Genomic DNA, 56,214 nt, shown 5'->3' with positions numbered 1-56,214 from the left:
GGGCGATGGCCGGCGGCAGCACGAAGCGCGCCTGCGTATGCGTGGTGACCAGCACCAGCTGGCCCTGGCTCTCGCGGCGCTGGTTGGCGGCGTAGGTGCGGATGTTGTTGGCTTCGGCCAGCACCAGGCGCGAACGCTCGATCACTTCCTGGCCGGCCGGCGTGACGCTCTCCAGGCTGCGGCCCTTGCGGACGAACAGCAGGAAGCCGAGTTCGTCCTCCAATTGCTTGAGCTGCTTGGACAGGCCGGGCTGGGTGGCATGCACGCGCGCCGCTGCCAGCGTGATGTTCAGGTCGGCATCGGCGATCGCCACCAGGTAGCGGAGTTGGGTCAGCGTCATCGGCGTGGGGCGCGGATCGGCCCACCAGAGGGGGCCTTGGACTGTAGAGGATTTCCCCGGACCGTAGCCGGTGGCGCTTATAACCGCAAGGCATATGGTTTTGGTGGGATGTCATTTCCGGCGGCTATGACCCGGCAGTAGGGTCAACAACCCATCCCTGCCCGCCATGCCCGTGAGCGCTCCGCTGTTTCCCCTGTTCGCCGACCTGCAAGGCCGCCAGGTACTGGTCGTGGGCGGCGGCGGCGTCGCGGAACGCAAGACCGACGCGTTGCTCCGCACCGGGGCCCGGGTGCGGGTGGTCGCGCCGACGCTGACGGCCGCGTTGGCCGGCTGGCACGCGGCAGGTCGGATCGAGTGGCAGGAGACGGTGTTCGAACCCGCGCAGTTGGACGATGCCTGGCTGGTGGTCGCCGCCACCGGCGACCGGGGCATCAACCGCGCCGTCGCCGCGGCCGCGGAAGCACGACGGCTGCTGGCCAACGTGGTCGACGACGCGTCGCTGTCCAGCTTCCAGGTGCCCGCCATCGTGGAGCGCGGCCCCTTGCAGGTCGCCATCTCCAGCGGCGGCGGCGCGCCGATGCTGGCCCGCCACCTGCGTCGCCAACTGGAAACCCTGCTGGACGATTCGTGGGCCTCGCTCGCCGAGCTGTTCACGCGCCAGCGCCACCGCATCCGCCAGCGCTTCCCGCGTACGGCCGACCGGCGGCGGTTCTTCGAGAAAGTGCTGGCAGGCCCGTTGCCGCGCCTGTTCCGCCAACAGCTGCACACGCAGGCGGAACAGCACTTCCTCGCCACGCTCGACGAAACCGCAGCGCTGACGCGCAGCGGTACCGTCGTGGTGGTGGGTGCGGGCCCCGGCGATGCCGGCCTGCTCACCCTCAACGCACTGCGCGCGATGAACGAGGCCGACGTGATCCTGCACGACCGCCTCGTCAGCGAAGACGTGCTGCGCCTCGGCCGCCGCGACGCGACCTACATCGAAGTCGGCAAGTCGGCGAACGGCCACAGCACGCGCCAGGACGACATCCATGCGCTGATGCTGGACCACGCACGCGCCGGCAAGCGCGTGGTGCGCTTGAAGGGCGGCGATCCGTTCGTGTTCGGGCGCGGCGGCGAAGAGCTGGAGTTCCTGCGCGCGCACGGCATTCCCTACGAGGTCGTGCCCGGCATCACCGCCGCCATCGCGTGCGCGGCGTACGCGGGCATCCCGCTCACCCATCGCGACCATGCCCAGGCCGTGCGATTGGTCACCGCCCACTGCAAGGATTCGCTGGACACGCTCGACTGGGCCGCGCTGGCGCAGGAGCGACAGACGCTGGCCGTGTACATGGGCGTGGCCGGGCTGGAAGGCCTGCGCGACCGCCTGCTGGCGCACGGGCGCGCGCCCTCCACGCCGTTCGCCATCGTGGAGAACGGTTCCCGCCGCGAGCAACGCGTGCTGAATGGCACCCTGGCCGATCTGCCGGAAACCGCGCGTTCTCATCAGGTGCGCTCGCCCGCCCTGCTGATCCTGGGCGAAGTGGCCGCGTTGGCTGGCACGCTGCACTGGTTCGGGCAGCCGCCGATCGTCACGGCCCATCCCACACATTCCCGCAACCTTCCGGCGCCCACACTGCAGGCCGCCTGACCGTTCCCACCTGGAGATTCCATGGCCCTCTACGACAGCATCCTGGACACCGTCGGTCGCACCCCGGTCGTCAAACTGCACCGCATCGCGCCGGAGCACGTGACCCTCTACGCGAAGGTGGAGTCGTTCAATCCCGGCGGCTCGGTGAAGGACCGCCTGGCGCTGGCGATCGTCCTCGACGCCGAAGCCAAGGGCCTGCTGAAGCCCGGCGACACCATCATCGAAGCGACCTCCGGCAACACCGGCGTGGCGCTGGCGATGGTGGCCGCCGCGCGCGGCTACAAGTTCGTCGCCACGATGGTGGAGACCTTCTCGATCGAACGCCGCAAGCTGATGCGCGCCTACGGCGCCAAGGTCATCCTGACACCGGCCGCCGAGCGCGGCAGCGGCATGGTGCGGCGCGCCGAGGAACTGGCGAAGAAGCACGGCTGGTTCCTCGCCCGCCAGTTCGCCAATCCCGCCAATCCCGCCTATCACCGCCAGACCACGGCGGCGGAAATCCTGCGCGATTTCGCCGGCCGTCGACTGGACCACTTCGTCACCGGCTGGGGCACCGGCGGCACGCTGACCGGCGTGGGCGAAGTGCTCAAGATCGCGCGTCCTGAAGTGCGCATCACCGCCTCCGAACCGGCCGGCGCTTCGCTGCTGCTGGGCAAGGAATGGCAACCGCACAAGATCCAGGGCTGGACGCCGGACTTCGTGCCGGACGTGCTCAACCGCGACGTCGCCGATGAGATCCTGCCGGTCACCGACATCGAGGCGATCGCGACCTCGCGCCGCCTCGCCGCCGAGGAAGGCATCTTCGTCGGCATCTCCGCCGGCGCCACCGTCGCGGCTGCGCTGCAGGTCGCGCAGAAAGCCAAGCCCGGCGACGTGCTGCTGGCGGTGCTGCCGGATACCGGCGAGCGCTACTTCTCCACGCCGCTGTTCGAAGGCGTCAACGAAGGCTCCGACGACGAATGGCTGGCATCGCTGGGCGACGCGGCGTTGCCCTGAGTTCCACGCGGGGCGCAGTGCGCGCCGTCTTGTGGGAGCGACGTCAGTCGCGACGGGACGCCTTCGGTTGTAAAGATTGTTGATCGGCCCTTGATGGCCGGCGACTTCATGGAATCCCTGCAATGCAGGGACACTGTCGCGACTGACGTCGCTCCCACAGCAGCAGGGGCGCGTCAGCCCTCGTAGAGCTCCAGCGGCAGATCGTCCGGGTCGGCGAAGAAGGTGAAGCGCCGGCCGGTGTATTCGTCCACGCGCACCGGTTCGGTCGCCACACCGTGCGCCTGCAGGTGGGTGATGGCGGCGTCGATGTCGGTCACGCGCAACGCCAGGTGGCGCAGGCCGCAGGCTTCCGGTCGCGAGACGCGCGGCGGTGGCGACGGGAACGAGAACAGCTCGACCTGCGTGCCGTCGGGCAGCGCCAGGTCGAGCTTCCAGGAATCGCGCTCCGCCCGGTAGTGCTCGGCGACGACGCGCAGGCCGAGCACCTCGGCATAGAAACGCTTCGAGCGTGCGTAATCGGACGCGATGATCGCGACGTGGTGCAGGCCCTGCAGGTCCATGTCAGTGCGCCGCGGCGGCATCGGCGCCACCGCCGCCGCCGGAGGGCGCCTTGCCGCCACGCATCAACAGCACCAGCGGCATCGACACCAGCGTCAGCAGCATCATCAGCTTGAAGTCGTTGAGATAGCCGATGGCCGCGGCCTGCCGGTTGACCTCGGCATTGAGCAGGGCCAGGCCGGTCGCCGTGGACGGATCCATCGCCGCGGGCAGCAGCGTGGTCTCCGCACCGAACGCCGGGATGCGCGCACCGATCTCCGCATGGTTCACCTGCAGCGCGCGCGACAGCATCGTCATCACCACCGAGATGCCCACCGAGGAACCGATGTTGCGCACCAGGCTGAAAAGGCCGGCGGCTTCGGTGCGCTGGTGCGGCTCCAGCGTGGCGTAGGCGACCGTCGAGATCGGCACGAACACCAGACCCAGACCCATGCCCTGGACGACGCCGAGCCAGACGATGGAGTGCATGGAGGCGTTCGGCCCGAACTGGGTCATGCCGTGCAGCGAGGCCACCATCAGGCCCATGCCGACCAGGATCGGCCAGCGCGCGTCGATGCGGCCCAGCAGGCGGCCGACGATCATCATGCTGAACATCGTGCCCACGCCACGCGGCGCCAGTACCAGGCCGATGGTCAGGACCGGGTAGTTCATCAGCGTGCTGAGGTACGGCGGCAGCAGCGCCAGCGTCGCGAACAGCACGATGCCGACGACGAAGATCAGCGCGCAGCCGACGGCGAAGTTGGCGTTCTTCAGCAGGCCCAGGTCGAGCAGCGCATGATCGCGCTTGCGCCACCACCACAGGCCGTAGGTATAGAGCGCGAGGAAGGCGATCGCGGCTTCGATCTGGATCTCGACGCTGCCGAACCAGTCCTCGCTCTGCCCGCGGTCGAGGAACAGCTGCAGCGCGCCGATGCCCAGCGCCAGCAGCGCGAGCCCGATGCCGTCCAGCGGCCGCTCGTGCGGCACGTCCTTCTTGACGCTGGCCATGATGCCGACCAATGCCAGGATGCCGATCGGCAGGTTGATCAGGAACACCCAGTGCCAGCTGTAGTTCTGGGTCAGGAAGCCACCGAGGGGCGGGCCGAGGATCGGGCCGACCATGATGCCCATGCCCCACATCGCCATCGCCGCGCCGTGCTTCTCCTTGGGGAAAGCATCGAGCAGCAGCGACTGCGAGATCGGCACGAGCGAGGCACCGAACACGCCCTGCAACACGCGGAACAGCACCATCTCGCCGATGCCGCTGGCGATGCCGCACAGCAGCGAGGCGACGGTGAAACCGCTGACGGCGATGATCAGCAGGCGACGGCGACCCAAGCGACCGGCAAGCCAGCCGGTGACCGGCGTCAGGATCGCCGCGGCGACGATGTAGCTGGTCAGCACCCACGACACCTGGTCCTGGGTGGCCGACAGCGAGCCCTGCATGTCCGGCAGCGCGACGTTGGCGATGGTGGTGTCCAGCGCCTGCATCAGCGTGGCCAGCATCACCGAGCCAACCAGCAGCGTGCGCTTGCCGGTATCGTCCTGCGCGGGTGCAGCGGGAACGGCGGTTGTGCTCATGGGGAATTCCGTAAGCGATCGCCATGCGGAGCGCACGACGATCCAGAGGTCACCCGGGGCGCGGCGTCAGCGGGGCCGGGCCCCACCACAGTGCCCTCGCCCGCATCCGCGCACGCCCGGGATGACATGGAAACAGGGACTCAGCGCGCGGCGGTGGCGCGGCTGGACGCGGTGCCGCCGTCGCGCAGGTCGACATGCACGTCGGCGCTCATGCCGGCACGCAGTTGCGGCGCATCGGCAGCCATGCCGTCGATCTCCAGGCGCACCGGGATGCGCTGCACGATCTTCACCCAGTTGCCGGTGGCGTTTTGCGGCGGCAGCACGCTGAATTCGGCACCCGAGGCCGGTGCAATGGACGCGACGTGCGCCTTCCACTTCACGCCCGGATAGCTGTCCACTTCGATCGTCGCGGACTGGCCCACCTTCATTTTTTCCAGCTCGGTTTCCTTGAAGTTGGCTTCCACCCAGATCGGCGAGGTCGCCACCAGCGGCATCGCCGTCTGGCCGACGTTGATGTATTCGCCCACCTGCAGGTCGTGCAGGCCGACGATGCCATCGACGGGCGCGCGTACTTCCGCGTGGTCCAGGTCGAGGCGGGCCTTCGCCAGCATCGCCATCGCGGCGCGGTACTCGGGCAGGTCCTGCGTCGGCGTGCCCGGGCTGCCGCTCAGCGAGGCGGTGGCTTCGGACTGGCTGGCGATGGCATCGGCCAGGTCGGTGCGCGCTTCGGCGACGGCGTGGCGCGCGTCGTCCAGCATCTTGCGCGAGACCAGCTGCTGGCTGGCGAGCTGCTGCATGCGCAGCAGGTCGCGCTGCGCCCAGGTCAGCGTTTCGCGCGCGGCCTGGATCGAGGTGCCCGTGCCGACCACCTTGGCGCGGCTCGCGCTGGCGGAGTTCGCCATGCGCGCGACCAGCGCTTCGTTCTGGGTGACGGCGATCGTCAGCGGATCGGCATCGATGCGGAACAACAGGTCGCCCTTCTTCACCGGCTGGTTCTGCTGCACGGCGACTTCGACCACACGCCCGCCGACCTGCGGCGCGATCAGGATGCGCTCGGCCTTGATGTAGGCGTTGTCGGTGCTGATTTCGCGGCCCGAAGCGACGTACTCCCAACCGAAGAAGCCCGCGACGGCCAGCGGCCCGGCGATCCACAGCCACACGGGCACGCGGCGGCGCTTCGGCGCGGAAGGTTGTGCGGCGTTCTCGCCGGCTTCGTTGATCTTGCTGGTCATGGTGGGATTCAACTCTTGCGGAGGGAGGACTCGCCGCGGCTGGCGCGGTCGAGCTGGGAGAGGTTTTCGCGGATCTGGCCCAGCACCTTGAGGGCCGTGGCGAGTTCATCGGCATCGATGCCGGCCAGGCAATCCTCGCGGACCGATACGGCCACCGCTTCGATGTCGTGCATCACCGCATCCGACGGCGGCAGCAGGTGCAGGCGCCATACGCGGCGGTCGTCCGGATCGCTGCGGCGTTCCACGAAGCCTGCCTTCTGCAGGCGATCGATGACGCGCCCGACGGCGATCGGCTCCATGTCGAGCAGGTCGGCCAGTTCCGACTGGGTGATGCCCTCGCTCTGGTGGATGCGCTTGAGCGCGCGCCACTGCACGCGGGTCAGGCCCAGGTGGGAGGCACGCCGGTCGAACACCCGGCCGAACAGCCGACTCAGGTCCGCGATCAGGTAACCGATGGTGCTGTTGCCGGAGGGGGTCTTCATGGCTGCCTATGATATAGCTGCTTAGGCAATAATATTTCAGGCAGGGGAATTCTGTTCAGCCTGGCGACGGCCAAACCCCCGTCCTGCAAGGCCGGGCCCTGCCGTATCCTGAACGGATGCGCCCTTCCGCCCTCGCCCTGCTCGCCGCCAATGCCCTGACCCTGGCGCTGGCCCTGGTCTTCGACTGGGAGACCGGCTGGCTGGTCTGGCCCTACTGGATCCAGAGCGTCGTGATCGGCTGGTACGCCCGCAAGCGGATGCTGGCCCTGCGCGACTTCACCACCGAAGGCTTCACCTCCGGCGGCAAGCGCGTCAGCGAGGACGAGGCCGGCAAGCGCTCGACGGCCAGCTTCTTCTCGCTCCACTACGGCTTCTTCCACGCGATCTACTTCGTCTTCCTGTGCGTGCACCACACCGTGGCGAACCCGCGCGACATCGCCTTGCTGGCGCTCTGCGGGCTGTCGTTCGTCTATTCGCAGCGGCAGACCTACGCCGTGCAGCACGCCGCCGACGTGGACGGCAAACCCAGCCTGGGCGCGCTGATGTTCCTGCCCTACCTGCGCGTGATCCCGATGCACCTGATCATCCTGGCCAGCGCCGCGCTCGGCAGCGGCCTGCTGATGACGCTGTGCTTCACCGTGCTGAAGACGGCATCGGACCTGACCATGGACTACGCCGACCGGCGGATGGCAGAACGCGCGGCGGAACGGGTGCGCGCGGGCTGAAACGAGAAACGCCGGCCTTCGCCAGCGTTCTTTCCCCATGCCATCCATGGCGCAGCATCACGTGCTAGCGGAAGGACCTGCCCGCACATCCATGTGCGGGCGTTCGCGGCTGCGACTGTTGCCGATAGGGCAACAGTCAGGCGCAGCCGCTCACCCTTCCCACTTGCCCAGCGCGGCCAGGCCGTTTTCCTTGGCGCGCTCGTACACCACGGCCTGCGCCTTGGCGAAGTTGCCCTTCAGGTCCTGCGACCACAGCTTCAGCGCGGCCTGCTGCATGGCGCGGCCGTACGAGAAGCTGAGCGGCCACGGCAGGCTGCCGAGCTGGTTCATCGCATTGAGGTGGGCGGTGGACTGCTCGTCGGTCTGGCCGCCGGACAGGAACACGATGCCCGGCAGGATCGCCGGCACGGTGCTCTTCAGGCACATCACGGTGGATTCGGCCACTTCGTCGACGTCGGCCTGCTCGTCGCTGTCCTTGCCGGCGATGACCATCGAGGCCTTCAGGATGGTGCCTTCCAGCAGCACGTTCTGCTCGTACAGCGCGCCGAACAGCGAACGCAGCACGGCTTCGGTCACTTCGTAGCAGACTTCGATGTTGTGGTCGCCGTCCATCAGCACTTCCGGCTCCACCATCGGGACCAGGCCGCATTCCTGGCACAGCGCGGCATAACGGGCCAGCGCGTGGGCGTTGGCTTCGATGCAGGTGCCGGACGGGATGTCCTCGCCGATGGTGATCACCGCGCGCCATTTGGCGAAGCGGGCGCCCAGCTTGTAGTACTCCTTCAGGCGGTCGCGCAGGCCGTCGAGGCCTTCGGTGACCACTTCGCCGGGGCAGCCGGCCAGGGCATGCGTGCCCTTGTCCACCTTGATGCCCGGGATGATGCCGTGCTCGCTCATGTACTTGGCGAACGGCACGCCGTCCTTGGTGGACTGGCGGATGGTTTCGTCGTACAGGATGGCGCCCGAGATGTAGTCGGACAGCTTCGGCGTGGTGAGCAGCAGCTCGCGGTAGGCGCGACGGTTCTCTTCCGTGTTCTCGATGCCCACGCCCTGGAACCGCTTGGCGATGGTGGTGGTGGACTCGTCGATCGCGATGATGCCCTTGCCCGCGGCCACCATGGCCTGGGCGGTTTCGGCAAGCTGTTCGATGCTCATGGGGTTCCTGGAGAAGCGGCGGGAAAGATACCAATTGTAGCCCGCTTGGCGGTGCCCGCGGGTGACGAAGCACGGGGCGCGCCACCGCGCGCCCGCATCCGGACGCTGCAGGACCTCGCCACGTCCGGGGAAACCGGTTACAGCTCGCCCAGGCCTTCGGCCTTGCCGCGCTCGCCCATCTGCAGCAGGCGCAGCGTGTTGGTGGCGCCGTGCTGCTCCATGTGGTCGCCGCTGGTGAAGATCACGCGGTCGCCCTCGGCGAGCAGCGTGCGGTCGTGCAGCACGCGCATGGCGTCGCGCGCGGCCTCGCGCGGCGCCAGGCCGCGGCTGTCGAACGCGATCGGGAACACATCGCGGATCATCGCCATCTTGCGGCGGGCGCCGTCATGGCGCGAGAACGCGTAGATCGGCGCGTTCGAGCGGAAGCGCGACAGGAAACGCGCCGTGCCGCCGGATTCGGTCATCGCGACGATCGCGCGCACGCCGATGTGCTCGGACAGGAACATCGTCGCCATCGCGATCGCCTGGTCGGCGCGCTCCAGGTTGCGCGGCGCCTTCTCGAAATCGGTGTCCATCTCGAACTGCTTTTCGGCACCCAGGCAGATGCGCGCCATCGCTTCCACCGCGCGCACCGGATAGCTGCCCGCCGCGGTTTCGGCGGAGAGCATCACCGCGTCGGTGCCGTCGATCACGGCGTTCGCCACGTCGAGCACTTCGGCGCGCGTGGGAATCGGGCTGTCCACCATCGACTGCAGCATCTGCGTGGCGGTGATCACCACTTTGTTGCGCGCAAGCGACTCGCGGATGATCTTCTTCTGAAGGCCCGGCAGCTCGGCGTCGCCGATCTCCACGCCCAGGTCGCCGCGGGCGACCATCACCACGTCGCTGGCATCGACGATCTCGGCGAGGTTCTCGATGGCTTCGGTGCGTTCGATCTTCGACACCAGCGCGGCATCGCAGCCATGCTGGCGTGCGATACGGCGCGCTTCATTCATGTCCTCGGCGTTGCGGCAGAACGACACGGCGATGAAGTCCACGCCGATGTTCTCGGCGACATAGGCGATCAGCTCGCGGTCGCGCTCGGTCAGCGCGCCCAGCGACAGGCCACCGCCCTGCTTGTTGAGGCCCTTGCGGTCGGACAGCACGCCGTCGTTCAACACCGTGCAGACGATGCGTTCGCCATCGACCTGCACGACCTGCAACTGCATCAGGCCGTCGTCGAGCAGCAACACGTCATCGGCCGCCACGTCGCCGGGCAGGCCCAGGTAGCTCACGCCGACCTGATGGATGTCGCCCGGAGGCGCGTCCGCGCTGGCGACCAGGTCGAAGCGGTCGCCCTTCTTCAGCACGATCTTGCCTTCGGCGAAACGCTCGATGCGGATCTTCGGCCCCGGCAGGTCGGCGAGGATGCCGACTTCGGCGCCCACGCGCTGCGCGGCGAGGCGCACGGCGGCCGCGCGCTTGGCCTGGCCGGAGGGGTCGCCATGCGAGAAGTTCAGGCGCACCACGTTGACGCCGGCGCGGAACAATTCCTCGAGCACGCCGGGCGGGTCCGTCGCCGGTCCGAGGGTGGCGAGGATCTTGGTACGGCGCTGGCGTTCGGTCATGGTGCGGATTCCCTGAAATCGCGCAAACGCTACCACAGCGATTGAACACCGCAACGGCCGGCGATCATCATGCCTGCATGCTGTCCCGGGACAGCATGCGTGGCGTTGCCGTGGGATGACCGATACCGCTGTTTTCAAGCACTTTCACGCGATCCCGCCGCGTCGCGCTACTGGTATTTTTTTGGTCTGAGCAGCATGGCAGGATGCTGCGCGCGCACACCCGACTGCGCAAACGAAACGGATGAAACGCGTGTTTGATCGCGGCGAGTCAGCCGAACAGCGGTGCCAGCTGCGCGGGGACCTTCGCCAGGTGATCGGCGCCTGCATCGCGCAGTTCCTGTTCGCCACCGAAGCCCCACAGCACGCCCACGTTGCGCATATCGTGGTGGCGCGCGCCTTCGATATCCATCCTGCGGTCGCCGATCATCCAGCAAGCCTCTGGCGTCAGCGCCAGCCGGCGAAGGGCTTCGCCGATCAGGTCCGCCTTGTGGCTCAGGCGACCGTCGGCGGTGGCGCCGATGATCTCCTCGAAGCGGTGGCCGAACGGCAGGTGCGCGAGGATCTTGCGCGCATGCGGTTCGTTCTTCGCGGTGACGACGGCCAGCCGGTGGCCGTCCGCGTGCAAGGCTTCGATCGCTTCGCCGATGCCGGCGTAGACCTGGTGCTCGAGCCAGCCATGCGATTCGAAGCGCTCGAGGTAATGCTCCACCGCGGCCTCCACCTTGGCCGGATCGCCCAGCAGCGGCATGAAGCTGGTGCGCAGCGACGGGCCGATCCAGCCGCGCAGCTCGGCGTCGGTGGGCACCGGATGCTCGAGCTGCGACAGCGCATGCGCGATGCAGCGGGTGATGCCGACGGCCGAGTCGATCAGCGTGCCGTCGAGATCGAAGAACAGCGTGGGACGGCTCACGCGCCGCGCGCCTCCAGGGCGGCGACGGCGGGTAGCGTCTTGCCTTCCAGGAACTCCAGGAACGCGCCGCCACCGGTGGAGATGTAGCTGACGTCATCGGCGATGCCGTACTTGTCCACGGCCGCCAACGTATCGCCGCCACCGGCGATGGAGAACGCTGCGGACTGCGCGATCGCGCGCGCCAGCGTTTCCGTGCCCTTGCCGAAGGCATCGAACTCGAACACGCCGACGGGGCCGTTCCAGACCACCGTGCCGGCGGACTTGATGAGCTCGGCGTAGCGCTGCGCGGTCTCGGGGCCGATATCGAGGATCAGGTCGTCCGCCGCGACGGCATCGACGGCCTTGACCGTCGCCGGCGCATCGGCCGAGAAGGCGGTCGCGACCACCACGTCGGCGGGCAACGGGATGTCCGCGCCACGCGCCTTCGCATCGGCATCGATCTTCTTCGCGGTATCGACCAGGTCCGCTTCATACAGCGACTTGCCCACCGCATACCCTTCGGCCGCGATGAAGGTGTTGGCGATGCCACCGCCCACGATCAGCTGGTCGACCTTGCCGACCAGGCTGGTCAACAGTTCCAGCTTGGTGGAGACCTTGCTGCCGGCCACGATGGCGAGCAGCGGGCGCGCCGGATTGGCCAGCGCCTTGTCGAGCGCATCCAGTTCGGCCATCAGCAGCGGACCACCCGCGGCGACGGCGGCGAAGCGGATCACACCGTGCGTGGAGGCCTGCGCGCGGTGCGCGGTGCCGAACGCATCCATCACGAACACGTCGCACAGCGCGGCGTACTTCTTCGAGAGTGCCTCGTCATCCTTGCCCTCGCCGACGTTCATGCGGCAGTTCTCGAGCAGGACGACCTGGCCCGGCTGCACGTCGACGCCGTCCACCCAGTCCTTCACCAGCGGTACGTCCACGCCGAGCAGTTCGGACAGGCGCGCGGCGACCGGCGCCAGCGAGTCGGCCTCGCTCCACACGCCTTCCTTCGGGCGCCCCAGGTGCGAGGTGACCATCACGGCCGCGCCCTTCTGCAACGCCAGCTTCAGCGTGGGCAGCGACGCCGTGATGCGCTGCTCGGAGGTGATGCGGCCTGCGTCGATCGGCACGTTCAGATCCTGGCGGATCAGCACGCGCTTGCCGGTCAGGTCGAGGTCGGTCATGCGGACGATGGGCATCGGGGGGTCCTGGGCAGCCGGAAAGACGCCTATTGTCCCGGCTGCACGCGGGCACCGCAAACCGCGGACGACGTCAGGCGGCGGGCCGACTGCGCAGCAGGCTGAAGGCGAACGCCGCGACCAGCACCGCACCCAGCAGCAGCAACCCCCACAACAACCAGGCCTTCCAGTCGCGCGGCGTGGGCGGCGGCACGAGGGCCGCATCGCCGGCCAGCGCCGCGGCCGGCGACAGATAGGCGGGTGCAGGCTGCCAGTCCTCGCCACGATCGCGCCGGAGCGCATCCACCAGTTCCGGCATCGGCACGGATGCCCGGCGTGCGGCCGCACTGCCGGCCACCAGCGCGTACGGCGGCGTGCCCTGGGCCAGGAACACCATCACCTCGGGCCGGTAGCCCAGGCGCAGGGTCGGTGCCTGATCCGGCAGCGGCCCGCGACTGCGCAGCCGCCACTCGCGGTCGCGCACGGCGCCGCTGGACAGCGGCTGGTCCGGCGATGCGCTCGGGCTGTCGCCGTCGACGCGATAGGCCACCCATGGACCTGCCCGCAGGCGCCACGGCGTGTCGTCCGCATCGCGGCTTTCCAATGTCCACTCGCCGACCGCGAAATCGTCCATCGCCAGGTCGACCAGGGCGATCGGATAACGCCCATCGCTGCGGTAGACGAAGCCATCAATGCCCTGTTCGCTCACGCGCCGACCCTGCAGCTCTGACCACGCCACCGTCTGCTGCAGGTGCACCGCATCGAGTCGCACGCGGATCTCGCGGATCGGCAGCGCTGCCGCCGCATCCAATGGCACGAAGCGCACATAGCGGAAGCCGGCGCGGATCGGCGCTTCGTCGTGCAGCAGCCGCTGCGTGCCCCGCTGCAGTTCCATCAGCGTCACGCGCGATTCCATCACGTCCCATGTCTGGAGGTCGTGGCTGCCTTCCACCCTGAAACGCGCTTCACGCGGCTCGCCCGGGTCCCACGTGATCTCCAGCGCTTCGGGATTGTCGCGGATGCCGCTGAGGTCCACGAGGAAGGCACGCCCGGTGTCGGCCGCGGGCGCACCGCCGCTGGCTTCGATGCGGACGATGCGTCCGTGCTCACCGAACTGTGCGGAAACGCTCGAGGGCTCCCCCGCGCCTGGTGCAGGCGTGGGCAGCGGGAACCACGGCACCACGATCCGCCGCGCCGGCAGGGCCGTGGGCTGCTCGGGCCCGAACAACGCCGCGGCCACGGGCTTGCCCTGCGCGTCGAGCACGTTGACGTCGCGCAGGTCCGGCCATGCCGTGGTGGCGTACACGCTGCGATCGAGCTCTACGCGGTAAGCCCCCGCGCGCTCGGCGGACAACGCCAACGGCCAGCGCTTGGCGTAGGCGCCTTCCGGTTTCGGCTGTGCGGATGCGGTGGGCGAGGTCGCCAGCAGGACCAGCGCAGTCAGCAGGAACATCCTCATGCGGTCGCCTCCTCCGAATCGGCGCGACGCGGCGGCGCCGGCGCCAGGTAACCCACCACCGTGCACAGCAGGCCGTAGGCGATGAACGAACCGATGCCCAGCAGGTTGCCCAGGTGCTGGCGGTCCACGGTCAGCAACTTCAGCAGCACTACGCCCATCAGCAACGCGCCGGCCAGCCACAGCATGCGCTGTCCGCGACGCGAACCGATCACCCAGCTCAACACGCCGAGCACGCTCCACACGATCGTCAGGCTGGTCTGCGCGAGGCTGCTCGACAGCAGTCCGTCGCTCCACGGTACGCCACCCCAATGATGGACGGCGTGCAGCACGACGGAGGTGATCCACACGAAGGCGGCCGTCGAGAGCAGCACGATCTGGATGGGCGCGATGCTCCGGTCCTCGGGCATCCACCAGCGCAACCACAGCACGAGTACGGCGAGCTGCGCGAGTTCCATCGGATTCACCACGGGAATCCAGGGCAGCGGCGTCGCGTTGCCGGCGACGAACAGCGAACCCAACCACCACAGGCCAAGCGCCGCGAACAACACGCCCAGCAAGGGCGTGCGCCAGCCATCGAAGCGTTCGCCGAGCGGTGCCGACAGCCAGCCCCAACGGAACAGCGCCAGCGCGACCACGACCAGCCACGGCAGCGCGATCAGTCCGGCCGTCCAGCCCTGGCCCATGCCTTCCAGCCAATCGGGCAGCCAGGCCATCAACAGGCTGGCGACCATCGGCCACACCAGCCACCAGACGAACTGCGCCGCACCCGCGAGACGATGCTCGCTGTCGCGCAGGCACAGCAGGCTGCGAATGCCCAGCACCGCATAGGCCAGCCATGCCCATGCGCCGTTGCCCGCAAAGGGCTGCTGGTGCGCGTCCGCCTGCCACAGCGCCAGCGGCACTGCGGAGGCCAGGGCCACCAGCGTTGTCCATGCCAGCCCACCCGAAGGACGACGACGATGCGCCTCGGCCGCCAACCAGCCCGTCAATGCCGCGAACGCGAGCATCGCATCCGGCTCGTCCCGGTGGCCCAGGTAGCGGTCGATCTCGATCACACCGTTGCCCAGCCACCACGCCAGGCCCCACAGGTAGTACAGACCCGCGACGGCGCCCCATCGTCCGCGATAACTCCACGCGCTGGCCAAGCCGGCCAGCGCGATCAGCAGCGCGCTCATGAAGGGCGCATTGGCGAACATCGGGCTGCCCGCGGCTTCGAGCCCGCCACTCGGCGTCCAGGCATCCGCACGCGCAACGAAGAACGCGAATGCCGCCGCCATCTGCAAGCCCGCGCCCGTCAACTGCGGCAACAGGCGCGACTGCCGCAGGCCCAGCCAGACCAGCGCCGCGCCTTCCAGGGCGAACACGCACGCCGTGGCCTGCGCCGACAGCGCCAGCGGTACCGCCAGCGTGGCGAAGCCGACCGCCAGCAGCGCGTACGACTGCGCGAGGACGTCATAGTTTTCGCGACGGCGCAACAGCCACGCCAACCCGGCGTACAGCACGCCGAGGCCCAGCGCGCAGAACGCCAACGGCAGGCGGCTGTCTTCGAACGCGCCCCCCTGCATCAACCCGGCCTGCAGCGAGAACGCGACCAGCGGCATGCCGAACACCAGGCAGCCGTCGATGAAGTCGCGCCGACTCGCCGGCTGGCGGCGTGCGAACAGCAGCGGGATCAACAGGTAGAACACGAAGAACAACGCCAGGAACGGCTGCGTGGTGCCGTACTTCTCCGGCGCGTAATCGAACAGGCCCCACGCGGTACCGATGCCGAAGGTGAAGGCGAACCCGAGCAGGTTGAGCAGGCGCCAGGACTTGTACCAGGCGATGCCGACGATGGCGGCGTTGAGCACCGCGTAGTACGAGAACAGCGCGACATGGTTGCCGCTGCCCGTCGAGAGCCAGATCGGCGCCAGGAAGCCCGCCAGCAACGCGAAGACGGCGAGCGCCTTCGCATCCTGCAATACGGCGAGCATGCCGGCACCGGCGACGAGCGCGATGCTCAGCGCGAAGGCGGCGCCGACCGGGATCAGGCCGAAGTTCTTGAACGCACCGAACACCACCAGCAGCAGCACACCGATCGCGCCACCCTGCAGGCTCAGTGCGAACACGCGGTTGCTCTCGCGCTTGCGCCACGCGAACACCAGCGCACCCAGCGCAGCGGCCGCAACGCCGGCCAGGCGCAGCTCCGGCGGCAGCGTGAACCAGCCCTGGTCCGCGCCGTACTTGAGCAGCGCGGCGACACCGGCGAACAACACCAGCATGCCGATCTTCACCGGCACGTTGCCGACGGTGAACCAGCGCTGCACCGCGCGGGCAGCGACAGTGAAGACATCGGGCGTGGCCGGACGCGGGGGCGCGGCCGGGCGTGGCGGACGCGGCGGCATCTGCGGCGTTGCAGGTGCCGGCCTGGGTGCGGCCGGGGCGGGCGGGACTGGTGGGATCGGCGGCGGCCCGGCTGTCTGGCTCGGTGCCGTGGGCGCAGCGGCAGGTGTTGGGCGCGGCGGCGGCGCAGGCGCGGCGTCGCGCATCAGGTCCGCCAGCGTGGGCCCTTCGTCCTCGGCGGGTGCCGCAGGCGCGACCACCGTGCCGGCAGGGGTAGGCGCAGGCTCGGCGACACGTGCGGCGCGCAGCTGCGCGACCTGTGCTTCGAGCGTCGTGACGCGTCGCTTCAGGCCGCTGACCGACACCAGCGCGACGATGAGCAGGACGGGCATGGCCAACACGGCCAGCCCCACCAGGACCAACAACCCGACCACGTCATCCATTCCCCGACCTCGCCTGTGCGTGTTTCCGGTGCAAGGACGTGGAATGCCGCGTCCTCCGGCCGTCCGTGCAGCCGCGTCCGCAGCCTCGGGCATGGCCCGGGGATTTGCAAGATTCCGATCCGCGGGTGGCCGCGGACGGCGCGCCCGGTATCGCCTCGCGATACCCGGAAACGACACGGGCGCCCTGAGGCGCCCGTGTCGGGAGGCGGGACGGCCTGTCCGGCCGCCACGCTGGCTTACTTGCCGGCGACCACGCGGACCATTTCCAGGCACTTGTTGGAGTAGCCCCACTCGTTGTCGTACCAGCTGACGATCTTGACGAAGGTCGGGTCCAGGGCGATGCCGGCTTCGGCGTCGAAGATCGAGGTGCGGGTGTCGCCGCGGAAATCGGTGGCGACCACCTTGTCCTCGGTGTAGCCCAGGATGCCCTTCAGCGCGCCCTGGCTCTGCGCCTTCATCTCGGCCTTGATCTCTTCGTACGTGGCCGGGTTCTCGAGTTCGGCGGTCAGGTCGACCACCGACACGTCGCTGGTCGGCACGCGGAACGACATGCCCGTGAGCTTCTTGTTGAGCGACGGGATCACCACGCCGACGGCCTTCGCCGCGCCCGTGCTGGACGGAATGATGTTCTCGAGGATGCCGCGACCGCCGCGCCAGTCCTTGTTGCTCGGGCCATCGACCGTCTTCTGCGTCGCGGTCGCCGCGTGCACGGTGGTCATCAGGCCGCGCTTGATGCCCCACTTGTCGTGCAGCACCTTGGCGATCGGCGCCAGGCAGTTGGTCGTGCACGACGCGTTGGAAATGATCGCCTCGCCGTTGTAGGTCTTGTCGTTGACGCCGTAGACGAACATCGGCGTGTCGTCCTTCGACGGGGCCGACAGGATGACTTTCTTCGCGCCGGCATCGAGGTGCTTCTGCGCGGTGGCCTTGTCGAGGAACAGGCCCGTGGATTCGATGACGACGTCGGCGCCGACTTCGTCCCACTTCAGGTTGGCCGGGTCGCGCTCCTGGGTCAGGCGGATCTTCTTGCCGTTGACGAACAGCGCGCCGGCCTCGACCTTCACGTCGCCGTCGAAGCGGCCGTGCACGGAGTCGTACTGCAGCATGTACGCCAGGTAGTCCGGTTCCAGCAGATCGTTGATGGCGACGATCTCGATGTCGTTGCCGAAATTCTGCACGGCGGAACGCAGCACGTTGCGTCCGATGCGGCCGAAGCCGTTGATACCCACCTTGATCGACATTGCTCAGGACTCCTGCGGCCGCGCCTGGCGCGGCGGGGTTGACGGGGGCCGACATTCTAACAGGCCGCCCCGCCGGCTCGTCCCCACGGGCATTGATCAGGATCAAGGCGTCATGGGAAAGGCGGGCAGAGACTGGCACCACATTCCAACGAGCGTCACCACCATGAAGAAGACCCTGATCCCGATTGCCATCGCCCTCGCCTTCGGCGCCGCCGCTCCCGCCTTCGCCCAGTCCAAGGGCGACTGGACCCTGGGCCTCGGCGTGCACCAGGTAAACCCGAAGTCCGACAACGGCACGCTGGCCGGCGGCACCCTGCCGCTGGAGATCGACAGCGACGTCAAGCCGACCGTCACCTTCGAATACTTCCTGCGCGACAACCTGGGCCTGGAAGTGCTCGCCGCGCTGCCGTTCCAGCACGACATCGCCGTCAAGGGCGTCGGCACGGTGGGCAGCACCAAGCACCTGCCGCCGACCGTTTCGCTGCAGTACCACTTCAACAGCAAGGGCAAGGTGTCGCCGTTCCTCGGTGCCGGCCTGAACTACACCACGTTCTTCAGCGAAGACACCAAGGGCGCGCTGGAAGGCACCAAGCTGAAGCTGGAAGATTCGTGGGGCCTGGCCGCGCACGCAGGCATCGACATCAAGGTCAGCGAACGCGGCGCCGTGCGCGTGGATGCGCGCTGGATCGACATCGACACCGAGGTCAAGGTGGACGGCGCCAAGCTGGGTACCGCGAACATCGACCCGCTCGTGTACGGCGTGGCTTATGTCGTGAAGTTCTGAGCAAGCGATACGCACGCAACGCGTAATGGGGACGGCCCGTGTCGGTTACAGTACCGGCATGGTCCGTCCCCTTCTTCTTGCCGCCACCCTCGTCGTTTTCCTCGCGGGGGCCTTGTTGTCCGCGCCCGCGCTGGCGTGGGGGCCGATGGGCCACCGCCTGGTGGCGCAACTGGCGTGGGACGACCTGACGCCGGCGGCGCGCCGCCAGGCCGACGCGCTGCTGAAAGGCGAACCGGACGCCACGCTGGCCGGCATCGCGAGCTGGGCGGACGACCTGCGCGACAGCGATCCCGTGCTTGGCAAGCAGACATCGCGCTGGCACTTCGTCAACATCGGCGAACACGACTGCGCCTACGAACAGATCCGCGACTGCCCTGGCGGCAACTGCGTGGTGGAAGCGATCAGGGCGCAGGCCGCGATCCTGGCCGATCCGGCACGCACGAAGGCCGAGCGGCTGCAGGCGCTGAAATTCGTCGTGCACTTCGTCGGCGACGTGCACCAACCGCTGCATGCCGGTTACGGCCGCGACAAGGGCGGCAACGACGTGCAGATCAACTTCAACGACCGCGGCACCAACCTGCATACGCTGTGGGACAGCCGCATGTTGCTCTCCACGGGCCGAAGCGAAGCCGAGTACCTGCGCCGCCTGCGCGCATTGCCACGCCCGGCCCTGGGCACCATCGCGCTGCCGCCCCCGTCCGCCGACTGGGCCGAGCAATCGTGCCGCGTGGTAACGCAGCCCGGCTTCTACCCGCGCCGCGCCAAGCTGGAACAAAGCTACGTGGACCAGCACCTGCCCATCGTCGAGCGACAGCTGCGCGCCGGCGGCGCGGCCCTGGCCTCCGTGTTGAACCAGGCACTCGATACCCACTGATCCACGCACGGGAGCATCGCATGAGGCATCGGTTCCGCAGATCCACCCTGATCCTGTGCTGCCTGGGAATGCCGGTCGCGACGACCTTCGCGCAGTCGCATGCCGCGCATGCGCCCGCCTCGCCGGTCCCGACCCGCATGGAACTGGCCTGGGACCCCGCCCTGGTCGCGGGCCTGCCGCGCCACGACGTCACCCTCGACGTGCACGGCACACCGTTGCGCTGCGAGGGCGTCGCCCTCGTGGACCTGCTGCGGCGCGCCGGTGCGATGCCGGCGGAGCCGTTGCGCGGCGCGCACCTCGTGCGCCGCGTGGAGGTGATGGCGAGCGATGGCTATCGTGTGGTGTTCTCGCTGGGCGAACTGGACCCCACGCTCGGCAAGCAGGCGGTCTACGTCGCGGACCGCTGCAACGGCAAGCCGCTGGACACGCGCGAAGGTCCCGCACGACTGCTCGTTCCCGGCGACAGCCGGCCGGCGCGCAGTGCACGGCAGATCAAGACGTTCATCATCGAATAGCATCCCGTCCCCCCAGGAGTGTCTGCATGAACCTGTCTCCGCTCCGTTCGCCGCTCGTCGTCCTCGCGCTGGTCGCCTCGCTGCTGGTGCCCGGCATCGCACGCGCGCAGGACGACACCGGCCTCACCGTCTTCGCCGCCGCCAGCCTGAAGGAATCGCTGGACGAGGCCGCCGCCACCTACCAGAAGCAGACCGGCGTATCCGTGCGCGTGTCGTATGCCGCGAGTTCGGCGCTGGCGCGCCAGATCGAACAGGGCGCGCCCGCCGACGCCTTCTTCTCCGCCGACCTGGAGTGGATGGACTACCTACAACAGCGCGACAAGCTGGAACCGGCCACGCGACGCAACCTGCTGGGCAACCAGTTGGTGCTGGTCGCACCGAAAGCGAGCAAGGCGCGCGTCGACCTGAAGCGCCCCGCGACCTTCCTCGCCGCGCTCGGCGACGGTCGCCTGGCGGTAGGCCAGACGCAGACCGTGCCGGCGGGCAAGTACGCCAAGGCCTCGCTGGAATCGCTGTCGCTGTGGAACGGCGTCAAGGCGCGGCTTGCGGAATCCGAGAGCGTGCGCGCGGCGCTGATGCTGGTGGCGCGCGGCGAAACCCCGCTGGGCATCGTGTACGCGTCCGATGCGAAGGCGGAGCCCGCGGTGCGGGTGGTGGCGACGTTCCCCGAAGACAGCCATCCGCCGATCATCTATCCCGTCGCCGCCCTGCGTGGCCCGCGATCGGCGCAGGCGACGCAGTTCGTGCAATGGCTCGCCTCACCTGCGGCCGATGCGATCTTCACGCGTCGTGGATTCGCGGTGAAGGACTGACCTCTTGGTGTTCGATGCGTTCACCGCGGAAGAACTCACCGCGATCCGGCTCAGCCTGAAGGTGGCGCTGGTGGCGGCGTTGGCCAGCCTGCCGTTCGGCGTACTGGTGGGCTGGGTGCTGGCGCGCACACGCTTCCCGGGCAAGGCGTTGCTGGATGCGGTGGTCCACCTGCCGCTGGTGTTGCCGCCGGTGGTGATGGGTTACGCCCTGCTGGTGACGCTGGGTACGCAGGGCACGGTGGGCGCCTTCCTGAAGGAACACCTTGGCCTCGTGTTCGCGTTCCGCTGGACCGGCGCGGCACTGGCCTGCGCGGTGATGGGCTTCCCGCTGATGGTGCGCGCGATCCGTCTGTCGCTCGAAGCCACCGACCGCCGCCTGGAACAAGCCGCCGCCACGCTGGGCGCTGGCCCCTGGCGCGTCTTCTTCACGGTCACCTTGCCGCTGGCCTGGCCCGGACTGGTCGCCGGCAGCGTGCTGGCCTTCGCGAAGGCGCTGGGCGAGTTCGGCGCCACCATCACCTTCGTCTCCAACATCCCCGGTGAAACGCAGACGCTGTCCTCCGCCATCTACGGCCTGATGCAGGTGCCCGGCGGCGAAGCCGGCATCTGGCGCCTCGCCGCGGTCGCCGTGGCGATCTCGCTGGCCGCGCTGCTGTTTTCCGAGTGGCTGGTACGGCGCCATTACACGCGCCAGGGCGAGGACAGCTGATGCTGCACCTGGACATCGAACTGCGGCGCGGACACTTCCATCGCCATGTGCGCATCGAGGACGACGCACGCGTGATCGCGCTGGTCGGACCGTCCGGCGCAGGCAAGACGTCCGTGCTCAATGCGATCGCCGGCCTGGTGACGCCGGTCGCCGGGCGCATCGACGTGGACGGCCATTGCCTGTTCGACAGCGCGCAGCGCATCGACGTGCCGGTGCACCAGCGCCGCATCGGCTACGTCTTCCAGGATGCGAGGCTGTTCCCGCACCTGGACGTGCGCCGCAACCTGCTCTACGGGCGCCACGGCGGGCGGGGAACCCCCCGGTTCGGATTCGATGCCGTCGTGGACCTGCTCGGCATCGCACCGCTGCTCGGCCGACGCACACGCAACCTCTCCGGCGGCGAAGCGCAGCGCGTCGCCATCGGTCGCGCGCTGCTGGCGCAGCCGTCGTTGCTGCTGTTCGACGAACCGCTGTCGTCGCTGGACCAGGCGCGCCGCGAAGAGCTGATCCCCTACCTGCAGCGCGTGCGCGACGAGATCCGCCTGCCCATCGTCTACGTCAGCCACCACCCGGACGAAGTGCGGCGCGTGGCCGATTCCACCCACGTCCTCGACTGACCCCGCCGTATCCCGCGGCGACGCCCCGGAGCGCCTCGCATGACGCAACCCAAGCGCTGGACGTCCCTGCCCGTGGACCAGACCCGTCGCTACCTGGAGCCCGGGCCGGTCGTGCTGTTGAGTACCGCGCACCGCGGCGAGCGCGCGATCATGACGCTGGGCTGGCACATGATGCTCGGCTACGACCTGGTGGGCACGTATATCTGGGACGCCAATCGCAGCCATGCGCTGGCGCGCGCCAGCCGCGCATGCGTCATCAACCTGCCGACCGGGGACCTACTGGATACCGTGGTGCGCATCGGCAACTGCAGCAGCACCGAACAGGACAAGTTCGAGCGCTTCGGCCTCACCGCCCTGCCCTCGCGCGAAGTGCATGCGCCGCGGATCGCCGAATGCCACGCGCAGTTCGAGTGCCGTCTGCACGAAACCCGGATCACCGCCGACTACCCGCTGTTCGTGTGGCGCGTGGTCGCCGCGCATGTCGCGCCCTCGCCCCGCATCCCCCGCACGGTGCATTACCGCGGCGACGGCCGCTTCATGGTCGCCGGCCGCGAAGTCTCGCGCCGCCGACTGTTCCGGCCGGACATGCTGGAGCAGTGAGCGTCAGCGCTTGCGCGCCGCCACACGCTGGCGGCCTTCGCGGATCTCGAAGGTGAAGGCATAGGCCAGGGACACGGGCACGATACGCGCCTGCACGTGCTCGCCGGCGCAGCCATGCCCGTTCCAGTCGCGATCCCGGCTGACGGCATCCGGGTAATCGCAGAACATCGCGGGCTCGAACGTCCATCCTGTCACCACCCTGACGGCCGCATCACGCAACAGGGGCTGCGCCGCACCGTCGTCGCAGCCCGCCTGTCGCAAGGGCGCGACCTGCGTCGCCTTGCCCGCGCCATCCACGACGAAGGCGACGCACAGGGTGAGCGGCGGCAGTTCGCGGGGCATGCCCGCGGAAGGAAACACCGGGCCGGCCGTGTCGATCGGCACCGGATAGACGAAGGCCTGGTGCGCCGCCATCTCGTAGCGACCAGCCGCTTCGGGCAGCAACAAGCGCTGATCGATGCTGTCGACGCGGTGCGCGCACCCACTGGCCAGGCACGCCGCGATGAAGCAGGCGCCGCCCAGCGACAGCGCGCGGCGGTCGCACGGACCTGCTTGAACGTGGCTCATGCGGCAGGTTGGCCGACGCCCGTTTTCCCGGCGTCTTCCCCATCGTCGCCGTTGATGTCGTACCTGATCGGCACGCGCACCCAGCCTTCGCCGCGCGCGCCATTCTCCGTCGGCGGCTCGAAGGTCCATTGCCGGGCGGCGGCGAGCGAGGCTTCATCGAACAGGCCGGCCGGCTCCGACGATTCCACGACCGCCTCGCGCACGCGACCATCAGGACCCACCCGCAACTTCAGCACCACGAGGCCGCTCTGGCCACGCGCCTTCGCCTCGGCCGGGTACGCCGGCGCGGGCTGCTTCGGTACGCTGGCGGCGTCCGGCCCCGGCGCCCCAGCATGCCGGCTGACGACCATCGACAGCGCGAACGTCGAACTGCCATCCGGTGGCGTCACCTCGATGGCGACGTTCTGGTCGAGCGCACCGATCAGCACCGGCGACGACACAGGTTTGCCGTCCACGCTGATATCGCCGGCGATCCTCACCTGGCCCGCTTGGGCAGGATCGACGACCAGTTCGATGCGCCACGCGCGACCGGCTTTCGTGGTCGATGCGAAGCCCACCTTGCGGCCGGGCCAGTCACGCAAGGCGAATGTCCGGCGTTCGCCGTCGACGTCGAGCGTGGCGCCGATGCGGTAGTGGAAATCCTGCGTCGCGGCTGCGGGCGCGGCGGGCTGGGCGGCCCAGGCGGCGATGCCGCACGCGGTGGCCGTCAGCGCGACCAGCGTCGCAGCGATGATCCTGCGCGTACGTCCACGTACCGGATTCTTCAGCATGGCGATCCTCTCCTTGAGCGGGTGGTGGTGTGACCAGTGGCAGCCCACGGGCAATGGCGTCCCCGCCAGATGGGCTTTCAGCATCGCTTCGCCATAGGTGCGGCGCTCGCCGGGATGGCGCGCGACCACGGCGGCGTCGCAGGCGAACTCCTGGTCCAGGCGATGCAGGCGCGCGGCCACGTGCATCAGCGGGTTGAACCAGAACAGGCAACGCAGCAACGACGCGACGAGGTTGCCGACCAGATCGCCCCGCCGGATGTGCAGGCGCTCGTGGTACAGCACCAGGGCGCGCTCTTCGTCGGTGTAGCGCATGTGGAAGTCCGCCGGCACCACGACTTTCGGCCGCAGTACGCCGTAAGCCGCGGGCAGCCCCGCGCAGGTGGTCGCGCGGAACACGCCCGGTGCGGCGTTTGCCAGGCGACCCAGTCCGCGGATGAAGCCGCGCTGCTGCACGGCGAGCCGGACCATCATCGCCATGAGGCCCACGGCCCACAGGGCGAGCAGCCAGAGCGATATTGAGGGCATCGGCAATGCCGTGCCGATGGACGCGACGGGTACCGGCTGCAGCACGGTGGCGAGCGGCATCGCCCACTGCGTCTCGCCCTGCCGCGCCGGCAGCAGGACCGCCAGGCAGGCGAGCGGCACGCAGATCCACAGCGCGTGCGCGGCGGCGGCACCGAGATGTCGGCGCAGCGGAACGCGAAGGGCCAACACCAGCAGGGTGGCCAGCGTGCTGGCGATGGTCGCTTCGAGCAGGGCCGTCATCACGTCATTCGCCATCGTCGAGCTCCGCGATCAAGCGCTTCAGTTCGGCGATGTCGGCGGGCGAGAGTTTGCGCTGCTCGCTGAAGTGCGCCACCAGCGGCGCCACGCGCCCGCCGAACAACCGGTCCACCAGCCCCGCACTCTGCTCCGCCAGCCAGGCATCGCGGCTGAGCACGGGCGAATAGAGATAGCGCCTGCCCTCTTTTTCCGCCTGGATCGCGCCCTTGTTGAGCAGGCGGTTGAGCAGGGTCTTCACGGTCGGCTCCGCCCACTCGGCCCGGCCGGACAGGGCCGCAACCACCTCTTCCGCACTGGCGGGGTGGCGCCCCCACAACACGTCCATCACCACGGCTTCCGCATCGCTGATCGACATACGTTTACGCCTGTAATTTTTACTGATTACGCCCGTAAACGAACCCTGTGTCAAGCCCTCCCGGCTATCCATTCGTCGGCGGATCACCTGGCTTCGCCTAAGCTGCGCACATGACCCCACGCCACCTGACCGATCTCGACGAAGCCGTCGACCTGATCCTCGCCCACACCTACGGGCCGCTGCGCATGGGCGCGCCGCTCGGCATCGGCAAACCGCACCGCCTGCTCAATACGCTGTACCGGCGCGGTGTCGCGGACCCGTCGCGCCCGTGGTCGCTCTACACCGCCCTCTCGCTCGACCCGCCTGCGGGGGGCAAAGGGTTGGAGGGGCGATTCGTGAAGCCGTTCGCCACGCGGCATTTCGGCGACGACTTCCCGCGGCTGGATTACGTGCAGGCGATGAAGCGCGACGCGCTGCCCGCGCACATGGAGGTGGAGGAGTTTTACATGCAGGGCGGCGCGCTGCTCCGCTCCACCACCGCGCAACGTTTGTACGCCAGCCTCAACTACACGCACGTCGCCCGGGCGCTGGCGGACCGCGCACTCAACGTGATCGTGCAGAAAGTCGCGCGGGAACCCGGTGGCACGCGGCTCTCGTTCTCATGCAACAACGACCTGACCCAGGATGCCGTCGATGCCATCGTGGCGCGTGGCCTGCCGCGTCCGTTGCTGGTGGCGGAAGTCGATCCGCAGTTGCCGTGGATCGGCGGCACCGCGGCGGTGGACGAAGCCTACTTCGATATCGTCATCACCCCGCCTGACCCCTACCCTCAACTCTTCGGTCTGCCACGTCAGCCGGTCTCCGATGCCGAGTACGCGATCGGCCTGTATGCCAGCGCACTGGTGCGCGATGGCGGCACGCTGCAGATCGGCATCGGCGCGCTCGCCGATGCGTTGTGCCATGCGCTGGTGCTGCGCCACACCGACAACGCCACCTACCGGCGCATCCTGGCGGCCCTCGATCCATCGCTGGAACAGCATCCTGCGGTGCTCGCCAGCGGCGGCCTCGACCCGTTCGCCATCGGCCTGTACGGCTGCAGCGAGATGATCAACGAGGGCTTCAAGCGGCTGGTCGAAACCGGCGTGATCCGGCGCAAGGTGGTAGACGACGAAGCGCTGATGCGCCGCATCGCCGACGGCACCGCCAACCTCGGCGACCAGGCGCGGCTGGAGCGCGACGGCGAATACCTGCATGGCGCGTTCTACCTGGGATCGCCGGCGTTCTACCAATGGCTGCGCGAGCTGCCGGACGACCAGCGTCGTGCGATCGGCATGCGCCGGATCAGCCTGATCAACGAACTGCAGCGCGACCACGAACCGCTCGCCCGCCTTCAGCGCCACGAGGCTCGCTTCTTCAACTCCTGCATGATGGCCACCGCGCTCGGCGCCGCCGTTTCGGATGGACTGGAGGACGGTCGCGTGGTGTCCGGCGTTGGCGGCCAGTACAACTTCGTCGACATGTCCAACACCCTGGATAACGCACGCAGCGCGCTGATGTTCCGCGCCGTGCGCGACGATGCCGGCGCGCCCGCGTCCAACGTCCGCTGGAACTACGGCCACACCACCATTCCCCGCCACCTGCGCGACCTGTACGTCAACGAGTACGGCATCGCCGACCTGCGCGGGAAGAACGACGAAGACTGCGTGATCGCGATGGGCGGCATCACCGATGCGCGCTTCCAGCCCGCGCTGGTGGAGCGCGCCAAGCGCGAAGGCAAGCTGCGCAGCGGCTTCCATGCGCCGGGCCACTGGATCGACAACACGCCCGTGCACCTGTCCGCACGCCTGCGTACCTTCCGTCACGACGGCACGCTGCCGGACTATCCGCTGGGCAGCGACTTCACCGAGGTGGAACAACGCATCGTCAAGGCGCTGGGCTGGCTGAAGGCCAACACCGCCACGTCGTGGAAGAAGATCGCAACGGTGGCGAAGGCACTGGTGGCGCGGCCGGACGACGAAGCCGCGATGGCGCGCATGGGGCTCGAAGCGCCGGCCAACGTGGGTGAGCGGATCGAAGCGAGGCTCCTTGCGCTGGGCTTGCGCGAAACCCGCTGATAGCTGACGGCGTCGGGGCGGAAGCCCCTCCTGCAAGAGCCCCTTTCTGTAGGAGGGGCTTCAGCCCCGACCGCCGTCCCATCACGCCAACCACTCCGCATCCCAGTAAGGATAGTCGCCGACGCGTGCAACCAATCCGGCTCTCATTGGGTTGGCCACGATGTAGCGGGCGGCCGCCAGCGTGGTGTCGTCCCTCCGCAGCGCACGGTCATGGAATCCATCCGCCCAGACTCGTTTTCCCGCCATGACATCACGGATGGCGTGCGCTGACCGTCCCTTTGCCATCCCCACGACGCGCGCGATGCTCGTTGTACCGGTCAACCGCACCAAACCGTGCCAATGGTCCGGCATCAAGACCCAGCAAAGAAGTTCAGCATGTGGCGACCACAGGCTGCCATGAGCGATGGCGGCTGACATCCTGCTTGCGACTTCCCATCGGCTGAAAAGAGGATCGCGCCGGTAGGTCGTGGTGGTGACCAAGTAGATGCGTCCAGACTCGGACCAGCGACCTCGTCGCAATGCTCCGTGACCCGAGGCCGGATATGAAAAAGCCATGGCGCACTTTCATGCGCCATGGCTTGAATCGCTATCGGTGAATTCCTTTCGACGTGCGAAGAGAAATCCGAAGCGATCGGGGCTGAAGCCCCTCCTACAGGAAAACGGTCAGTCTCAGAGCGACGTCGCGGCCTCGACCACGGCCTCGGCGGTGATGCCGAAGTGCTTGTACAGCGCATCGGCCGGCGCGGAGGCGCCGAACGTCATCATGCCGATCACCGCGCCATCCAGGCCGACGTACTTGCCCCAGAAATCGGCGATGGCCGCTTCCACCGCCACGCGCTTGCGCACGGCCTTGGGCAGCACGGCTTCACGGTAGGCCGCATCCTGGCGATCGAACACGTCGGTCGACGGCATCGACACCACGCGCGTCTTCAGGCCCTGCGCATCCAGCGTCGCCTTCGCCTGCGTGGCCAGGCCGACTTCCGAGCCGGTGGCGATCAGGATGACGTCCGGCGTGCCATCGGCATCGGCCAGTACGTAGCCGCCGCGTGCGATATCGCCCACCTGCGCGTCGGTGCGCGGCTGGTGCGGCAGGTTCTGGCGCGAGAACACCAGGCAGCTCGGGCCGTCCTGGCGGACGATGGCCTGCTTCCACGCCACCGCCGACTCCACCGCGTCGCACGGGCGCCACACATCGTTGTTCGGGATGTAGCGCAGCGATGCCAGGTGCTCGACCGGCTGATGGGTGGGACCGTCTTCGCCCAGGCCGATGGAGTCGTGCGTGTACACGTGGATCGCATGCGCCGGGATCAGCGCGCTCATGCGCACGCCGTTGCGCGCGTAGTCGCTGAACACCAGGAAGGTCGCGTCGAACGGCACGAAGCCGCCGTGCAGCGCCAGGCCGTTCGCGATGGCGGTCATGCCGAACTCGCGCACGCCGTAGTACACGTAGTTGGCGTTCGGGTCGGTGGTGGACACCGACTTGCTGGCCTTCCACAGCGTCAGGTTGGAGTGCGCCAGGTCGGCCGAACCGCCGACCAGTTCCGGCAGCAGCGGTGCGAAGGCTTCGATGGCGTTCTGCGAGGCCTTGCGCGAGGCGATGGTCGGGCCTTCGGCTTGCACCTTGGCGATGTAGGCGTCGGCCTGCGCGACGAAGTCGGCGGGCAGCTCGCCCGATGCGCGGCGCTTCAGTTCGGCGGCCTGCTCGGGGTACTGCGCGGTGTAGGTATCGAGCAACACGTTCCAGTCGGCTTCCAGCGCCTTGCCGGCCTCGACCTTGTTCCAGCCGGCGTAGATGTCGGCCGGCACTTCGAACGGACCGTACGGCCATTCCAGCGCGGCGCGCGTGGCCTCCAGTTCTTCCTTGCCCAGCGGTGCGCCGTGGCTGGATTCCTTGCCGGCCTTGTTCGGCGAACCGAAACCGATCGTGGTGCGGCAGCAGATCAGGGTGGGCTTGTCGGTGGCCTTCAGCGCGGTATCGATGGCGGTCTTGATCTCGACCGGGTCATGGCCGTTGACGTTGCGCACGACCTGCCAGCCGTAGGCTTCGAAGCGCGCCGGCGTGTCGTCGGTGAACCAGCCGTCGGTGTTGCCGTCGATGGAAATCTTGTTGTCGTCCCAGAAGCAGACCAGCTTGCCCAGGCCCCAGGTGCCGGCGAGCGAAGCGGCCTCGTGCGAGACGCCTTCCATCAGGCAGCCGTCGCCCATGAACACGAAGGTGCGGTGGTCGATCAGGTCGTGGCCTTCGCGGTTGAAGCGCTGCGCCAGCAGCTTCTCGGCCAGCGCGAAGCCGACCGCATTGGCGAAGCCCTGGCCGAGCGGGCCGGTGGTGGTTTCCACGCCCGGGGTCTCGTGGCGTTCCGGATGGCCGGCGGTCTTGCTGTGCAGCTGGCGGAAGTTCTTCAGCTCCTGCAGCGGCAGGTCGTAGCCGGCCAGGTGCAGCAGCGCGTACTGCAGCATCGAACCGTGGCCGTTCGACAGGATGAAGCGGTCGCGGTTGAACCAGTGCGGGTTCGACGGGCTGTGGCGGTAGTAGTCGTTCCACAGCACTTCGGCGATGTCGGCCATGCCCATGGGCATGCCGGGATGGCCGGAGTTGGCGGCCTGCACCGCGTCGGCGGCGAGGAAACGGATGGCGTTGGCGAGCTGGCGGCGGGTGGGCGTCGTCATGGGGAGTCGGAACAGGGGGCGGCGCCCGGCGGGCTGCGGGCCGCCCATTGTCCCACCCCCTGCCCGCCCTGTCGCGGTTGCAGCGTGCTTTCCGCGGTGTTACCCCGGCTGACCGGGCAGCGTCACGTCGCCCCGTTCGCCCTTGGCCACCAGCGAGGCCAGGGTCAGGTCGCCGGTGACGTTCAGGGTGGTCCGGCACATGTCCAGGAAGTGGTTCACGCCCAGGATCAGGCCGATGCCGATGGGGTTCACGCCGACCATGGCGCAGATCAGCGCCACCACCGGCAGCGAACCGGACGGCACGCCGGCCGTGCCGATGCCGCCCAGGATGCACACCAGCATCACCATGAATTGCTGGCCCAGCGACAGGTCCACGCCGAAGAACTGCGCCAGGAAGATCACCGTCACACCCTCGAACAGCGCGGTGCCGTTCTGGTTGGCGGTGGCGCCCACGGTCAGCACGAAGCGCGACACCGTGCGCGGCAGGCCGAGCTTCTCGTCGGCCACGCGCAGCGCGGTGGGCAGGGTCGCGTTGCTGGAGGCGGTGGAGAACGCCATCACCATCGCTTCCTGCGCACCGCGGAAGAACGTCAGCGGCGAATAGCCGGCCAGCTTCAACGCCACCGAATAACTGACGAACTGGTGCAGCGCCAGGGCCAGCACCACCACGCCAACGTAGGCACCCAGCCGCACCAGCAGGTCGAAGCCGAAGATGGCGGCGAGGTTGAACATGAAGCAGGCCACCGCGTACGGCGCCAGGCGGATGACCAGGCCGATCAGCGTCATCGAGATCTCGAACACGCCCTCGATGCCGCGCTTGAGGATGCCGGTGTTCTCCGACGGGGTCAGCACCAGGCCGACACCGAACATCACCGCGAAGAACATCAGCGACAGGATGGCGGCATTGCTGGACGCAGCGCCGATCACGTTGTCCGGCACGATCGACAGCAGCATGTTCATGCCGGTCGGCTGGCTGCCCACGCTGGCGACGATTTCCTTGGTGCGCTCCGCGTTCTCCGCGATCAGCTGTTGCGCCATCGCGGGATCGACGCCCACGCCGGGCTTCAGCACATTCACCAGCACCAGCCCCAGCAGCACCGCCACCGCCGACAGCACGATGGTGTAGGCCAGCGTCTTCCAGCCGATCCGTCCCAGCGCGCGGATGTCGCCCATCTCGGCGATGCCGCAGACCAGCGCGGAGAACAACAGCGGCACGATCAGCATGAAGATCAGGTTGAGGAAGATCTTGCTGAACGGTGTGGTGACGTACTGGGTGACGTCCTGCACCCAGCCCGCATCGCCCTGGCCGGTGGCATGCACGATGAGCCCGACGATCAGGCCGACGCCGAAGCCGATGGCCATCTTCCAGTGCAAAGGGAGTTTGGCGCGGGTGGCGGGCGCGGCGTCGGTCATCGGCGGGTCCTGCGAAGGCAAAGTCGGGAGCTTAGCAAACCCCATCGCCTTACGACGTCGCGGCCCTTCCATACGACGCCCGGAAAGCTCGGACGCCCACTCATGGCGTCATCGCACCAACGACTGGGGCGATGGCCGTGACACCGCGGAACTCCTTATCGGGAATCGCCCACCAAAGCGGCGAGCCGCTGCGCATACTGCTGCATCAGCGCGTAGTCTGCGCCGGACAGCCTGTATTTCCTGACATAGTCATTGAGAGGCAGGAACACGTCGCACGCGCCGGTGAGCAGGCAGCTGGTCCGCTGGAAATGTCCTGACGGACCACAGTACACCCCCCTTGAACAGGCATACGCCTGCGCCGCCATCGACTTGATGTTCTCCTTGCCATCCGGGGAGTAGGCAGCCCCGAAGAGTTCCTTGTCCAATCGCCGGATCGACTCGCTCTCCGAGCTGACGAGCGCATGCGCCGCGCGCCGGACCGATTCACCGTCCGCACGGGCATCCTGCAGGATGTCGAGCGCGATACCTGCGTTGGAATCGCTCAATCTTCCCCCCGTGTCCGCCATGGCATCGTACATCTGAGCGATCCTGTCGCCCTGGTTCGCCAGCGTGTTCATGCGCACCTGGAGATTCGCGACCAGTTTTTCCGCACGCGCATCCAGGTCGGTCCGTTCCCCGCAGAACTTCGCGTGCTCGGCATACCTGCGCTTCCACATCCCGTCTGACCGGACCACCAACGGCACCACCCTGTCTATTCCGTGCTCCGCTGGCATGTAGAGCAATCCGCATGCGTCGACAACCTCGCCTACTGCCAGGACATACAGTGCACGCCCCCTCTCAGCCTCTGGAACCAGTTGGCTGAGCGCAAATTCCTTCGACGAAGACGAGTTGAGGATGTTTGAAAGGGCGCTAGTCCTCCTGCTCTGGGTTGCCGTCACCTGTGGCCCCACCTCGCCATGCGCATCATCTCCCTCGGCGGTTACTTGATGTGACGCCTCACTCGCCCTGTTGTCGCCATCCCGGTGCGCAAGAAAGATGATGCCAACTACCACAACGGCGATGACTGCACCGATGCCGATGACCTTCTTCATATCACTCTCCACAGGCAGGCTTGCCGGACTCGCGCATGCCATCGGTTGCGCGATACTCCGAGCCGATTCGTTCGTGGATGCCGCCGGCACCCACATCGCCAACCCAAAACACAGGCATCAACGTGCCGCCATCTCTTCTGAATCTGGCGTCGGCCGAAATCTGCGCCGGAACTATCACGGATTCCTTGATGTCTGCCGCGCCGTGTAAGCCGCCCATGCAGCGCGCGTTGTCGTATCACCAAGGCATCCATTGATCTCACCCCTTGCCCCTTGAGTTAGTCGAGCGAGGCATCAAGCACTCTTTTTCGCTACGCGATATGTATCGCGCAGTGAAACAAGCCCGTCAATCACTCCGTGGGCGTAAGCGGACTTGTTTCATCAGTGGGCTTTCGATGTTTGCACCGCATCGACCCAGCGGCGAAGGATCATGGGTATAGCGGGGGCAATATCTCGTCTGTCGCGGGCGCCTTTGGCAGGCACCACAGCGGACCGCCGCGGAAGGCCTCGCGCAGCGCCACCCTCGCCTGCGCCGCATCGCCGCCGGCCCAGCGGGCGCGGCGCAGCAGATCCACGGCAGTGCGCTGGGAGGACGAGGCGAGCCGGCGCTGCAGATCGTCGAGGTCGACCGCGGCCGGGCGCGCCATGCCGCGCAGCACGTCCTCGATGTCGTCCAGATCGCCCGCATCCAGCGCGCGCTTGAGATCGGCCGCGGTGTGGGTGGCCGGCGGTGCGGCGCCCGGCACGCCTGTATCGGCACGCACGCGAGCGCGCGGACCCGACGCAGCCGTTGCGCGCCGTGTCAGCCCCCACAGCAACGTGATCAACCACAGCAGGGCGAAGCCGGCGGCCAGCCAGGGCCACAGGCGGGGCGGGATGCTTCGTTCGCCCTCGAGCAGGATGTCGTCATCGGCTCCCGTGGGCGGCGTGGCCGCACCGCGCGACGCTCCCGCGACGGGTGCAGGCGACAGCGCGCCGGTTCCGACAACGACGGGCAGGGTCAGGTCAGGCAACGTCGCGCGCCGCGCCGCGCCCGCGCGCACGTCCCACCACGCCATCGCCGTGCCCGGGATCACCAGCGTGCCCACCTGCGACGGCACGATCGAATAGCGGCGCGTCAGCGTGACCTGCGGCGTGCCACCGACGAAACGCTCGTCGAACTGCGGCGGTTCGGCGAAGACCTGCGCGCCGGGGATCGACGGCGCGGGGATCTCCGGCAACTGCGCCTGCGTCGCACCGACGACCGTGGTTTCGATGGCCAGCGTGCCCGCTTCGCCGGTACGCAACTGCTGCGGCACCGCGGTGTAGCGCAGGCGCAGGTCGCGCACCGGCAGCCAGGGCTGCGGCGCACCCGCCGGTTGCGCACTCACCTGCAGCGTACGCGGCGCGCCGGTGATGTTGACCTCGCGGCTGTTGCCGCCCAGCAGGTCGTCCATCCAGCCACCCGCGCCACGTCCTTCGAAGCGCGGACCCGGCAGGGTCAGCGCGCCGCTGCGCTCGGGCACCAGCAGGAAGCGACGCTCGGCGGTGCTGTAGCGCCGCCCATCGATCTCGCGGCTGGACTGCACGATTTCGCCCACACGCTGGAGCAGCGCACCGTCGGGCGGATCGAGATCGAGTTGTCCCGACACCAGCGGCGTGGCGTAGTACAGCCGCACCGTGACGCCCACCGACTGCTGCACGTAGGGGCTGGGATCGTCCACTTCGGTCTCGACGAACACCAGGCCGTTGGACGCCGCGCGTGCCGTCGCCGTCGCGCCGACCTCCAGCGTCAGCGCTGCCGTGCGCTCATTGCCCACCTGCAGCGCCGGAATCGCCAGCGTGCCGGCGCGGCGCGGCCGCAACGTCAGCGAGAACGTCGTGCTGGTGCTCATGCGCCCATTCACCAACCGCACGCTGCGGCTGTCGGACTGGCCTTCCACTTCGAAATCGCGCATCAACGGCGTGACGTCGGGCGTGGCGGACACCGCATCGCTCTCCACGTTGAGCGTCACTGCCTCGCCCAGCGTGATCTGCGACTGCTCCAACCACGCGCGCGTCGCCGCGAGCAACGACGTCGGCCACACCATCAGCACGGCCAGCAGGATCCAGATGCGGTACTTCATTGCCCTTCCCTCTGCCGGCGGTCGTGTTCGAGCCGGAACTTCGCCTTGAGCAGCGAACCGGGCTCGTCCGGCACGCGCTTCAGCCACGCATCGACCGCCTGTCGACGCTCGCGCTGCTCCGCGGTTTCCGCCTGCACGGCAGGCGCATCCTGCGGCGGCTTCCCGGCGCGCTGCCCGTCCTGTTCGCCGATCGCGGCGCGCATGCGTTCGCGTTGCGCCGCATCGGCGGCTGCCTGCGTTGCCGGATCGGGCGACGGCTTGGGCGGCGTGCGCGGCGGCGGTGCGTTGTTCTTCCCTGCCTGGGCCTGGCCCGGATTCCCCGAGGGCGGCGTCGAAGCGTCTTGCGACGATGGGGATGCGCGCTGTTGCTGGCCCGACTCCTTCCCGTCGGAGGCATCGCCCTTCGCACCCGAGGACGCCTGGTCGCCACTGCCCTGCGACCCAGGCTTGCCCTGCCCATCGCCTGGCGAAGGCGGTCGCTTGCGCGCGGCGTCGACGGCGGCGCGATTCGCGACCGCATCGGCCATGCTTGGCTGCAATCGCAGCGCGCGGTCGTATGCGGCCACGGCATCGTCGTAGCGCTGCTGCTTCGCCAGTGCATTGCCCAGGTTGTACTGGCCCTCGGCCGTGTCGATGCCGGCAAAGGCCTGTTCCGCGGAGGCATAGTCGCCCTGGCGATAGGCGTCGGCGCCTTTCTCCAGGCGCGCGTGCGTGGCCTGGTCGCTGCGCTGCCACCAGTCGATCCCGGCCGCGCGCGCGGGCGATGCCATCGGCAACCACAGCGCTCCCACCAGGACCAGCGCCGCACCACGACGGAACCACAACAACGCGAGCGCCATCAACGGGATCAGCAGCCAGTACCCTTCATCACGCCACGCCTTGCCACCGCCGGGCGCGGTGGAAACGCCGACGGTGTCCAGAGCCGGCGACGCGATGCCGAGGCCAGCGAAGTCCGCGCCGTCGGCCGTGGCCGGCTCGTAGCGGCCGCCACCCGCGGCGACCACTGCACGCAGGGACGAAGCATCGAGCGCGGCATGGCCGATCGTGCCATCGGTGGCGCGATACGCGGCGCCGGCCGACGTGCCCAGTCCGAGCACGGACACGGCATAGCCTTCTGCGCGCGCCTCGGAGGCGGCCATGGACGCTTCGCTGTTCGCGCGGTCGGTGAGCACGAGGATATCGCCGTTGCGGAAATCCGCCTGCGACAGCAGCCGCGCCGCGCGGGCGATACCGCGATCGGCGCGCTGGCCATCCACCGGCATGATCTCCGGCGACAGTTCGTCGAGATACAGGCGGATGTTGCCCGCGTCGTCGGTCAGCGGCGCGACCGTGAACGCATCGTCCGCGTACACTACCAGCGCCACGGGGCTGCCCGCGCGTGCGTCGAGCAGCCGCGCCAGCTTCGCCCGCACCTGCAGCAGACGCGAAGGCGGCAGATCCGGCGTGGTGATCCGGCTGGACAGGTCCAGCACCAGCACCAGCGGGCGCTGTGCCTGCCACAACGGCTGCTCGCCCTGTCGCCAGCTCGGCCCCGCCAGCGCCAGCACGGCCAGCGCATAGGCCAACCCGGCGGCCACCATGCCCGTGCGTGCGCTACGTCCACCCCGCACCAGCAGGTGCTGGAGCAGATGCGGATCGACATGGCCCTGCCAGGCATTCAGGCGATGCCGCTGCACGCGCCACCACCATGCCAGCACCGGCAGCGCGAGCAAGGCCCACAACCAGTGCGGGCGCAGGAAGTGCAGCGTGTTCCAGAAAGCGCTCACGCGCGCCTCCGCGGCCACACGAACGCCAGCAGCGCGAAGCCCAGCGCTGCGGCCAATGGCCACTGATACCGCTCGATGCGCGGACGCACGGCCTTGCCCGCCTGCTGCACCGGTTCCAGGCGGTCCAGCTCGGCGTAGATGCCTGCCAGCTCGTTGGTGTCGCGCGCGCGATAGAACCGCCCGCCCGTCTGCGCAGCGACATCCCGCAGGGTCGCCTCGTCGATGTCTTCCGGCGAACTGGCCGGCATCGGCAATGGGATGCCGAACAGGCTCATCGCGCCGTCGCTGCCGAAGGCGATGGTATGGATGCGCACGCGCTCCTCCTTCGCCAGTTCCGCCGCTTTCTGCGGCGTCAGCACGCCCGCGGAGTTCACGCCATCGGTCAACAGGATCAACACGCGCTGGCCCTCCTGTTGCGTGCGCAGCCGACGTACCGCCAGCGCGATGGCATCGCCGATCGCGGTCTCGCGGCCGGCAAGCCCGGCGACGGCATCGCGCAGTTGCTCACGTACGGTCTTCAGGTCGCGGGTCAGCGGCGTCATCGCGTAGGCGCGCTGGCCGAACACCAGCAGGCCGACGCGGTCGCCATCGCGGCGGTCGAGGAAATCGGCAAGCACGGCCTTCGCTGCCGTCAGCCGATCGACGACGGTACCGCCGAGCTCCATGTCGGGCTCGGTCATGCTGCCCGACAGGTCGATGGCCAGCATCAGGTCGCGTCCGCTCACCGGCGGCGTCACCGCATCGCCGAACTGCTGCGGACGCGCGACGGACGCGCACAGCAGGAACCACACCAGCCACGCCAGCGCCGCGCCGCGCCCATGCAACCCGCGACCTCCCTGTGCGGCGATCACCTGCACGGCATTGCCATAAGGCACCTTGAGGGCATCCGCTTGCGCGCGACGCGGGGGCAATGCCCAGCGCACCAGCCACGGCAGCGGAAACGCCAGCCACACCCAAGGCCAGGCGAAGCCGGCATAGCCCTCCTGCAGCAGTTGCAGTGTCGGGAGCGAGAGGCTCATCGCGTCCCCGCCATCAGTTCGAGGAAACGCGTGCGGGCCGCGGCAAGTGCCGCCGCCAGCTCGACCGGATCCACATCGCGGCGATAGCCGCCATCGAGCAACAGTCTCCCCGGACCTTCGCTGAAAGCGCGCCCCTGCCCGCCGTCGAGGAACTGCAACCACGCTTCTCCCTCAAGCCGATCCGCCGAGGACGACACGCGGCGCGCCGCACGGCGCAGCAGTTCCGATGCGGCGGCCACCTGCTCGGCGGGCGCTCGTCCCTGCGGCACGGCATCGAACCAGCGCTGCCACCGTTGGCGACGCCGATGCCGGTGCCAACGCCAGGCGCCCAGGCACAGCAGCACCACCAGAATGATCGCCGCCACCAGCCACCATCCCGGTGCGGGCGGCCACCAGGACGGCGCAGGCGGCACATGCACATCGCGCAGCACCAGCGTGTCCGGCGTCATGCTCAGGCCACCTGTGGTTGCGCGCGACCCAGCGCGACCAGCCAGCCATCGCTGGCGGCATCGGTCGACAACGTGCGCACCTGCACGCCACGTGCGGGCAAACGCTCCAGCGCGCGCGCGAGCGGCGCCTGGAATTCGCTTCGCCATGCATCGCGTTGTGCCTGGCTGGCGAGATCGAGTTCGACACGCCGGTCGCCCGCCGCAAAGGGCAGTTGGCGCGCGGGCGGATCGGTTTCCAGCGGGTCCGTCAACAGCAGCACCACGACATCATGGTGGGCGGCGAGCGCCGTCCAGCGCGTGTCAGGAATGCCGGCCACGCTGTGCGGTTCCGCGAGCACCAGCAGGCGCGAACCGGGACGAAGCAGGCGCGCAGCGTGATCGAGGGCGAAGGCCAGCCCGACGTCGTCCGCCGGTGGCTTCGCGTACCAGCGGACCAGCGCATCCAGCACGCGCAGCGCGCCACGCGTTCCCGATGCCGGTGGGAGCGGGGCTTCGGTCGTGCTGCCGCGCAGGATCGCCAGCCGGTCCCCCTCGCGCACCGCCTGCCACGCGGCGATCGCGCCTGCGCGCGCGGCCTGCACGGACTTGAAGCGCAGGCGCGTGCCGAAGTACAGCAGCGGCGATGTATCGGCGACGACGAGCGTCAACCGCTCGCGTTCCGCCTGGAAGAGCTTGGTATGCGTGCGGCCGCTGCGCGCGGTCAGTCGCCAGTCGATGTGGCGCACGTCGTCGCCGGCCACGTACTCGCGGGACTCCGCGTACTCCATGCCGCGCCCGCGCAGGGGCGACGCCGAAGGGCCGGTGACGGAGTGCCGGCCACGCCGCGCGGGCGGACGTCGCTGCGCGCTGGCGCGCAACGCGATCAGTTCCTGCAGGGTGGGGACGATGCCGTCGCTCATGGAGGGTGTCGGAAACCGGAGCGCCCGCTCAGGGCAGGGGCACGACGTCCAGCAGGGCCTTCACCAGCCGGTCGCCGTCCCAGCCTTCCGCGGTGGCCTCGTAGCTCGGCAGTACGCGGTGGCGGAGGACATCCGGCGCGATCGCGCGGATGTCGTCCGGCGTCACGTAGTCGCGGCCCGCCAACCAGGCGCGCGCACGCGCGCACCGCTCCAGCGCGATGGAACCACGCGGGCTCGCACCCCACGCGATGCGGCGCGCGAGCGCAGCGTCGTAGCGCGACGCGTCGCGCGACGCCAGGACCAGTTCGATGAGGTAACGCTCCAGCGCTGGAGCAAGGTGCAGGTCCAGCACCTGGGCACGGGCACGGAACACATCGTCCAGCGGCATCCGTTCGACCACGGCGGACACGGCCTGCATGTCGTCGCGCGCGCGATCGCGCGCAAGGCGGAGGATGTCCGCCTCGGCCGCCGCCTCGGGATAGCCGATCTTCACATGCATCAGGAAGCGGTCGAGCTGCGCTTCCGGCAGCGGGAACGTGCCTTCCTGTTCGATCGGATTCTGCGTGGCCATCACGAGGAACAGCGCCGGCAGCGGATAGGTGTGGCGGCCCACCGTCACTTGGCGCTCGCCCATCGCTTCGAGCAGGGCGGACTGCACCTTGGCGGGCGCACGATTGATCTCGTCCGCCAGCAGCAGCGGATGGAAGATGGGTCCGGCCTGGAACTCGAAACGTCCTTCCTGCGGCCGCCAGACCTCCGTGCCGGTGAGATCGGCAGGCAGCAGGTCGGGCGTGAACTGGACGCGCGCGAACTCGGCCTGCAACCGTGACGCCAATGCGCGGATCGCGGTGGTCTTCGCCAGGCCAGGCGCGCCCTCCACGAGCAGGTGGCCATCGGCCAGGAGCGCGATCAGCAGGCGCTCGACCAGCGCGGCCTGGCCGACGATGGTGCGCGACAGGTCCTCACGCAGTCGCGCGAAAGCGTCATGCAGCGATGCCCGGGCATCCGCCGGCGGATCGGGACTGACAGGGGAGGAATCCATGGGCTGGCCGGGAGTCGGTGTGGAGGCCGATTTTGACCCAAGCACGGCCGGAAGGTTCACAGGACCATCGGCACGCGACGTCGCGATTCAGATACGCGACGCACGCAAAGAAAAAGGGGGCCTGAGGCCCCCTTCTTCCATCTGCCGGACTGGCGGCGCTCAGCGGCGCTCGGCCACCCGCAGGACCTTCGGGGTGACGAAGATCAGCAGCTCGGCCTTCTCCTTGCTGCGACCCTTCTTCTTGAACAGATTGCCCAGGAAGGGGATGTCGCCCAGGAACGGCACCTTGGCCACGCTGGCGCGGTCGCTGAACTCGTACACGCCGCCGATCACCACGGTCTGGCCGTCTTCGATCAGCACGGCGGTGTTGATTTCGCGGCGGGCCAGTTCGGGGACGGAGCCGTAGATGCCCAGGTCCACGAACTGGACCACTTCGTCCTTCTTGACGTTGAGGTTCAGGAAGACGCGGTTGTCGTCGGTGATGGTGGGCAGCACCTTCAGTTCCAGCAGGGCTTCCTTGAACTGCACGGTCGGCACGCTGTTGGTGCCGGTGCCGCTGCCGGTGACGGTCAGGTAGCCGACTTCGCGACCCTGCTTGATCACCGCTTCGCGCTGGTTGGTGGTCACCAGGCGCGGGTTGGAGATCACTTCGCCACGACCTTCTTCCTGCAGCGCGGACAGTTCCAGGTCCAGGTCGAAGTTACGGCCCAGCAGCGTGTAGGCGATGCTCGCCGCCGTGTTGTCGATGAAGCCGCTGGCGGGGAGGTTCACGTTCATGTCGCGCGGGAGGACGCGATCGTCCCCGTTGCCGACGTTGACGTTGTCGGTGATGTTGCCGCCGATGATCTGCGTGCGATCGCCGGTGCGGCGGCCGCTGATGCCGAAGCGTGCGCCGAGGTCACGGGCGAAGGTGTCGGTCGCGATGACGATCCGGCCTTCGATGATGACCTGGTCGACCGGACGGTCGATCACCGCGATCAGTTCGCGCATCTGCGCGACCTTCTTCGGGATGTCGCTGATCATCAGCGTGTTGGTGCGCTCGTCCGCCACCAGGCGGCCGCGCTGGGACAGGAAGCCGTTCTCGTTCTGCCCGTTGCCGCTGCCGCCGCCACCGCCGCTATTGCCGACGCCCTTGGCTTCGGTCAGTGCCTTGAAGATGGCGCTGGCGGAGTGGTAGTTGACCTGCACGTAGTCGGTGATCAGGTCTTCGCGGTTCTCGATCGCGATACGCGCGTCTTCCTTGTCCTGCTCGAACTTGGCCAGCTCAGGCTGCGGCGCGACCCACACGACGTTGCCGTCGCGACGCTTGTCCAGGCCCTTGGCGCGCAGGACGATGTCCAGCGCCTGGTCCCACGGCACGTTGACCAGGCGCAGGGTGACATTGCCCTGCACCGTATCGGACGCGACGATGTTGAGGTTGGACTCTTCGGCGATCAGCTGCAGGACGGTGCGTACCGGCACGTCCTGGAAGTTGAACGTCACCGGCCGGCCGCCGTAGCGACGGGCCTCGCTGGCCACCTTCTGCGCCGCCGCGACGATGGCGGAGGAACTGGTGCCGGCGGAAGCGCTCGCACCGCCCACGGCCTTCTGGCCCGTGCGCGGCACGATCTCGACGACGTACTCGTTGCCCGACTGGTAGGCGAGCGATTCGAAATCGCCCCGCGTGCTGAGCACGAGCTGCGTCCCGCCCGCCTTGGACTGCGCTTCGACGCGCTGGACCGGCGTGGCGAAGTCGACCACGTTGAGCGGTCGCTGCAACGAGGCCGGCAGCGTGGCGTTGCCCACGTCGACGACCACACTGTTGCCCTGGTTGCGCAGGTCCGGCGTGGCGCCCTGGCCGTCGAACTTGACGATCAGTCGGCCCGCACCGTCTTCACCGCGGCGGAAGTCGATGTTCGACACCGACACGGGTTGCGCCGCTTGCGCGGACGCGGTGGAGGCAGGTGCCTGTTGAGCCGGGGACGCGGCGCTGGCCGCACTGGCGGCCGCCAGCAGGCCGATGGCCAGTCCCAGAGAGCAGGCCCGGAGAGTGGCCAGGCGCCGGGAGGGCCGCAGGCGGTAGGCGTTCGAAGCGGTCATCGTGTATCCCCCAATCATTGATCTTCAAGCGCAATGGAAGCGGGCCGTTCCAGCCAGCCACCTGCGCCATCCGGCACTAGTTCGACAAGTTCCAACCCATCTTCGCGGACCGAGGTGACCCGGCCATCGCTTTGCCCCAGGTAGTTTCCCGGACGTACCCGGTAGGTGACCTTGTCGGGCCCCATCACCAGTGCCACCAGAGCCGCGCCCTTGCCGATCGTGCCGACCATGTCCAGGCTGTCCAGCGGATACTGTTCCAGCGTTTCCTTTCGACGGTTCGGATCGGGCCGCAGGCCTCCTCCTTCCGCGTTGTTCCAGGCGTCGCTGAATGGATCGCGCAGCGTTTGCGCCGCGTACTCGAACGTTTCGAACTGCTGCATGACCGGCAGCGGATCCAGCGGCGGTGCGGGGCGAGCCCGCACGTCCGCCACCCAGCTTTCCAGGTTCGGCGCATCGCCCGGCGTACTGGTCACGCCGCGGGCGCATCCACCCACGAACACCAGCGCACCCAGCATCAGCCAGCGCAAATCAGTGCGGATCATGGTGCTCCCCCTGCGGCAGGTGCGGGCTGACCCTTGGCAGCGGCGGCAGCCGCCGCTTCCTGGTCCGCCACTTCCTTCTCATCCAGGTAGCGATAGGTCTTCACGGTACCCGACAGCTCCAGCGCACCGCGGTTGATGCCGCCCTTGCCGGCCTTGGGCTGCAGCGAGATATCGTGCATGGTCAGGATGACCACGCGCGGCAGCGACGCCACGCCGCTGACGAAGGCGCCGAACTGGTGGTAGTTGCCCACCATGCGCAGCTGGATCGGCTTCTCGGCGTAGAACTCCTTCAGCGTCTCCGGTTCCGGCTGGAACAGCTCGTTGGCCAGGCCGCTGGACAGCGCCGTCTGCGAGATGTCGATGATCAGGTCCGGCATCTCGGTCTTGCTGGGCAGTTGGCGCAGCATCTGCTGGAGCACCTGCTCCATCTGCGCGAGCTGCTGCTTCAGGGGCTCGAGGTTCGCTGCCTTGGCCTGTTCTTTCTCGAAATCCTGGCGCAGGCGCACTTCTTCCTGTTCCAGGCCATCCAGCGTCTCCGTCTTGCCCTTGATGAAGAGGAAATAGGAGAAGGCCAGGATGAACAGCGCAAGGATCACGCAGAAGCCGACCTTGGCGTTCTGCGGCCACGCGCCGATGTTGTTGAAGTCCAGGTTGTTGAGGGACGTCTTCTTCTTCTGGCTCATGAGGCGCTCCCGGTGGCCGGGGGAGTTTTACCGGCCGGCGCGGCGGGCGGCGATGTCGCCGGCGCGGGAGCCGGAGACGGCGTCGTGGGCGCAGGCGTGGCCGGAGCGGGCGTGGCGGGAGCGGCGGGCGACTGGCCTTCCAGCGGTGCGGGCGCGGCGCCGGGGACGGCAGCGGGCGCGGCGCCATCGGCGGCAGTCTCCGCTTCCTGCTCCGCCGTCGGGTTCGCCAAGCGCACCGTCAGCTTGAACACATAGGGCAGCGCGCGGCTGGCGCCCGTATTGGTCAGTGTTTTGACCTCTTCAGGCTTGGACTCGATGATCGCAAGCTCCGGCTTGGTCATCCAGCCGGACGTCTCCAGGTTGCGCATGTAGGCGCTCACCCGGGCATTGGACTGGGCGCGGCCCTCGAGCGTCAGCACCTCGCCGTCCTGCTTGATGTTGCCCAGCATCACGCCGTCGGGAATGGTGCGCACGAGCGAATCGAACAGGTGCACCATCTGCGAGCGGTTGGCCTGCAGCTTCTCGATCACTTCCTTGCGCGCCAGCAGACGGCGCTTCTGCTCGTCCAGGCGCTCGATTTCCTTGTTCTGGGCCTGGACCTTGGTGATCTCGGCCTTCAGGAAGTCGTTGCGCTCGGTCTGGCCCGCCACCTGGCGGTCGTAGTGGAACCACAGCAGGAACGACAGCAGCAGGCCGGCGACGGCCGCGGCGCCCAACATCACGTAGAACTCGCGCTGCCGCTGGACGCGGCGCTCCGCGCGCCACGGGAGTAGGTTGATTCTTGCCATCAGTCGAAGCTCCTCAAAGCCAGGCCGGTGGCGATCATCAATGCGGGAGCATCCTGTGCCAGCGCATGCGCCTGCACGCGTGGGCCGAGGGTCATCTGCGCCAGCGGGTTGGCGACGACCGTGGGGACGCCCAACTGCTCCTCGACCATTTCCGGCAGCCCGGCCAGCGCGGCGCAGCCACCGGCAAGGACGATCTGGTCGACGCGATTGAACTCGCTGCCCGCATAGAAGAACTGCAGCAGGCGGCTGACCTGCTGGACGGTCGCTTCCTTGAAGGGCTCCAGCACTTCGACTTCGTAGCTCTCTGGCAGGCCGCCCTGGCGCTTGGCCAGGCCGGCTTCCTCGTAGGTCAGGCCGTAACGGCGCATCACTTCATCGGTGAGCTGCTTGCCGCCGAACACCTGTTCGCGGCTGTACAGGCTGCGGCCGCGACGAAGGACGTTCAGCGTGGTCATGGTGGCGCCGATGTCGACCAGGGCGACCACGCCGTCCTGGGGGACCGGCAGGTCGTTCGCCATCAGGGCGAAGGCGTTCTCCACCGCGAAGGCTTCCACGTCCATGATCCTGGCGGTCAACCCGCCCAGTTCGAGTGCGGACTGGCGCAGTTCGACGTTCTCCGAACGGGACGCGGCCAACAGCACCTGCACCATCTCGGGGTTATTGGGCATGGGCCCCAGCACCTCAAAATCGATGTTCACTTCCTCGATCGGGTACGGGATGTAGTTGACGGCCTCGAGCTCGACCTGGGCCTCCAGGTCGCTCTCGTCCAGGTCGGCAGGCATCGGGATGATCTTGGTGATCACCGCGGAACCGGCGACGGCCGCGGCCGCGTGCTTGGCCTTGCTGCCGGCACGGTTCACGGCGCGGCGGATGGCTTCGCCGACCGCCTCGACCTCGACGATGTTCTTCTCGACGACGGCATTGGGCGGCAGCGGCTCGACGGCGTAGTGCTCAACCCGGAAACGGTTGCCCACGCGCGAGAGCTGCAGCAGTTTCACCGCAGTCGAACTGATATCGACGCCGATCAGCGGCGATTGGCTTTTTGGGAGTAGCCCCACGGTCTTTCCCCTTCCGACGGGCACAAGGCGCACGGTGCGCGCCCACATTAATAACCAAGTTTTTACGCTTGGCAACCGCCGTTTACGTGGCTGTGCCGCTTGTCACGTTTCACGAGGGTTGTTCCCCAAGTCCCTGTTCCCCTTGGGATCACCTGTGGCGATCCCGGCGGTCATCTATACTCTGCCGCCACGAATTCTGCAATCGGAAAGCACTGGATGTCCCGGTTCCGTCGTCTTCTCCGTTGGACCCTCATCACGTTCCTGATACTTGCCCTTGCCGGCGCGGTCGGCCTGGGGGTGCTGTATTACACGGTCTCGTCCAAGGTCCCGGACGTCCAGGCCCTGCGGAACGTCGAACTGCAGGAACCCCTCTACATCTACGCCAGCGATGGCCGCCTGATGGGGCTGTACGGCGAAATCCGCCGCTATCCCGTCCAGATCAGCCAGGTCCCGCCCCGGGTGAAGCAGGCCTTCATCGCCGCCGAGGACAGCAAGTTCTACGAGCACAATGGCGTGGACCCCACCGGCATCGCGCGTGCCGTCTGGCAGATCGTCAGCCGCAAGGAGGGCCGCGTGGCCGGCGGCAGCACCATCACCCAGCAGGTGGCGCGGCAGTGGTTCCTCAGCTCCGAGTACAGCTACACCCGCAAGCTGGTCGAGATGATGCTGGCCGTCCGCATCGAGAAGATGCTGACCAAGGACGAGATCCTGGAGCTCTATCTCAACAAGAGCTTCTTCGGCAACCGCTCGTACGGCGTGGCCGCGGCCGCCGAGTACTACTACGGCAAGACGCTGGACCAGCTGACGTTGGCGGAAGCCGCCACACTGGTGAGCGCACTGAAGTTCCCGTCCAGCGGCAACCCGATCAGCAATCCCGGCCGCAACCAGCAGCGCAGTGCGTACGTGGTCGAACGGATGCGCGAAGACGGCTACATCACCGCCGCCGAGGCCGCCGCGGCCAAGGCCGAGCCGATGCACGCCAAGCCGCACGAGCGGCCGGTGGAGGTCAACGCGCCCTACGTGTCCGAAATGGTGCGCCAGGAAATGATCGCCCGCTTCGGCCCCGAAGCCCTGACCAAGGGCTACCACGTGACCACCACGCTGGACGCCACCCTGCAGGACGCCGCCAACGCGGCCGTCCGCGACGGCCTGGGCCTGTACGACCACCGCCACGGCTGGAACGGCGTCGAGCGTCATTTCGACGTGGCGGCCGATGCGGACGCGGCCGCGCTCGCCACCCATCTGCGTGGTATTCCGCCCCAGAACGGCCTGCAGCCCGTCGTCGTCGCGCGCACGAACGAGGACGGCAGCGCCACGGTCGTCATGGCCGACGGCAAGGAGATCACCCTGCCGGCTGCGGCCAGCAAGTGGACCGGCCGCAGCCCCGCCAAACTGCTCAAGCGCGGCGACCTGACCCGTATCAAGGCCGGCAAGGACGAAGGCAGCTACGTGATCGACCAGATCCCGCGCGCCCAGGCCGCACTGGTGTCGCTGGATGCGAACAACGGCGCACTGCGCGCACTGGTGGGCGGCTACAGCTTCGCGGGCAACAAGTTCAACCGCGCCACCCAGGCACGCCGGCAGCCGGGCTCCAGCTTCAAGCCGTTCCTGTACGCGGCGTCGTTCGAAAAGGGCTTCAATCCCGCCTCCATCGTGCTCGACGCGCCGGTCGTGTTCCGCGACCGCCGCGGGCACATGTGGCGCCCGCAGAACGACGGCGGCGGTTTCCGCGGCCCCATGCGCCTGCGCGAAGCGCTGGTGCAATCGCGCAACCTGGTGTCCGTCCGCCTGCTGGATGGCATCGGCGTACCGTTCGCACGCACCTACATCAGCCAGTTCGGCTTCGAGGAAGCGGAGCTGCCGCCCAACCTCTCCATGTCGCTGGGCACTGCGTCGCTGACGCCGCTCTCGATGGCGCGCGGCTACGCCGTGTTCGCGAACGGCGGCTCCCGCGTCACCCCGTGGTTCATCGACGAAGTGAAGGACCGCGAGGGCAACGTGGTGTTCAAGGAGAACGCCGCCGTCGCGTGCCGGGGTTGCGGCCAGGGCCAGCAGGGCGGCAGTGCGCCGGCCAGCCAGGTGGTGGATGGCTTCAACTTCGGCCCCACCGCAGCGGCCAAGCCGGCGACGCCGGCCGCCGCCGGCAAGCCGAAGGCCGAGGAGAAGCCGGCCGACCCGAACCTCGCCACCGCGCCGCGCGCGATCGACGAACGCACCGCATACCAGTTGGTGTCGATGATGCGCGACGTCGTCCAGCGCGGCACCGGCACGGCGGCAAAGGTGCTCGGACGCGAGGACGTGGGCGGCAAGACCGGCTCCACCAACGACCACCGCGATGCGTGGTTCGGCGGCTTCGGTGGCCAGTATTCCACCGTCGTCTGGGTGGGCCGCGACAACTTCCAATCGCTGGGCTATCGCGAGTACGGCGGCAAGGCCGCGCTGCCGATCTGGATCGACTACATGCGCGTGGCGCTGAAGGACAAGCCGGTGGCGTCGAACGATCCGCCCGAAGGCATGGTCCAGGCCACGCTCAACGGCGTCACCGAGTGGGTGAAGGTCGAGGACATGGAACGCATCCAGGATTACGACCTGTACGGTCCCGAAGACGCGGTGCCGGACGAAGAGGCCTTCGACATCTTCTGATCCGCGCAAGGGTGAAGACCCGATGACGGCTCGCATGCGCCGTCATCGACATCGCAGGGGCATGGTGTACATTCGGGGCAGGTTCGACGCGAAGGCCTGCCATGCACCACGCCCGTCAGCACGCCGAAACCCGCACCCGCGAGCGTCGCCAGCGGCTCGCCCACGAAGCCGCGCGCCTGATGGCCGAAGGCGGTATCCGCGATTTCCACCAGGCCAAGCTCAAGGCCGCCAGCCGGCTCGGCATCCACGACGATGCGTCGCTGCCGCGTAACCGCGAGATCGAGGACGCCCTGCGCAGCTACCAGCGCCTGTTCGTCGGCGACGCGCACATCGAGGGCCTGCGCCGCCGGCGCGAGGCGGCGCAGCGCGCCATGGAGTTCCTCGCCGCATTCTCGCCGCGCCTGGTAGGCGCGGTGCTGGACGGCACGGCCGACGGCAACTCGCCGGTGCAGTTGCACGTCCACAGCGACGACCCCGACGCGGTCACCCGCCTCCTGGAGGAACACCACATCCCCGCCGAAGCGCGTACCCGCCGCCTGCGCATGGACAGGGAACGCGTGGCCGACCTGCCGGTGTGGGTGTTCAGTGCCGAAGAGCTGAGCTTCGACCTGACCGTCCTGCCGCTCGACGCCTTGCGCCAGGCGCCACTGTCCGCCGTCGATGAAAAGCCGATGAAGCGCGCGTCGGCCGCGCAGCTGCGAGCGTTGCTGGCCGAGGCGGAGATCGCAGGCTACGAGTCCGACGCCCTGCGCTGACCCCGCGCGGCAGGGCGCGCGCGTCCAGCGGATGCGCAAGCACATGCAAGACCCGCAATCCCGGCCAGCGTCCACTGGCGGGGCGATTCCCGCCGCCCCGCGCGGCAGGACGCTGACCGGGAGATCCCGCATGCGCTACCGCGTCTTCGGCAACACCGGCCTGCGCGTGTCCGCGCTGGCGCTCGGCACGGGCAACTTCGGCAAGGGGTGGGGCTACGGCTCCGACCGGGACGAAGCCCACCGCATCTATTCGGGCTACCGCAGCGCCGGTGGCAACTTCATCGACACCGCGGACCAGTACCAGTTCGGCCAATCCGAAGAAATGGTGGGCGAATTCATCGCAGGCGAACGCGACGCGATCGTGCTGGCGACCAAGTACTCCCTGGGTGCCCGCGCGGATGCCGGCCTGCAGGACACCGGCAACAGCCGCAAGACCCTGGTCCAGTCGGTGGAAGGCAGCCTGCGGCGATTGAAGACGGATCGCATCGACCTGCTCTGGGTCCACATGCCCGATGGCCACACGCCCATCGAGGAGATCGCGCGCGGGCTGGACGGGCTGGTGCGCGCGGGCAAGATCCTTTATGCCGGGCTGTCGGACTTCCCTGCCTGGCGGGTGGCCACCGCAGCCACGCTGGCCGAGCTGCGCGGCTGGGCGCCGATCGCGGCCGTGCAGCTCGAATACAGCCTGGTCGAACGCACGGTGGAGCGCGAGCTGCTGCCGATGGCGCGCGCGTTCGGCCTGGGTACCGTGGGCTGGTCGCCGCTGGGGGGCGGCCTGCTGACGGGCAAGTACCGGAAGGGCGAAACCGGGCGCGCGCAAGGCCTGGGCGTGGTGATCCACGGCGAAAGCGATGCGCGCAAGACCGCGACGGTGGACGCCGTGCTGGCGATCGCCGGGGAGACCGGCCTGACGCCGGGCCAGGTCGCCATCGCCTGGGTGCTGGGCAGGCAGGTATTGCCCATCATCGGTCCGCGCACGCCGGAGCAACTGCAGGACAACCTGGCGGCGACGGAGGCGACGCTCAGTGATGCGCAGCGCCAGCGCCTGGACGATGCGAGCGCGATCGCGGCCGGCTTCCCGCACGAGATCGTCGCCGCCACGGCGCCGCGCTTGCGCGGCGGCCAGGACGCCCTGCTGGACCTGCCGACGGTACCCGTGCGCTGAGCGCCGCTCAGTCCTTCACGCGTCGCATTTCGCTGGCCACCTTGTAGCGGCCGAACGCCAGCAGCGCCTGCGTGAAGGCCTCCAGCGCCGCGTCGCCCTCGCAGGCGAGGACCACGTGGTAGCACCCCTCGCCGGCGATCTTGCTCGCGCTCTCGACCTCCTCGCGCGCCTGCAGGAAATGTTCGAAGTCCTCGAACCGCGGCGTGTCCATGAACACGGTGACGAAATAGCGCCGCAAGTCGCCGCGTACGACGGTGAAGCGGCGGATCGTGCCGTCTTCGACCATCTGCTGCACGCGGGTCGCCACCGCCTGTCCGGTCAGGTGCACCTGGCGGCCGAGCGCCTGCCAGCTGGCGCGCGCATCACGCCCGAGGTGGGCTAGGAGGGTCCGGCTCATCTTGTCCAGTGGCATGTCTTCCAAACCTCAAGCAGAACGACGCGGATTCTTGCGGACCGCAATTCACGGGCGCGGCGCGGCTCCCTAGCATGTCCGTACCGTCCCTCCCGAGGCAACGCATGCGCACCGCCCTGATCGTCATCGACATCCAGAACGACTACTTTCCCGGCGGCGCGTTTCCGCTCTGGAACGCCGGACCGGTCCTGGACGCCACCGTAACCGCCATCGCGCGTGCCAAGGCGCGCGGCGAGTCCATCGTGCTGGTCCAGCACGTGTCCGCGTCGTCCGAAGCCGGCTTCTTCAGGCCCGGCAGCACGGGCGCGGCGATCCATGAGCGCATCCTCGCCGCCGCACCTGACGCGCCGGTGGTCGTGAAACAGTTCGCCGACAGCTTCCACCAGACCTCGCTGGGCGCGTTGCTGGCGGAAGTCGGCGCGACGCACCTGCGGATCGCCGGGATGATGACGCAGAACTGCGTGGCGTTCACCGCGGTGTCGCCTGGCGCCGCGCGATACCGGGTCAGCGTGCTGTCCGATTGCACGACCACGGTGGACGAGGCCATCCACGGGTTCGCGCTGCATGCCCTGTCCACGCGCGTCGAGATCGGCCCCGACGCCTGACTGCGCAAATGCAGAAGGCCCCTTCCGGGGCCTTCTGTCTGCCATGCGGGAGGATCAACGCTTCCCGGTGGGCACGTAGTCACGCGGCGCGTAGCCGGTGTAGATCTGGCGCGGACGGCCGATCTTCGCTTCCGGATCGACCTGCTGTTCCAGCCAGTGCGACACCCAGCCGGCGGTACGGCCGATGGCGAACATGACGGTGAACATCTCGGTCGGGATCTTCAGCGCCTTGTAGATGATGCCGCTGTAGAAATCGACGTTCGGGTAGAGCTTGCGCTGGATGAAGTACTCGTCCTTCAGCGCGGCCTCTTCCAGCTTCATCGCCACTTCCAGCAGCGGATCGTCGACACCCAGCTCGCCCAGCACCTTGTGGGTCATCTCGCGGATGATCTTGGCGCGCGGATCGAAGTTCTTGTAGACGCGGTGGCCGAAGCCCATCAGGCGGAAGCCCGACTCCTTGTCCTTCGCCTTGGCGATCGCCGTTTCGACCTTGTCCGGCGTACCGATCTCTTCCAGCATCTTCAGCACGGCTTCGTTGGCGCCGCCGTGCGCAGGGCCCCACAGGGCGGTGATGCCGGCGGCGACCGAGGCGTACGGGTTGGCGCCGGTCGAGCCCACCAGGCGCACGGTCGACGTCGACGCGTTCTGCTCATGGTCGGCATGCAGGATGAACAGCAGGTCCAGCGCCTTGGCGACGACCGGATTCGTCTCCAGCGGCTCGCTCGGCACTTCGAACATCATGTGCAGGAAGCGGTCGACGTACTCGAGGTTGTTGCGCGGGTAACGGATCGGCCAGCCGATCGAATAGCGATAGGCGGCGGCCGCCAGGGTCGGCATCTTCGCCAGCAAGCGGATGGCGGCCAGGCGGCGCTGCTCGGGGTCTTCCAGGTCGAGCGTGTCGTGGTAGAACGCCGACAGCGAAGCGACCGTGCCGGCCAGCATGGCCATCGGGTGCGCGTCGTAATGGAAGCCGTGCAGAAAGTTCTTCAGCGACTCATGCATCATCGTGTGATGCGTGACTTCGTGCTCGAACTTGGCGAATTCCTGCGGGGTCGGCAGCTCGCCATTCATCAGCAGGTAGGAGACTTCCAGGAAGCTGGAGTGCTTGGCCAACTGCTCGATGGGGTAGCCGCGGTACAGCAGCACGCCATTGTCGCCATCGATATAGGTGATGGCCGACTTGCAGCTGGCGGTGGCGGTGAAACCCGAGTCGTAGGTGAAAAGACCGGTTTCCTTGGTCAGCTTGGCGATGTCGACGCAGTCGTTGCCAAGCGTGGGTTTCAGGACGGGCAGGACGACGGATTTGTCGCCGGCATTCAGCGTGACCTGGTCAAGTTCGGACACAGTGTGCGCTCCTTCGTGGGGTAACGCCGGCCAGAGGTCCGGTCGGCGCGTGACGGGAGTCCAGGGAGTGAACCTTGGATGAGCCGAATTATCGCATAGCGGGTCTGGAGCCGTCGCTCGATACCGCACCAAAGTCAGACCAAAGAATAAGGCCGCAGACGCAACCCTTTGTTCCGGCGAGACGCACGATGGGTGCGCGCAAACGCGAACGGCCGCGCACGAGGCGCGGCCGCAGGCGGATCAGGCGAACGACGGTTCGATCAGCGCGCGTAGCGCTTCTGGAACTTGTCGATACGGCCGCTGGTGTCGATGACCTTGTGCTTACCCGTGTAGAACGGGTGCGAGGCCGAGGAGATTTCGACCTTGACCAGCGGGTACTCGTTACCGTCTTCCCACTTCGTCGTTTCCTTGCTGCCCAGCGTGGAGCGCGTCAGGATCTTGAAATCGGAGGTCACGTCGTGGAAGACGACTTCGCGGTAATTCGGGTGGATGTCGGCCTTCATGGCGGTAACACCGTGTAGCGGGAATGGAAGAGCGGCATTGTAGCCCCTCCTCCCCCGTCGGCGCAACCCGGCCCTCAGCCAGCCGCCAGCGCGTCCCGGATCAGGTCCTGGAACCGGCCCTGGTCATAGCGCAGCAGGATGTTGGCCTGGTCCGGCTGGCCGCCCTCCCGACGCCAGTCGACCACCGAGGCGCCACGGGCGTGTGCGCCCTGCAGCTCAATCGCCAGAGGACGCTCGGCCAGCTCCAGCGCGCCTTCCGGGGCGAGCACGAAGGCCATGGCCAACGCATCGGCAGCGAACCAGTGGTCGCCACGGCGGTCGGCCGACCACAGCCGGGTCTTCTCGGAGATGCGGTCGTAGAACCGGGCCCGGTCGCTATCGGCCGCCAGCCACGCGGCGACCTGGTCGTGCGGCAGGCCATGCGCGATGGTGGCTTCCCAGTCGGCCAGGTCGTAGCGCTCGAAGGCCTGCAGCGTGATATGCGCTGCTTCGGGATCGAAGTAGAAATTGAACTCCGCCGCGGGCGTGATGTTGCCGTGGCAGGTGACCGCGCCTCCCATCACCACGAAACGGGCAATGCGCTGCGGCAGCGTGGGGTCCAGCTTCAGCGCCAGCGCGATGTTGGTCAGCGGCCCCAGCGCGACCAGCACCAGCCGGCCGGCGTGTTCGTGGGACAGGCGCAGGATGGCCAGCGCCGCATGTTCGTCCTCGGCCTGGCGCGCGGCCGGCGCGAAGCCGACGTCGCCGAATCCGTCCTGCCCGTGCACATAGCCGGCGTCCGGCGAAGGATGCAGCAGCGGGGCCGGTGCGCCGGCGAACACGGGGATGTCGTCGCGGCCCGCCACCTCGCACAGCTTCAATGCATTCCGCACGGTGTACTGCAGGCCCACGTTGCCGGCCGCGATGGTCAGGCCGACGATGTCGTGGCGCGCATCGTTGAACGCCATCAGCAGGGCGAGGGCGTCGTCGACGCCGGGATCGGTGTCGATGAGCAGGGGAATCTTGTCCGTCATCAGGCTTCGCTTCTTCTATCGGGGGTCGAGTCTCGCACCGATGGATGACCAGCGGAAGCCGCGCTGCATCATGCCGAGGCGTAGCGCGCCGCGCCGCCGACCCAGCGATGGATCACGCGATCGGCGACCGCGGGGTCCTCGGCCAGCAACCGCTCCGCGAGCGCATGCACCTGCGGCAGCAAGCCGGCATCGCGGGCGAGATCGGCCACGCGGAAGGCGGCGAGCCCGGTCTGCCGGGTGCCCAGCAGTTCGCCCGGGCCACGCAGTTCGAGGTCCTTCTCGGCGATGACGAAACCATCGTTGGTCTGGCGCATCGTCGCCAGGCGGTGCTTGGCCATCGCCGACAGCGGTGGCTGGTACATCAGCACGCAGCTGGACGCGGTCGCGCCGCGCCCCACCCGGCCCCGCAGCTGGTGCAACTGCGCCAGGCCGAGCCGCTCCGCGTTCTCGATGATCATCAGCGAGGCATTGGGCACATCGACGCCCACCTCGATCACGGTCGTCGCCACGAGCAGGTCGGCCTCGCCTTCCTTGAAGCGACGCATCGTGGCCTGCTTGTCGGCCGCCTTCATGCGACCGTGCACGAGCGCGACGCGCAGCGCAGGCAACGAAGCGGACAACGCTTCGTACGTGGTCTGCGCAGCCTGCGCGACCACCTCGTCGCTATCGTCGATCAGCGTGCAGACCCAGTAGGCCTGGCGCCCCTCGGCGCATGCGGCACGGATCCGCTCGACCAGTTCCGGCCGGCGCTCCGCGCTGAGCGCGACGGTCTGCACCGGCGTGCGGCCCGGTGGCAGTTCATCGATGGCCGACACGTCCAGGTCCGCGTAAGCCGCCATCGCCAGCGTGCGCGGGATCGGCGTGGCGGTCATCACCAACTGGTGCGGCACGCGGTTCCCACCCGCGCCCTTGTCGCGCAGCGCGAGCCGCTGGTGCACGCCGAAGCGGTGCTGTTCGTCGACGATGGCCAGCCCCAGATCGTGGAAGATCACCGTTTCCTGCATCAGCGCATGCGTGCCCACTACGACCTGCGCCTCGCCCGACGCCACCTGGGCCAGCACCTGCGCGCGCGCCTTGCCGGTCACCTTGCCGGCCAGCCAGGCCACGCGCACGCCCAGGGGTTCCAGCCATGCCTTGAGGTTGGCCAGGTGCTGTTCGGCCAGGAGCTCGGTGGGTGCAGCCAATGCGACCTGTTTGCCGGCCTCGACCGCCAGCATGCCAGCCAGCGCCGCGACGACGGTCTTGCCCGTACTTATGTTAGCAAGCCCATATCAAGGAAATCGTTCAGACTAGCGGCGCCGGTCCCGACAGGGCAGGTAGCCCACTATTCACTAGCCTCGATTTGCTCGAACAACTGGCTCAGTGGGAGCCCGAGCGCCGTTGAGATCCTGACGATCGTTGAAAGCCGGCAATCCTTGAGCCCTTGCTCGATATGGCCCAGTTGGGTGCGATGCATACCCAATTCATCGGCCAAGGCTTCCTGAGAATAGCCCAAACGCATCCTTGCAGCCTTCACTGCCCTGCCCAGCCTGACCTGAATTCCCGCGCCTGCCATGGCGCGGTAATCCCCCCGCTTTTAGCGGACAGCAGAAGTGGAGCTAGGCAGCGAGTGCCAGTTTCTGCATGGGGGTGATGCCCCCGAGCGCCATGTTGGGGCGCNGGTAATCCCCCCGCTTTTAGCGGACAGCAGAAGTGGAGCTAGGCAGCGAGTGCCAGTTTCTGCATGGGGGTGATGCCCCCGAGCGCCATGTTGGGGCGCTCGTGGTTGTACGTCCATAGCCAACGGGTGGCCTTGTCCTGCACCTGCTCGATTGAGTCGAACAGCGTACGGGCGAGCCAGGCATAGCGCACGGTACGGTTGTAGCGTTCGACGTAGGCGTTCTGCTGCGGCTTGCCTGGCTGGATGTGCTCGATCCGGATGCCCTGTCGCTCCGCCCAGCCCAGCAGCGCGCCACTGATGTATTCCGGACCGTTGTCGCAGCGAATCACCTTCGGCTTTCCGCGCCATTCAATAACTTGCTCCAACGCCCGGATCACGCGGGCTGATGGCAAGGATAGATCGACCTCGATCGCCAAGCCCTCACGATTGAAGTCGTCCAGCACGTTGAAGAGCCGGAAGCTGCGCCCGTCGCTGAGCTGGTCATGCATGAAGTCCATCGACCAGACCTCGTTGATCGCGTCGGGCACCGCCAACGGCTCGGGGCGCTCGCGCACCAGGCGCTTCTTCGGCTTGATCCGCAAGTTCAACTCCAGCTCCCGATAGATCCGGTAGACCCGCTTGTGGTTCCAGGCGAAACCCTTGACGTTGCGCAGGTGCAGGAAGCACAGCCCGAAGCCCCAGTCACGATAGGTCGTCGTAAGCCGCACCAGCCAGTCAGCGATCCGAGCGTTCTCCTCGCTCGCACGGGCCTGATAGCGAAAGCAGGTCTCGCTGACCTCAAACGTCCGGCACGCATGCCGGATGTTGGTGCGTCCGCCTTCCACCGCCGATCGGGCCATCTCCCGGCGTTGAGATGGCCTCACCATTTTTTTGACATCGCCTCCTTCAGCAGGTCGGCGCTGAGCTGCGCCTCGGCGTACATCTTCTTCAGCCGCCGGTTCTCGTCCTGCAGCTCCTTGAGCTGCGACATCAGGGACGCATCCATGCCGCCGAACTTGCTGCGCCACTTGTAGAACGTCGCCGAGCTGATGCCGTGCTCGCGGCACAATTCCGGCACGGGCGTGCCGGCCTCGGCTTGCTTGAGCACCGCGATGATCTGGCTGTCGGTGAAGCGGGACTTCTTCATGGAACCTCCTCGGGAAAGCGTACGAGAAAATTCCACTTCTGGCGTCAGCTAATGGGCGGGGGGATTACCCTACCGTCTCAGGGACTCAGAATGTCCATCCCAGTTTCCGTTTTTTCCGTCGGTACGTTTAGTGCCATGCCTG

General features: G+C 68.1%; 52 protein-coding genes and 1 pseudogene (1 of these 53 only partly in view). 15 read left to right on the top strand and 38 right to left on the bottom strand.

What is annotated here, in order from left to right; all coding sequences use genetic code 11:
- Window positions 1-340: the start of a LysR family transcriptional regulator gene (locus tag ASD72_RS00270; RefSeq protein ID WP_056877977.1), read on the bottom strand. The gene continues 644 nt to the left of window position 1, outside the view; the window shows 340 of its 984 coding nt (coding positions 1-340); its start codon is at window positions 338-340; its stop codon lies beyond the left edge, outside the window.
- Window positions 341-506: 166 nt separating this feature from the next.
- On the opposite strand from ASD72_RS00270, the gene cysG reads away from it, so the two are divergent.
- Both cysG and cysK read left to right on the top strand, forming a co-directional pair.
- Entirely contained in the window at window positions 507-1,967 is a 1,461-nt protein-coding gene (gene cysG, locus ASD72_RS00265; RefSeq protein WP_056877976.1) for a siroheme synthase CysG, read from the top strand.
- 21 nt (window positions 1,968-1,988) lie between these two features.
- Complete coding sequence (cysK, locus tag ASD72_RS00260) at window positions 1,989-2,963, top strand: cysteine synthase A (protein ID WP_056877975.1); 975 nt, start codon at window positions 1,989-1,991, stop codon at window positions 2,961-2,963.
- A 173-nt stretch (window positions 2,964-3,136) separates the two neighbouring features.
- On the opposite strand, the gene ASD72_RS00255 is transcribed toward cysK, so the two are convergent.
- The 4 genes from ASD72_RS00255 to ASD72_RS00240 form a co-directional block, all read right to left on the bottom strand.
- Window positions 3,137-3,523 (bottom strand): VOC family protein, encoded by a 387-nt coding sequence (locus ASD72_RS00255; protein WP_056878449.1) that lies wholly within the window; start codon window positions 3,521-3,523, stop codon window positions 3,137-3,139.
- Window position 3,524: 1 nt separating this feature from the next.
- Window positions 3,525-5,081 (bottom strand): DHA2 family efflux MFS transporter permease subunit, encoded by a 1,557-nt coding sequence (locus tag ASD72_RS00250; protein WP_056877974.1) that lies wholly within the window; start codon window positions 5,079-5,081, stop codon window positions 3,525-3,527.
- Between the two features lie 140 nt (window positions 5,082-5,221).
- Entirely contained in the window at window positions 5,222-6,313 is a 1,092-nt protein-coding gene (locus ASD72_RS00245; protein ID WP_056877973.1) for an HlyD family secretion protein, read from the bottom strand.
- Between the two features lie 8 nt (window positions 6,314-6,321).
- Window positions 6,322-6,795 (bottom strand): MarR family transcriptional regulator, encoded by a 474-nt coding sequence (locus ASD72_RS00240; protein WP_056877972.1) that lies wholly within the window; start codon window positions 6,793-6,795, stop codon window positions 6,322-6,324.
- A gap of 116 nt (window positions 6,796-6,911) precedes the next feature.
- Here ASD72_RS00240 and ASD72_RS00235 point away from each other — a divergent pair, with 116 nt between their 5' ends.
- Complete coding sequence (locus tag ASD72_RS00235) at window positions 6,912-7,520, top strand: DUF6498-containing protein (RefSeq protein WP_056877971.1); 609 nt, start codon at window positions 6,912-6,914, stop codon at window positions 7,518-7,520.
- Window positions 7,521-7,670: 150 nt separating this feature from the next.
- On the opposite strand, the gene ASD72_RS00230 is transcribed toward ASD72_RS00235, so the two are convergent.
- The 7 genes from ASD72_RS00230 to gap all read right to left on the bottom strand — a co-directional run bounded on the left by ASD72_RS00230 (window position 7,671) and on the right by gap (window position 17,808).
- Complete coding sequence (locus ASD72_RS00230) at window positions 7,671-8,675, bottom strand: class I fructose-bisphosphate aldolase (protein ID WP_056877970.1); 1,005 nt, start codon at window positions 8,673-8,675, stop codon at window positions 7,671-7,673.
- A gap of 137 nt (window positions 8,676-8,812) precedes the next feature.
- Entirely contained in the window at window positions 8,813-10,282 is a 1,470-nt protein-coding gene (gene pyk / locus ASD72_RS00225; RefSeq protein WP_056877969.1) for a pyruvate kinase, read from the bottom strand.
- Between the two features lie 268 nt (window positions 10,283-10,550).
- Window positions 10,551-11,192: an HAD hydrolase-like protein gene (locus ASD72_RS00220; protein ID WP_056877968.1), complete on the bottom strand. Its 642-nt coding sequence runs from the start codon at window positions 11,190-11,192 to the stop codon at window positions 10,551-10,553.
- Entirely contained in the window at window positions 11,189-12,364 is a 1,176-nt protein-coding gene (locus ASD72_RS00215) for a phosphoglycerate kinase (protein WP_056877967.1), read from the bottom strand. Before ASD72_RS00215 ends, ASD72_RS00220 begins: the two co-directional genes overlap by 4 nt.
- A gap of 73 nt (window positions 12,365-12,437) precedes the next feature.
- Window positions 12,438-13,802 carry a DUF3999 family protein gene (locus ASD72_RS00210; RefSeq protein WP_081420052.1) on the bottom strand — a complete coding sequence of 455 codons (1,365 nt, stop codon included), beginning with the start codon at window positions 13,800-13,802 and terminating at the stop codon, window positions 12,438-12,440.
- Window positions 13,799-16,558, bottom strand: a complete 2,760-nt coding sequence (locus ASD72_RS00205; RefSeq protein ID WP_155944428.1) for a DUF2339 domain-containing protein — start codon at window positions 16,556-16,558, stop codon at window positions 13,799-13,801. Before ASD72_RS00205 ends, ASD72_RS00210 begins: the two co-directional genes overlap by 4 nt.
- A gap of 245 nt (window positions 16,559-16,803) precedes the next feature.
- Window positions 16,804-17,808 carry a type I glyceraldehyde-3-phosphate dehydrogenase gene (gene gap, locus ASD72_RS00200; protein ID WP_056877964.1) on the bottom strand — a complete coding sequence of 335 codons (1,005 nt, stop codon included), beginning with the start codon at window positions 17,806-17,808 and terminating at the stop codon, window positions 16,804-16,806.
- A gap of 163 nt (window positions 17,809-17,971) precedes the next feature.
- On the opposite strand from gap, the gene ASD72_RS00195 reads away from it, so the two are divergent.
- The 7 genes from ASD72_RS00195 to ASD72_RS00165 are packed head-to-tail and all read left to right on the top strand — an operon-like array spanning window position 17,972 to window position 22,719.
- Window positions 17,972-18,592 (top strand): OmpW family outer membrane protein, encoded by a 621-nt coding sequence (locus tag ASD72_RS00195; protein ID WP_056877963.1) that lies wholly within the window; start codon window positions 17,972-17,974, stop codon window positions 18,590-18,592.
- A gap of 58 nt (window positions 18,593-18,650) precedes the next feature.
- Complete coding sequence (locus ASD72_RS00190) at window positions 18,651-19,466, top strand: S1/P1 nuclease (protein WP_056877962.1); 816 nt, start codon at window positions 18,651-18,653, stop codon at window positions 19,464-19,466.
- Window positions 19,467-19,486: 20 nt separating this feature from the next.
- On the top strand, window positions 19,487-19,981 hold the full coding sequence (locus tag ASD72_RS00185; protein WP_155944404.1) for a hypothetical protein: 495 nt from the start codon (window positions 19,487-19,489) through the stop codon (window positions 19,979-19,981).
- Window positions 19,982-20,007: 26 nt separating this feature from the next.
- The gene (modA, locus tag ASD72_RS00180; RefSeq protein WP_056877960.1) at window positions 20,008-20,793 is read left to right on the top strand and encodes a molybdate ABC transporter substrate-binding protein; all 786 of its coding nucleotides are present in this window, start codon (window positions 20,008-20,010) and stop codon (window positions 20,791-20,793) included.
- A 7-nt stretch (window positions 20,794-20,800) separates the two neighbouring features.
- Window positions 20,801-21,502, top strand: a complete 702-nt coding sequence (gene modB, locus ASD72_RS00175) for a molybdate ABC transporter permease subunit (protein WP_056878448.1) — start codon at window positions 20,801-20,803, stop codon at window positions 21,500-21,502.
- Entirely contained in the window at window positions 21,502-22,119 is a 618-nt protein-coding gene (gene modC, locus ASD72_RS00170; protein WP_056877959.1) for a molybdenum ABC transporter ATP-binding protein, read from the top strand. Before modB ends, modC begins: the two co-directional genes overlap by 1 nt.
- Before the next feature lie 39 nt (window positions 22,120-22,158).
- Window positions 22,159-22,719 (top strand): flavin reductase family protein, encoded by a 561-nt coding sequence (locus ASD72_RS00165; RefSeq protein ID WP_056877958.1) that lies wholly within the window; start codon window positions 22,159-22,161, stop codon window positions 22,717-22,719.
- Between the two features lie 3 nt (window positions 22,720-22,722).
- On the opposite strand, the gene ASD72_RS00160 is transcribed toward ASD72_RS00165, so the two are convergent.
- Genes ASD72_RS00160 through ASD72_RS00150 form a run of 3 tightly spaced genes read right to left on the bottom strand, consistent with a single transcriptional unit; the run spans window position 22,723 to window position 25,194 of the window.
- Window positions 22,723-23,286 carry a hypothetical protein gene (locus tag ASD72_RS00160; protein ID WP_056877957.1) on the bottom strand — a complete coding sequence of 188 codons (564 nt, stop codon included), beginning with the start codon at window positions 23,284-23,286 and terminating at the stop codon, window positions 22,723-22,725.
- Window positions 23,283-24,821 (bottom strand): TonB family protein, encoded by a 1,539-nt coding sequence (locus ASD72_RS00155; RefSeq protein ID WP_235577891.1) that lies wholly within the window; start codon window positions 24,819-24,821, stop codon window positions 23,283-23,285. Before ASD72_RS00155 ends, ASD72_RS00160 begins: the two co-directional genes overlap by 4 nt.
- Window positions 24,822-24,825: 4 nt before the next feature.
- Window positions 24,826-25,194 (bottom strand): BlaI/MecI/CopY family transcriptional regulator, encoded by a 369-nt coding sequence (locus tag ASD72_RS00150; protein WP_056877955.1) that lies wholly within the window; start codon window positions 25,192-25,194, stop codon window positions 24,826-24,828.
- Between the two features lie 110 nt (window positions 25,195-25,304).
- On the opposite strand from ASD72_RS00150, the gene ASD72_RS00145 reads away from it, so the two are divergent.
- Window positions 25,305-27,248, top strand: coding sequence for an acetyl-CoA hydrolase/transferase C-terminal domain-containing protein (locus ASD72_RS00145; protein WP_056877954.1), 1,944 nt, complete (start codon window positions 25,305-25,307; stop codon window positions 27,246-27,248).
- Between the two features lie 81 nt (window positions 27,249-27,329).
- Here the strand turns inward: ASD72_RS00145 and ASD72_RS00140 are convergent, their stop codons facing one another.
- The 16 genes from ASD72_RS00140 to ASD72_RS00065 form a co-directional block, all read right to left on the bottom strand.
- Window positions 27,330-27,728: a transposase gene (locus ASD72_RS00140; protein ID WP_235577889.1), complete on the bottom strand. Its 399-nt coding sequence runs from the start codon at window positions 27,726-27,728 to the stop codon at window positions 27,330-27,332.
- 189 nt (window positions 27,729-27,917) lie between these two features.
- Window positions 27,918-29,915: a transketolase gene (tkt, locus tag ASD72_RS00135; protein WP_056877952.1), complete on the bottom strand. Its 1,998-nt coding sequence runs from the start codon at window positions 29,913-29,915 to the stop codon at window positions 27,918-27,920.
- Between the two features lie 99 nt (window positions 29,916-30,014).
- Entirely contained in the window at window positions 30,015-31,328 is a 1,314-nt protein-coding gene (locus ASD72_RS00130; RefSeq protein WP_056877951.1) for a dicarboxylate/amino acid:cation symporter, read from the bottom strand.
- Between the two features lie 155 nt (window positions 31,329-31,483).
- Window positions 31,484-32,419, bottom strand: a complete 936-nt coding sequence (locus ASD72_RS00125) for a hypothetical protein (protein ID WP_056877950.1) — start codon at window positions 32,417-32,419, stop codon at window positions 31,484-31,486.
- A 1-nt stretch (window position 32,420) separates the two neighbouring features.
- Window positions 32,421-32,636: a hypothetical protein gene (locus ASD72_RS00120; protein WP_056877949.1), complete on the bottom strand. Its 216-nt coding sequence runs from the start codon at window positions 32,634-32,636 to the stop codon at window positions 32,421-32,423.
- A 208-nt stretch (window positions 32,637-32,844) separates the two neighbouring features.
- On the bottom strand, window positions 32,845-34,521 hold the full coding sequence (locus ASD72_RS00115) for a BatD family protein (RefSeq protein ID WP_056877948.1): 1,677 nt from the start codon (window positions 34,519-34,521) through the stop codon (window positions 32,845-32,847).
- On the bottom strand, window positions 34,518-36,287 hold the full coding sequence (locus ASD72_RS00110; protein ID WP_081420088.1) for a VWA domain-containing protein: 1,770 nt from the start codon (window positions 36,285-36,287) through the stop codon (window positions 34,518-34,520). The genes ASD72_RS00115 and ASD72_RS00110 overlap by 4 nt, the downstream gene beginning before the upstream one ends.
- Window positions 36,284-37,306, bottom strand: a complete 1,023-nt coding sequence (locus ASD72_RS00105; protein ID WP_056877946.1) for a VWA domain-containing protein — start codon at window positions 37,304-37,306, stop codon at window positions 36,284-36,286. The genes ASD72_RS00110 and ASD72_RS00105 overlap by 4 nt, the downstream gene beginning before the upstream one ends.
- Entirely contained in the window at window positions 37,303-37,755 is a 453-nt protein-coding gene (locus ASD72_RS00100) for a DUF4381 domain-containing protein (protein ID WP_056877945.1), read from the bottom strand. Before ASD72_RS00100 ends, ASD72_RS00105 begins: the two co-directional genes overlap by 4 nt.
- A 2-nt stretch (window positions 37,756-37,757) precedes the next feature.
- Window positions 37,758-38,654 carry a DUF58 domain-containing protein gene (locus ASD72_RS00095; protein ID WP_056877944.1) on the bottom strand — a complete coding sequence of 299 codons (897 nt, stop codon included), beginning with the start codon at window positions 38,652-38,654 and terminating at the stop codon, window positions 37,758-37,760.
- A 28-nt stretch (window positions 38,655-38,682) separates the two neighbouring features.
- The gene (locus ASD72_RS00090) at window positions 38,683-39,696 is read right to left on the bottom strand and encodes a MoxR family ATPase (RefSeq protein WP_056877943.1); all 1,014 of its coding nucleotides are present in this window, start codon (window positions 39,694-39,696) and stop codon (window positions 38,683-38,685) included.
- Between the two features lie 159 nt (window positions 39,697-39,855).
- Complete coding sequence (locus ASD72_RS00085; RefSeq protein ID WP_056877942.1) at window positions 39,856-41,775, bottom strand: type IV pilus secretin PilQ family protein; 1,920 nt, start codon at window positions 41,773-41,775, stop codon at window positions 39,856-39,858.
- Window positions 41,776-41,789: 14 nt separating this feature from the next.
- Window positions 41,790-42,290 carry a pilus assembly protein PilP gene (locus tag ASD72_RS00080; protein WP_235577911.1) on the bottom strand — a complete coding sequence of 167 codons (501 nt, stop codon included), beginning with the start codon at window positions 42,288-42,290 and terminating at the stop codon, window positions 41,790-41,792.
- Window positions 42,291-42,313: 23 nt separating this feature from the next.
- Window positions 42,314-43,000 carry a type 4a pilus biogenesis protein PilO gene (locus tag ASD72_RS00075; RefSeq protein ID WP_056877940.1) on the bottom strand — a complete coding sequence of 229 codons (687 nt, stop codon included), beginning with the start codon at window positions 42,998-43,000 and terminating at the stop codon, window positions 42,314-42,316.
- Window positions 42,997-43,788, bottom strand: a complete 792-nt coding sequence (locus ASD72_RS00070) for a PilN domain-containing protein (protein ID WP_056877939.1) — start codon at window positions 43,786-43,788, stop codon at window positions 42,997-42,999. The genes ASD72_RS00075 and ASD72_RS00070 overlap by 4 nt, the downstream gene beginning before the upstream one ends.
- On the bottom strand, window positions 43,788-44,846 hold the full coding sequence (locus ASD72_RS00065) for a pilus assembly protein PilM (RefSeq protein WP_056878447.1): 1,059 nt from the start codon (window positions 44,844-44,846) through the stop codon (window positions 43,788-43,790). The genes ASD72_RS00070 and ASD72_RS00065 overlap by 1 nt, the downstream gene beginning before the upstream one ends.
- Before the next feature lie 216 nt (window positions 44,847-45,062).
- Between ASD72_RS00065 and ASD72_RS00060 the strand changes: the two genes are divergently transcribed.
- The 3 genes from ASD72_RS00060 (at window position 45,063) to ASD72_RS00050 (ending at window position 49,409) form a co-directional block, all read left to right on the top strand.
- Window positions 45,063-47,489, top strand: a complete 2,427-nt coding sequence (locus tag ASD72_RS00060) for a penicillin-binding protein 1A (RefSeq protein WP_056877938.1) — start codon at window positions 45,063-45,065, stop codon at window positions 47,487-47,489.
- A 101-nt stretch (window positions 47,490-47,590) separates the two neighbouring features.
- Entirely contained in the window at window positions 47,591-48,244 is a 654-nt protein-coding gene (locus ASD72_RS00055) for a hypothetical protein (RefSeq protein ID WP_056877937.1), read from the top strand.
- 130 nt (window positions 48,245-48,374) lie between these two features.
- Window positions 48,375-49,409, top strand: coding sequence for an aldo/keto reductase (locus ASD72_RS00050; protein WP_056877936.1), 1,035 nt, complete (start codon window positions 48,375-48,377; stop codon window positions 49,407-49,409).
- 7 nt (window positions 49,410-49,416) lie between these two features.
- On the opposite strand, the gene ASD72_RS00045 is transcribed toward ASD72_RS00050, so the two are convergent.
- A complete protein-coding gene (locus ASD72_RS00045) occupies window positions 49,417-49,806 on the bottom strand; it encodes an Lrp/AsnC family transcriptional regulator (RefSeq protein ID WP_235577888.1) in 390 nt (129 codons plus the stop codon).
- A gap of 119 nt (window positions 49,807-49,925) precedes the next feature.
- On the opposite strand from ASD72_RS00045, the gene ASD72_RS00040 reads away from it, so the two are divergent.
- Window positions 49,926-50,426: an isochorismatase family protein gene (locus ASD72_RS00040; protein WP_056877934.1), complete on the top strand. Its 501-nt coding sequence runs from the start codon at window positions 49,926-49,928 to the stop codon at window positions 50,424-50,426.
- A gap of 54 nt (window positions 50,427-50,480) precedes the next feature.
- On the opposite strand, the gene ASD72_RS00035 is transcribed toward ASD72_RS00040, so the two are convergent.
- The 6 genes and pseudogenes from ASD72_RS00035 to ASD72_RS00010 all read right to left on the bottom strand — a co-directional run bounded on the left by ASD72_RS00035 (window position 50,481) and on the right by ASD72_RS00010 (window position 56,072).
- Window positions 50,481-51,770 (bottom strand): citrate synthase, encoded by a 1,290-nt coding sequence (locus ASD72_RS00035; RefSeq protein WP_056877933.1) that lies wholly within the window; start codon window positions 51,768-51,770, stop codon window positions 50,481-50,483.
- A 260-nt stretch (window positions 51,771-52,030) separates the two neighbouring features.
- Window positions 52,031-52,273, bottom strand: a complete 243-nt coding sequence (locus ASD72_RS00030; RefSeq protein ID WP_056877932.1) for a type B 50S ribosomal protein L31 — start codon at window positions 52,271-52,273, stop codon at window positions 52,031-52,033.
- Between the two features lie 74 nt (window positions 52,274-52,347).
- A complete protein-coding gene (locus ASD72_RS00025) occupies window positions 52,348-53,286 on the bottom strand; it encodes a nucleoside hydrolase (protein ID WP_056877931.1) in 939 nt (312 codons plus the stop codon).
- Window positions 53,287-53,354: 68 nt separating this feature from the next.
- A pseudogene (locus tag ASD72_RS00020) lies at window positions 53,355-54,545 on the bottom strand (ATP-dependent DNA helicase RecG); the annotation flags it as partial.
- Between the two features lie 65 nt (window positions 54,546-54,610).
- Window positions 54,611-54,841, bottom strand: a complete 231-nt coding sequence (locus ASD72_RS00015; RefSeq protein WP_056877930.1) for a helix-turn-helix transcriptional regulator — start codon at window positions 54,839-54,841, stop codon at window positions 54,611-54,613.
- A 143-nt stretch (window positions 54,842-54,984) separates the two neighbouring features.
- Window positions 54,985-56,072, bottom strand: a protein-coding gene (locus ASD72_RS00010) for an IS3 family transposase (RefSeq protein ID WP_235577887.1) whose coding sequence is annotated in 2 segments (ribosomal slippage) — window positions 54,985-55,820 and window positions 55,820-56,072 — 1,089 coding nt in all. Because the reading frame shifts where the segments join, the coding sequence is not laid out codon by codon here.
- Window positions 56,073-56,214 lie beyond the last annotated feature (142 nt).

This window comes from Pseudoxanthomonas sp. Root630 (genome assembly GCF_001427585.1).
GTDB lineage: Bacteria > Pseudomonadota > Gammaproteobacteria > Xanthomonadales > Xanthomonadaceae > Pseudoxanthomonas_A.
Note: the sequence above shows the minus strand (reverse complement) of the source record. Positions and strands in the feature narration are given on the sequence as shown.

What these genes read in the sequence shown, in the direction of transcription:
- modA (WP_056877960.1), top strand. Translation starts at nt 20,008, where the DNA reads ATGAACCTGTCTCCGCTCCGTTCGCCGCTCGTCGTCCTCGCGCTGGTC.
- tkt (WP_056877952.1), bottom strand. Translation starts at nt 29,915, where the DNA reads ATGACGACGCCCACCCGCCGCCAGCTCGCCAACGCCATCCGTTTCCTC.
- ASD72_RS00085 (WP_056877942.1), bottom strand. Translation starts at nt 41,775, where the DNA reads ATGACCGCTTCGAACGCCTACCGCCTGCGGCCCTCCCGGCGCCTGGCC.
- ASD72_RS00025 (WP_056877931.1), bottom strand. Translation starts at nt 53,286, where the DNA reads ATGACGGACAAGATTCCCCTGCTCATCGACACCGATCCCGGCGTCGAC.
- ASD72_RS00145 (WP_056877954.1), top strand. Translation starts at nt 25,305, where the DNA reads ATGACCCCACGCCACCTGACCGATCTCGACGAAGCCGTCGACCTGATC.
- ASD72_RS00235 (WP_056877971.1), top strand. Translation starts at nt 6,912, where the DNA reads ATGCGCCCTTCCGCCCTCGCCCTGCTCGCCGCCAATGCCCTGACCCTG.
- ASD72_RS00155 (WP_235577891.1), bottom strand. Translation starts at nt 24,821, where the DNA reads ATGACGGCCCTGCTCGAAGCGACCATCGCCAGCACGCTGGCCACCCTG.
- ASD72_RS00230 (WP_056877970.1), bottom strand. Translation starts at nt 8,675, where the DNA reads ATGAGCATCGAACAGCTTGCCGAAACCGCCCAGGCCATGGTGGCCGCG.
- ASD72_RS00100 (WP_056877945.1), bottom strand. Translation starts at nt 37,755, where the DNA reads ATGACGCCGGACACGCTGGTGCTGCGCGATGTGCATGTGCCGCCTGCG.
- cysK (WP_056877975.1), top strand. Translation starts at nt 1,989, where the DNA reads ATGGCCCTCTACGACAGCATCCTGGACACCGTCGGTCGCACCCCGGTC.
- ASD72_RS00055 (WP_056877937.1), top strand. Translation starts at nt 47,591, where the DNA reads ATGCACCACGCCCGTCAGCACGCCGAAACCCGCACCCGCGAGCGTCGC.
- ASD72_RS00165 (WP_056877958.1), top strand. Translation starts at nt 22,159, where the DNA reads ATGACGCAACCCAAGCGCTGGACGTCCCTGCCCGTGGACCAGACCCGT.
- ASD72_RS00045 (WP_235577888.1), bottom strand. Translation starts at nt 49,806, where the DNA reads ATGAGCCGGACCCTCCTAGCCCACCTCGGGCGTGATGCGCGCGCCAGC.
- ASD72_RS00255 (WP_056878449.1), bottom strand. Translation starts at nt 3,523, where the DNA reads ATGGACCTGCAGGGCCTGCACCACGTCGCGATCATCGCGTCCGATTAC.
- ASD72_RS00215 (WP_056877967.1), bottom strand. Translation starts at nt 12,364, where the DNA reads ATGCCCATCGTCCGCATGACCGACCTCGACCTGACCGGCAAGCGCGTG.
- ASD72_RS00015 (WP_056877930.1), bottom strand. Translation starts at nt 54,841, where the DNA reads ATGGCAGGCGCGGGAATTCAGGTCAGGCTGGGCAGGGCAGTGAAGGCT.
- ASD72_RS00130 (WP_056877951.1), bottom strand. Translation starts at nt 31,328, where the DNA reads ATGACCGACGCCGCGCCCGCCACCCGCGCCAAACTCCCTTTGCACTGG.
- ASD72_RS00240 (WP_056877972.1), bottom strand. Translation starts at nt 6,795, where the DNA reads ATGAAGACCCCCTCCGGCAACAGCACCATCGGTTACCTGATCGCGGAC.
- gap (WP_056877964.1), bottom strand. Translation starts at nt 17,808, where the DNA reads ATGTCGATCAAGGTGGGTATCAACGGCTTCGGCCGCATCGGACGCAAC.
- ASD72_RS00190 (WP_056877962.1), top strand. Translation starts at nt 18,651, where the DNA reads ATGGTCCGTCCCCTTCTTCTTGCCGCCACCCTCGTCGTTTTCCTCGCG.
- ASD72_RS00195 (WP_056877963.1), top strand. Translation starts at nt 17,972, where the DNA reads ATGAAGAAGACCCTGATCCCGATTGCCATCGCCCTCGCCTTCGGCGCC.
- ASD72_RS00210 (WP_081420052.1), bottom strand. Translation starts at nt 13,802, where the DNA reads ATGAGGATGTTCCTGCTGACTGCGCTGGTCCTGCTGGCGACCTCGCCC.
- ASD72_RS00040 (WP_056877934.1), top strand. Translation starts at nt 49,926, where the DNA reads ATGCGCACCGCCCTGATCGTCATCGACATCCAGAACGACTACTTTCCC.
- ASD72_RS00125 (WP_056877950.1), bottom strand. Translation starts at nt 32,419, where the DNA reads ATGAAGAAGGTCATCGGCATCGGTGCAGTCATCGCCGTTGTGGTAGTT.
- ASD72_RS00250 (WP_056877974.1), bottom strand. Translation starts at nt 5,081, where the DNA reads ATGAGCACAACCGCCGTTCCCGCTGCACCCGCGCAGGACGATACCGGC.
- ASD72_RS00150 (WP_056877955.1), bottom strand. Translation starts at nt 25,194, where the DNA reads ATGTCGATCAGCGATGCGGAAGCCGTGGTGATGGACGTGTTGTGGGGG.
- pyk (WP_056877969.1), bottom strand. Translation starts at nt 10,282, where the DNA reads ATGACCGAACGCCAGCGCCGTACCAAGATCCTCGCCACCCTCGGACCG.
- ASD72_RS00090 (WP_056877943.1), bottom strand. Translation starts at nt 39,696, where the DNA reads ATGGATTCCTCCCCTGTCAGTCCCGATCCGCCGGCGGATGCCCGGGCA.
- ASD72_RS00070 (WP_056877939.1), bottom strand. Translation starts at nt 43,788, where the DNA reads ATGGCAAGAATCAACCTACTCCCGTGGCGCGCGGAGCGCCGCGTCCAG.
- ASD72_RS00120 (WP_056877949.1), bottom strand. Translation starts at nt 32,636, where the DNA reads ATGGGCGGCTTACACGGCGCGGCAGACATCAAGGAATCCGTGATAGTT.
- cysG (WP_056877976.1), top strand. Translation starts at nt 507, where the DNA reads ATGCCCGTGAGCGCTCCGCTGTTTCCCCTGTTCGCCGACCTGCAAGGC.
- ASD72_RS00095 (WP_056877944.1), bottom strand. Translation starts at nt 38,654, where the DNA reads ATGAGCGACGGCATCGTCCCCACCCTGCAGGAACTGATCGCGTTGCGC.
- ASD72_RS00080 (WP_235577911.1), bottom strand. Translation starts at nt 42,290, where the DNA reads ATGCTGGGTGCGCTGGTGTTCGTGGGTGGATGCGCCCGCGGCGTGACC.
- ASD72_RS00245 (WP_056877973.1), bottom strand. Translation starts at nt 6,313, where the DNA reads ATGACCAGCAAGATCAACGAAGCCGGCGAGAACGCCGCACAACCTTCC.
- ASD72_RS00050 (WP_056877936.1), top strand. Translation starts at nt 48,375, where the DNA reads ATGCGCTACCGCGTCTTCGGCAACACCGGCCTGCGCGTGTCCGCGCTG.
- ASD72_RS00060 (WP_056877938.1), top strand. Translation starts at nt 45,063, where the DNA reads ATGTCCCGGTTCCGTCGTCTTCTCCGTTGGACCCTCATCACGTTCCTG.
- ASD72_RS00115 (WP_056877948.1), bottom strand. Translation starts at nt 34,521, where the DNA reads ATGAAGTACCGCATCTGGATCCTGCTGGCCGTGCTGATGGTGTGGCCG.
- ASD72_RS00075 (WP_056877940.1), bottom strand. Translation starts at nt 43,000, where the DNA reads ATGAGCCAGAAGAAGAAGACGTCCCTCAACAACCTGGACTTCAACAAC.
- ASD72_RS00030 (WP_056877932.1), bottom strand. Translation starts at nt 52,273, where the DNA reads ATGAAGGCCGACATCCACCCGAATTACCGCGAAGTCGTCTTCCACGAC.
- ASD72_RS00105 (WP_056877946.1), bottom strand. Translation starts at nt 37,306, where the DNA reads ATGAGCCTCTCGCTCCCGACACTGCAACTGCTGCAGGAGGGCTATGCC.
- ASD72_RS00160 (WP_056877957.1), bottom strand. Translation starts at nt 23,286, where the DNA reads ATGAGCCACGTTCAAGCAGGTCCGTGCGACCGCCGCGCGCTGTCGCTG.
- modC (WP_056877959.1), top strand. Translation starts at nt 21,502, where the DNA reads ATGCTGCACCTGGACATCGAACTGCGGCGCGGACACTTCCATCGCCAT.
- ASD72_RS00185 (WP_155944404.1), top strand. Translation starts at nt 19,487, where the DNA reads ATGAGGCATCGGTTCCGCAGATCCACCCTGATCCTGTGCTGCCTGGGA.